Below are 57671 nucleotides of genomic sequence, written 5' to 3'. Positions count from 1 at the left end.
TTATGTCACAAAAGATTCATCAGCAGTGAGTTCGTACTTCGTCCACCCAGGATGTCACGATTTTGTACGGCATTGTGCTGTCTCCGCGTGGGCGCGTGCTGGCGCCCAGGCAATCGTTTGTATTGCTGCGCACGAAATTTTTGATATTTTGACAGAAGGCTACCTTATGGTAGTCCTCATTGAATTCTGAATAGGGTCGGGAAATGGCAAAGGTATCACTGGAAAAAGACAAGATTAAGTTCCTGCTGGTGGAAGGCGTTCACCAGAGTGCGCTGGAAAACCTGCGTGCAGCAGGCTACACCAACATCGAGTTTCACAAAGGGGCGCTGGATGCGGAGTCGCTGAAATCCTCCATCCGCGATGCGCACTTCATTGGTATCCGTTCCCGTACCCAACTGACCGAAGAGATCTTTGCTGCCGCGGAAAAGCTGGTGGCAGTCGGTTGCTTCTGTATCGGTACTAACCAGGTTGACCTCGGCGCTGCAGCGAAGCGCGGTGTGCCGGTGTTTAACGCACCGTTCTCCAACACCCGTTCAGTTGCTGAACTGGTGATTGGCGAAATGCTGCTGATGCTGCGCGGCATTCCTGAAGCCAATGCCAAAGCGCACCGAGGTATCTGGAATAAAGTGGCGAACGGTTCGTTTGAAGCACGCGGCAAGAAACTGGGCATCATCGGTTATGGTCACATCGGCATGCAGCTGGGTGTGCTGGCCGAGAGCCTGGGCATGCACGTGTTCTTTTACGATATTGAAAGCAAGCTGCCGCTCGGTAATGCGACCCAGGTGCGCCATCTGTCCGATCTGCTTAATATGAGCGATGTGGTGAGCCTGCACGTTCCTGAAACGCAATCTACGCAGAATATGATTGGTGCTGAAGAGCTGGCATTAATGAAACCGGGTTCGCTACTGATCAACGCCGCGCGCGGTACCGTGATCGATATCCCAGCGCTGTGTGAGGCTCTGGCGAACAAACATTTGGGCGGCGCAGCGATCGACGTCTTCCCGGTTGAGCCTGCAACCAACAGCGAACCGTTTAACTCTCCGCTGTGCGAGTTCGACAACGTCATCCTGACGCCACACATCGGTGGTTCGACCCAGGAAGCGCAGGAGAATATTGGTCTGGAAGTGTCGGGCAAGCTGGCGAAATACTCGGACAATGGTTCTACGCTGTCTGCCGTTAATTTCCCGGAAGTTTCGCTGCCGATGCATGCGGCAAGTGTCAGTCGTCTGCTGCACATCCATGAGAACCGTCCGGGTGTGCTGACGGCTATCAACCAGATTTTCGCCGAGCAGGGTATTAACATCGCCGCGCAGTATCTGCAAACCACGCCGATTATGGGTTACGTGGTGATTGATATTGATGCTGAGCAGGATGCGGCGGATAAAGCGCTGCAGGCGATGAAGGCCATTCCGGGCACCATCCGTGCCCGTCTGCTGTACTGATTAAACAGGGCGCCCTTGGCGCCCTTTGTTTTTCCCTTCTTACGCTTCCCATTGCCACAGTTTTGATGGCGTCAGTATCGCGGGCAGCGGCACATCCCATGCGGCCACCGGCAGCGCTTCCACACGCTGACAATCGTGCGCAATCCCCACGGGAAGCAACCCATGTTGCTGCCAGTTTTGCAGCGTGCGGTCATAGAATCCGCCACCCATACCTAAGCGTTGGCCTGCATGGTCAAACGCCACCAGCGGCACCAGCATGACATCGAGCTGATCCAGCGTTGCCAGTTGTGTGATATCTAACGGCGGTTCCGGAATGCGTAGCTTGTTTGGCGTGAGTGAAGTTTCGGGTGTGTAACGGATGAACAACAGATTGCCTGGCGAGAAGGGATGTAGCACCGGCAGATAAACCTGCTTTTTATGCTGCCACAGTTTGGCGATCAGCGGGCGGGTGTTGATTTCACCGTCGACGGACAAAAACAGTGCGATACGATGCGCATTCGCGATTGGCGCAATATTGATGGCGTGTTCAGCCAACTGATCGGCAGCTTGTTCCTGTTGCTCAGACGTGAGATTACGGCGCAAATGGCGCACATGCTGACGGATGTCTTGGCGGTCGAGAAATGAGGGTGCTGACATGATATCCCCGGCAGAGTGAGCTGTTGCAGCCACTATATCATGATCATGAAAGCCGGGGGATTCGCGTCTGGGCTCATGTCGCCTTATGGCGACGTGAACATTTGCGAATCAAAACTACTAAATGGAGATCTCCGAGATGCCGCCGCAGGCTGTAACCCTTGAACCCTTGGTTCAAGGTGAACATGCCGTCACAACTATTAGGCTTCTCGGACGAACCGAGCATGCGCACAAATTGTGGAGCGTCACATTCTGTTGGTATGAAATATCGGCTCAGGGGACTGGCCCGCTTGCAAACATCTCAGAGAAAATTTACTTCACCGTCACTCTAGCATGAGGACCATGAAGTGTTATTCAAAATTAGGGCCCTGGCGATCAGTTATGCGACCTTGCTCAACTAACGCTTGTTCAATGGTCTGCTGCAGCATGCGGATACGTTGTTCCATATTTGCAGCATAGTCGCGCGTCTTACCTTTCTCTTGTGCCAACTCGTGGCAGATGTTTAACGCGGCGATGAACACCAGTTGCTCTGTATTGGTGACTCTAGTGCGAACTTTTAAATCTTGCAACCGTTGATTGAGATCCTCTGCGGCCAGATTCAGCGCATCTTGCTGTTCAGGCGGACAATTCACTCTCAATGAACGACCAAAAATTTGAATATCTACTGGTTGTGCAGACATGCCACCATCCTGACTGATTACTTCGATCGCATCTCCCTTACCGGTCAATGGTTTGGGAGGAGCGAAACTATATATACCCGAGTTATAAGTTACAACCCCTTTTCTGGAAACCCAGAGGCACCTGGTGGTAGCATAACACGAACTTATTCCGCCAACGACGACCAAAGCTTATGTCTTTACAGAACGCAACGCCTAGTTACAACGCGCTGGCCGCGGCCCTTTCTCAGCAGGGCGTGGGCATGACGCCAGCCGAAATGCACGGACTCCTTTCCGGGATTTTGTGCGGCGGCAATCAGGATGCCAGCTGGAAAACCATGGTTCACGATCTCACCAACGAAGGCATGGCGTTTTCGCAAAGTCTGTCGCAGCCGTTGCAGGCGCTGCATGAAAGCCTCGCCACCACGCTGGAAGACGAAGGCTTTATGTTCCAGCTGATGTTGCCGGAAGATGATGACATCACGGTATTCGATCGCGCGGATGCGCTGGCTGGCTGGGTAAACCATTTTCTGCTCGGTTTAGGCGTGACGCAGCCTAAGCTGGAAAAAGTAACCGGTGAAACGGGTGAAGCGATTGACGATCTGCGCACCATCGCACAACTCGGCTATGACGAAGATGAAGACCAGGAAGAGCTGGAACAGTCGCTGGAAGAGGTGATCGAGTACGTGCGTGTTGCCGCTCTGCTGTGCCATGACACCTTTACGCGTCAGCGTCAGCCAACGGCACCTGAAGTACAGAAACCTACGTTACACTAAATGCGTCAATGCGGGTACGTTGTGGCCCGTCTTCAACAGGGAGTGCAAACATGATTACTCTGGACACGTTCCAGCAACGTCGTCAGGCGCTGATTGCCCGCATGGCGTCAGGCAGTGCCGCTTTGATATTTGCTGCACCTGAAGTGACGCGCAGCAACGATACCGAGTATAACTTTCGACAAAACAGCGATTTCTGGTACTTCACCGGTTTTAACGAACCGCAGGCGCTGCTGGTTTTAATCAAAAGCGATGACAAGCATAACCACAGCGTGCTGTTCAATCGCGTACGTGACCTGACCGCTGAAATCTGGTTTGGTCGCCGACTTGGGCAGGATGCCGCACCAGCGAAACTGGGTGTTGATCGTGCTTTACCGTGGGATGACATGGGTGAGCAATTGCATCAACTGCTTAACGGCCTGGATATTGTTTATCATGCGCAGGGCGAATATGCAGAAGCGGATCAGCAAGTGTTTAGTGCGCTAGAAAAGCTGCGCCGCGGCTTCCGTCAAAATCTCAGCGCTCCAGATACGGTCACCGACTGGCGTCCATGGGTGCATGACATGCGCCTGTTCAAAAGCGCGGAAGAAATTGAGATTCTGCGCCGCGCCGGCAAAATTAGCGCGCTGGCGCACACGCGAGCGATGCAAGCCTGTCGTCCGGGCATGTTCGAATATCAGCTGGAAGGCGAAATTCATCACGAATTTAATCGCCACGGCGCGCGCTTCCCGTCTTACAACACCATTGTCGGTGCTGGCGAAAACGGCTGCATTCTGCACTACACCGAAAACGAATGTGAAATGCGCGATGGCGATCTCGTGCTGATTGACGCTGGCTGTGAATTCCACGGCTACGCGGGCGATATCACCCGCACCTTCCCGGTCAACGGTAAATTCAGCGAGCCGCAGCGCGCTATCTACGACATCGTGTTGGCATCACTGTACAAAGCGTTGTCGATGTTCCGTCCGGGAATCAGCATCCATGACGTCAATGACGAAGTGGTGCGCATCATGATTACCGGCCTGGTTGATCTCGGCATTCTCGATGGCAACATCGACACGCTGTTTGAAGAGCAGGCACACCGTCCGTTCTTTATGCACGGTTTGAGCCACTGGCTGGGGCTGGATGTACATGATGTCGGTCATTACGGCACACCGAGCCGCGACCGTATCCTTGAGCCGGGCATGGTGCTGACCGTTGAGCCTGGCTTGTATATCGCGCCAGATGCTAAAGTACCGCCGCAATATCGTGGCATTGGTATTCGTATTGAAGATGACATTGTCATCACCGTAAACGGCAATGAGAATCTCACCGACAGCGTGGTGAAAGATGCCGACGCGATCGAAGCGCTAATGGCGGCGGCACGTCACGCATGAGTATTGTGATTGCTGGCGGCGGCATGACCGGTGCGACTCTGGCACTGGCGATTTCACACTTGACGCAAGGCCAGCTGCCGGTGACGTTGATTGAGCGGATTCAGCCCGACAGCCGCGCGCATCCCGGTTTCGACGGACGCGCGATTGCCCTGGCGGCAGGCACGTGTCAGCAGTTAGCGGATATCGACCTGTGGCGCTCACTGGCAGACTGTGCCACGCCCATCACCGATATTCACGTTTCCGATCGCGGTCATACCGGTTTCGTCTCGCTGAAAGCGGAAGAACATCAGGTTCCCGCGCTGGGTCAGGTGGTCGAACTTTTTGATGTCGGTCAGCGGTTGTTTCAGCGCTTACAACAGGCGCCGGGTATCACTGTGCGCTGCCCGGACTATGTGACCTCGGTGTCGCGCACGGCGGATCAGGTGCACGTTACGCTAAACAGCGGCGAACAGTTGCAGGCGGCATTGCTGGTGGCCGCTGATGGTGCGCGTTCACCTTTGGGCGCGTCCTGCGGTATCACCTGGCAACGCGACGATTATCAGCAGTTGGCGGTTATCGCCAATGTGTCGACGCAGCTGCCGCATCAGGGCCGCGCCTTCGAGCGTTTTACCGAGCACGGCCCGCTAGCGCTGTTGCCAATGTCTGGCAATCGCATGTCGCTGGTGTGGTGCCATCCGCTTGACGCGCAAACAATGATTAAGCAGTGGGACGATGCGACCTTCCTGCAAGAATTACAGCGTGCATTTGGCTGGCGTCTGGGGCGTTTTACGCACACCGGTCAGCGCGAGCTTTATCCGCTGGCGCTGCAAACCGCCGAACGTCAGGTGACGCATCGTCTGGCGCTGGTCGGCAATGCGGCACAAACGCTGCATCCGATTGCTGGACAAGGCTTCAACCTTGGTCTGCGCGACGTGATGTCATTGGCAGAAACGCTGGCGGGCGCACATCGTCAGCAGCAGGATCCCGGCAGTTTCGCGGTATTGCAGCACTTTGCCGCGCGACGTCAGCCCGATCGTGCCGCCACCATTGGCGTCACCGACGGTTTAGTCCGACTGTTTGCTAACCGCTATGCGCCGTTGGTAGCAGGACGGAATCTTGGGCTGGTGGCGATGGACCATCTGCCTTGGCTACGAAATCCACTTGCCGCGCGCACGCTCGGCTGGGTTAAGCGTTAAGCACGAATTAAGGGGCAGCAATGCAAACTTTTGATGTGGCAATTGCCGGAGGCGGCATGGTGGGGTTGGCCGTCGCCTGCGGACTACAAGGCAGCGGCTTACGCGTTGCCGTGCTGGAAAAAGCACCCGAGCCACAGTTTGATCCGGCGGCAAATGCGTCGATTCGCGTCTCCGCCATCAACGCTGCCAGCGAACGCCTGCTACAAAAGCTTGATGTCTGGTCGAGCATTCTGGCTCTGCGGGCCAGCGCTTATCACGGCATGGAAGTGTGGGATCAGGACAGCTTCGGTTCTATTAGCTTTGATGATGAGCAGCAGGGTTTGTCGCATCTTGGCCATATTATTGAAAACGAGGTAATTCATAGCGCGTTGTGGCAGCGCGCCAGCCAGAGCAGCGATATCGCGCTGTTTGCCCCGGCGCAGTTGCAGCAAGTGGCATTTGGCGACAACGAAGCCTTCATTACGCTACAAGATGGCAGCATGATGAGCGCGCGTTTACTGGTTGCTGCCGACGGCGCGAATTCGTGGCTGCGCGATAAAGCCGATATTCCACTGACTTTCTGGGATTACGAGCATCACGCGTTGGTGGCGAACATCCGCACCGATATGCCGCATGATGCCATTGCGCGTCAGGTATTCCACGGCGACGGTATTCTGGCCTTCCTGCCGATGCAGGATCCTCACTTATGCTCAATCGTCTGGTCGCTCTCGCCGCAGGAAGCGGCGCGCGTGCAATCGATGCCGGAAGCGCTGTTTAATCAGCAGCTATCGGTAGCGTTTGATATGCGTCTTGGTCTGTGTCAGGTCGAGAGCGAACGTAAAACCTTCCCGCTGACGGCGCGTTATGCGCGCAACTTTGCTGCGCACCGTTTGGCGCTGGTCGGCGATGCCGCCCACACCATACATCCGCTGGCCGGACAAGGCGTGAATCTGGGCTTTATGGACGCGGCTGAACTGATAGGTGAAATTCGCCGACTTCATCAGGAAGGTAAAGACATTGGTCAGCACCTTTATCTGCGTCGCTATGAACGCAGCCGCAAGCATAGCGCGGCGATGATGCTGGCGGGGATGCAGGGTTTCCGTGAGCTGTTTGCCGGCACCCATCCAGCGAAAAAGCTGCTGCGTGATGTTGGCCTCAAGCTCGCCGATACTCTACCGGGCGTCAAACCGTTGATGCTGAAACAGGCGATGGGGTTAAACGATCTACCCCGCTGGATACGCTAATCACATCTGCCAACGGCGCCCAAATGGGCGCCGTTTTTCTTTGCTGCACCGCAATGATGCAACACTGCACCGCAATCGCGCCTCGTTTGATTTATTCTAATTTCACCCCTTAATTCGCATTAGATTAATTCATGTCTTGGCAATGCGAATGCCGGACCATTTCTTAATCCTGTGGCGTCTATTCCCTCATTTTGCTGCATGAAAGTAATTTAGTCGTATTTTGTGCGAGGCTAATCACAATAATGCAGTGATTTATGCTGGTGGCTGTTCGGTGGTTCGTTGAAAGGTGGTAGTGTTTCACCCTCGTTTTCCTCATGGTTAATTGCCGCATTAGGTGATAACTTCAGCATAAAGAGAACGTTTGCGTCCGCCTGTTAAGGCGACGCAGGCGCGTCACACTCACTTGTATTCACAGGATGGTTATGACTCAGCAAACGCCTCTATTCGAACAGCATCAGGCAAGCGGTGCGCGCATGGTGGACTTCCACGGTTGGATGATGCCGCTGCATTACGGCTCGCAAATGGATGAGCATCACGCGGTGCGTAACGATGCCGGCATGTTTGATGTTTCCCACATGACCATTGTCGATCTGCGCGGTGCGCGTACCCGCGAATTCCTGCGCTACTTGCTGGCCAATGATGTCGCCAAGCTAACCCAGCCAGGCAAAGCCCTCTACACCGGCATGTTAAATGCCTCCGCTGGCGTCATTGATGATTTGATTGTTTACTTTATGAGCGAAGATTTCTTCCGTCTGGTGGTCAACTCCGCCACGCGTGAGAAAGATTTGGCGTGGATCAAACAGCATGCACAGCCGTTCGGCGTGGAGCTAATTGAGCGTGACGATTTGGCGCTAATTGCGGTGCAGGGCCCGAACGCGCAGCAAAAAGCGCAAACGCTGTTCAGTGCCGCTCAGCGTGACGCCGTTGCTGGCATGAAGCCGTTCTTTGGCGTACAGGCGGAAAACCTGTTCATCGCGACCACCGGCTATACCGGTGAAGCGGGCTACGAGATTGCCATGCCTGCCACGGAAGCCGCGGCTTTCTGGCAGCAACTGTTGGCCGCAGGTGTTAAACCGGCGGGTCTGGGGGCACGTGACACGCTGCGCCTGGAAGCGGGCATGAACCTGTATGGTCAGGAGATGGATGAAGGCGTTTCGCCGCTGGCCGCCAACATGGGCTGGACTATCAGCTGGGAACCTTCCGACCGTGATTTCATCGGCCGTGACGCGCTGCAAGCACAGCGCGAAAAAGGCACCGAGAAGTTGGTTGGTCTGGTGATGACCGAAAAAGGGGTGTTACGTAACGGTTTGACTGTGCGTTTCACCGATGAACAAGGTCAACCGCAGCAAGGTATTATTACTAGTGGATCCTTCTCACCGACGCTGGGTTACAGCATCGCGCTGGCGCGAGTGCCAGCCGGAGTGGGTGAACAGGCGATTGTGGAAATCCGCAACCGTGAAATGCCCGTGAAAGTGACTAAACCGATTTTTGTTCGCGCCGGTAAGCCGGTCGCCCAGTAATTTTTTCAGGAGAAATGGCCAATGAGCAATGTGCCAAGTGAATTGAAATACCGCGATAGCCACGAGTGGGTCCGTAAAGAAGCCGACGGCACCTTCACTGTAGGTATCACTGAACACGCACAGGAACTGCTGGGCGATATGGTGTTTGTCGACCTGCCAGACGTTGGGGCGACTTTCGCTGCCGGTGATGACTGCGCTGTTGCAGAGTCGGTGAAAGCCGCGTCTGACATCTATGCGCCGCTGAGCGGTGAAATTGTTGCCGTAAATGACCAGCTGGGTGATTCACCAGAGTTAGTCAACAGCGCGCCGTACGCCGATGGTTGGCTGTTCCGCATCAAGGCCAGTGACGAGTCAGAACTCGACGCCATGCTGGATGCGGATGCCTACAAAGCCGCGATCGACGAGTAACCGGTAGTTGCAGAAGGTGGCGCGCTGCGCCGCCTTCTTTTTTATCTGCCTGATTTAACGCCATTTTTGTAACCCAGCCCGATTCAGGATTTACTGCAAATGACCCAGACTCTCAGCCAGCTTGAACATAACGGTGCTTTTATTGAGCGCCACATCGGTCCTACGCCGGAACAACAGGCCTTAATGCTGGAAGCGATTGGTGCCCGTTCGCTCTCCTCATTGATCAGTTCTATCGTGCCTGCCGACATCCAACTGCCAGGCCCGCCTGCAGTGGGCGACGCCGCGACCGAGCAGCAAGCGCTGGCAGAGCTGAAAGCCATTGCCAGTCAGAACCAACGCTACAAATCCTGGATCGGCATGGGCTACAGCGCGGTGATTACACCGCCGGTCATCCTGCGCAATATGCTGGAAAATCCAGGCTGGTACACCGCTTATACGCCGTATCAGCCGGAAGTGTCGCAGGGACGTCTTGAGGCGTTGCTGAACTTTCAAACCCTGACGCTGGACCTTACTGGTCTGGACATCGCATCTGCGTCACTGCTGGACGAAGCAACCGCGGCTGCTGAAGCGATGGCAATGGCCAAACGTGTCAGCAAGCTCAAAACCGCCACTAAATTCTTCATCGCCAATGACATCCACCCTCAGACGCTGGATGTGGTGCGCACCCGCGCAGAAACCTTTGGGTTTGAACTGATTATTGATAGCGCTGACAAGGCGCTGGATCACGACGATCTGTTCGGTGTGTTACTGCAACAGGTTGGCACCCACGGCGAAGTACACGATTACCGCTCACTGATCGCCGAGTTGAAAAGCCGCAAAGTGGTGGTGAGTGTGGCAGCTGATTTTATGGCGCTGGTGCAGTTAGAGGCGCCAGGCAAGCAGGGCGCAGATATCGTCTTCGGTTCTGCCCAGCGTTTCGGCGTGCCAATGGGCTACGGCGGACCGCATGCTGCTTTCTTCGCTAGCCGCGATGAACATAAACGCTCGATGCCAGGCCGCATCATTGGTGTATCACGCGATGCGGCCGGTAATACCGCGCTACGCATGGCGATGCAAACCCGCGAGCAACATATCCGTCGTGAGAAAGCCAACTCCAACATCTGTACCTCGCAGGTGCTGCTGGCGAATATCGCCGGCCTCTATGCGGTGTATCACGGTCCGGTTGGTCTGAAACGCATTGCATCACGTATTCATCGTCTGACCAGCATTCTGGCCGCGGGCCTGCAAAATGGCGGCCTGAAGCTGCGCCACAACAGCTGGTTCGATACGCTGACGGTTGAAGTGAGCGATAAAGCGGCGGTGCTGAACCGTGCGCAGAGCTTTGGCGTCAACTTGCGCAGCGATATCCATAATGCCGTTGGCATAACGCTGGATGAAACCACTGCACGTGAAGATGTGCTGGCGCTGTTCGCGATTCTGCTGGGCGATGCACACGGCCAGGACATTGATGCGCTGGATGCAGCCGTAGCTGCGGAAAACAGTGCAATTCCGGCCGGTCAGGTGCGTGAGAGCGCTTTCCTGACGCATCCGGTGTTCAACCGTCATCACAGCGAAACCGAGATGATGCGCTACATGCACAGCCTGGAGAAAAAAGATCTGGCGCTGAACCAGGCGATGATCCCACTCGGTTCGTGCACCATGAAACTCAACGCGGCGGCGGAAATGATTCCGATTACCTGGCCGGAATTCGCCGAACTGCATCCATTCTGTCCGGCTGAGCAGGCGTCTGGCTACCTGCAGATGATTGGCCAGCTGTCGCAATGGCTGGTGCAACTGACCGGCTATGATGCGCTGTGCATGCAACCGAACTCGGGCGCACAGGGCGAATACGCCGGTCTGTTGGCGATTCGTCGCTACCATGAAAGTCGCAACGAAGGCGGCCGTAATGTCTGCCTGATCCCAAGCTCAGCACACGGCACCAACCCGGCGTCAGCGCAGATGGCGGGTATGTCAGTTGTCGTTGTGGCCTGTGATAAACAAGGCAATATCGATCTTGGCGATCTGCGTGAGAAAGCCGCGCAGGTGGGTGAGCAGCTGTCGTGCATCATGGTGACCTATCCATCGACGCACGGCGTTTACGAAGAAACCATCCGCGAAGTGTGCCAGATCGTGCATCAGCATGGCGGTCAGGTGTATCTCGACGGCGCCAACATGAACGCACAGGTCGGTATCACCACGCCAGGCTACATCGGCGCGGACGTATCGCACCTCAACCTGCATAAAACCTTCTGCATCCCGCACGGCGGCGGCGGTCCGGGTATGGGCCCAATCGGCGTGAAAGCGCATCTGGCGCCGTTCGTGCCAGGTCACAGTGTGGTGCAAATTGATGGCGTGCTGACACAGCAAGGCGCGGTTTCTGCCGCACCGTTCGGTAGCGCATCGATTCTGCCAATCAGCTGGATGTATATCCGCATGATGGGCGCGGAAGGCCTGAAGCAGGCGAGTTCGGTGGCAATTCTGAATGCCAACTACATCGCCAGCCGTCTGCAATCCGCCTATCCGATTCTGTATGCGGGTCGCGATGGCCGTGTTGCGCACGAATGTATTCTCGACATCCGTCCGCTGAAAGAGCAAACCGGCATCAGTGAACTGGATATCGCCAAACGTCTAATCGATTACGGGTTCCACGCACCCACTATGTCATTCCCGGTCGCGGGCACGCTGATGGTGGAACCAACGGAATCGGAAAGCAAAATCGAGTTGGATCGCTTTATTGATGCGATGCTGGCCATCCGTATGGAAATCGACCGAGTTGCCGATGGTGAGTGGCCGCTGGAAGATAACCCTCTGGTGAACGCACCGCACACGCAGACAGAAATCGTCGGTGACTGGGCGCACCCGTATACCCGCGAATTGGCGGTGTTCCCGGCAGGCAGCGCCAACAAATACTGGCCGACGGTCAAACGTCTTGATGATGTCTTCGGCGACCGCAACGTGTTCTGCAGCTGCGTTCCGATGAGCGAATACCAATAATCAGGCTAAACTCTGATATCTGACAACATCCTAAGGGCCGACCATTCGGCCCTTTTGTTATTGGAGGCAAAATGGATCTGGCTTTGGTTACCGGCGGCAGCCGCGGAATTGGACGTGCAACCGCGTTATTGCTGGCACAGGCGGGTTATCGCGTGGCGATAAACTTCCGCCAGCGTGAAGCCGAAGCAGCCAGCGTGGTGGCGGAAATTATAGCGCAGGGCGGTAGTGCCTTTGCGCTGCAGGCCGATATTGCCGATGAGGCGCAGGTTATGGGTATGTTTGCCCAGTTAGATCAGCAAGAGGGCGTACTGCGTGTGCTGGTGAATAACGCCGGCATTTTGTTTACCCAATGCCGCGTTGAAGAGTTGGATGCCGAACGTATTCAGCGTGTGTTTGCTACCAATGTCACCGGCACGTTCATCTGCTGCCGCGAGGCGGTAAAACGCATGGGCACACATCGTGGTGGCACAGGCGGTGCTATCGTCAATGTGTCATCCGCCGCATCGCGTCTCGGTGCGCCGGGTGAATATGTAGATTACGCCGCCTCGAAAGGGGCAATGGATACGCTGACCAAAGGTTTGTCGCTGGAAGTGGCGGCGCAAGGCATTCGCGTTAACAGCGTGCGGCCTGGCCTTATTTACACTGAAATGCACGCCGATGGCGGCGAACCAGGCAGAGTCGATCGTCTGGCGAGCATGTTGCCAATGGGACGTGGCGGTCAGGCTGAAGAGATTGCTGAAGCGATTGTCTGGCTGGCGAGCGATGCCGCGTCTTACGTGACCGGTACCTTTATTGATGCCGCTGGCGGACGGTAATAAGCGTTAAAGCGACTGCAATGCGTAGCGGCGCAATGTATTGCATGATAAATCGCGCCGCGAAGGTTATTGCGATTTAGAGTTTTTCACCGTTGCTGGCGATCACCTGCTGATACCAGGCAAAACTCTTCTTCTTCGAACGGGCAAAGGTGCCGCTGCCATCGTCATGCTTATCCACATGGATAAAGCCATAGCGTTTACTGTATTGGCCGGTGGTGAACGACACGCAATCTATGCAGCCCCACGGCGTATAGCCGAGCAAATCCACGCCATCCAGCGCTACCGCTTTCTTCATCTCTTCAATGTGCGCGCGCAGATAATCGATGCGGTAATCATCCTCGATCACCCCTTGCGCATTTGGCTTATCAATTGCACCGAAGCCGTTCTCAACAATAAACAGCGGTTTCTGGTAACGCTCATACAGCGAGTTCAGCACATAACGCAGGCCAACCGGATCAATCTGCCAGCCCCAATCGGATGCCTTCACATGCGGATTCGGCACCACGCCTTCAAAGCCAGTAATCGGATCGTCAACGCCGCTGGCTTGGGTGTTCACCGCGTTGCTCATGTAGTAGCTAAAGCCGATATAATCACAGCAGCCCTGACGCAGCGTCTCCGCATCGTCCGCTTCCATCTCAATGTGATACCCCTTGCGCGCCCACTCTTTCAGGGTATACGCCGGATACGCGCCGCGCATCTGCACATCGCTGAACACATAGCGCTGATGCATCGATTCCTGAGCTAGCATCACATCATCCGGATGGCATGAGAACGGATAGACCGGCACCATGGCAATCATGCAGCCAATCTGGAAATCAGGATTGATTTCATGACCGCGCTTCACCACTTTGGCACTGGCTACGAACTGGTGATGCATCACTTGATACATTGTCTGTTCCGGCTTGTCATGCTCGGTAAACACCACGCCAGAACAGCAGTAGCCGAACAGCGGATATTGCCAGTTGCGCTGGTTATTGATCTCGTTGAAGGTCATCCAGTATTTCACTTTGTGCTGATAGCGCGTCATCACCACGTCGCTGAAGCGTACAAAGAAATCCACGACTTTGCGGTTGGTCCAGCCGCCGTACTCTTTTATCAGGTGATAAGGCATTTCAAAGTGGGAAAGCGTAATAACCGGTTCGATGCCGTATTTCAGCAGCTCATCAAACAAATCGTCGTAGAATTGCAGGCCTGCTTCGTTGGGTTGCTGCTCGTCGCCATTAGGGAAAATGCGTGTCCAGGCGATTGAGGTACGAAAGCATTTGAATCCCATTTCAGCAAACAGCGCCACATCTTGCTGGTAATGCGAATAGAACTCGACTGCCTGATGGTTAGGATAAAATTTACCGGGCTGTACGCCGTCGGTAATAACGCGCTCAACACCGTGCGCGCCGCCGGTCAGTATATCGGCAATACTTACGCCTTTGCCGCCCTGATCCCAGCCGCCTTCTACCTGATGCGCGGCCACCGCGCCACCCCAAAGAAACCCTTTTGGTAATTGCAATCCTTCACTCATCGGCGTACCTCATTACACTGTTTGCGAAATTTGAAATTGCCCGCAGTGTAACAAGCGACTTAGTAAAGTCACGATATAACACCGTGAGCAATATGTGACTTGTCACGGCGAGAAAACAGGGTGTTTTTAAAGTGAAATAAAGCGGGAAATAGCGCGGCCCAGTGTTTCCAAAATATACATCACAGGCACTTGTGTGGTGATATCCAGGCGGTCACCCAGCTTAATTTGCGGCATATGATAAGAGAGATTGAAATCGGCCATTTTCGCCAGTGAACAGCTTTCGTTGTTGGTAATCGAGATTATTTTGCAGTGATGTAGACTGAACTGGCTGGCAAAGCGCAGGATCTCTTCAGTCTCACCAGATACTGACAAAATAATCGCCAGCGCATTTTCGTAGGCGCTAGCGCTCACTGGATAATAAGGATCGTCGATGTGAAGGCTAAATTTACCAATATTGGAAAAGAAACGCGCACCATATTTCCCCAGACTGCCTGAGGTACCGGCACCAATAAAGAAAATATGTTCAGCCTGTGTAATCATCTGCGCAGCCTGAGCAATCTGCTGATCAAACTCGTCGTTATGAATACTTTTAAAGAAGCTGAGCATGTCGCCGACGCCGGAAGGCATTACCACCGGTACGGTTTGCTCCTGCGCCAGGCGAAAACGGATGCGAAACTCAGACCAGCCGTCGCACTGTAGCTTGCGACAAAAACGCAGCACGGTGGTGGTTGAAACGCCAGCCTGCGCGGCCAGCTCGCGAATCGTCATATAACTGACACTTTCCCGGTGTTTGATGATGAAGTGATAAACCTGCATCTCAAGGTCATTCAGGCGGGATAGATCGCGGTGTGAAAACATGCGGGCGGCGCTCAGCTAGAAAATGAGCGTGTAGTTTAACAGATTGCTTTAGCGCCTGGCTGTCACACACCTTCACAGATTTATTTTAGCGTACATGTGTACTCTGAAATTCATCTTCGTTACTCTGGTTGCTCAGAAATAGCACACTCGCTTTTTCCGTTGTTCAGGAATCTCCCCTCATGGTACAGACCCGAATGATTAACCAGGGCTATTCATTGGCAGAAGAGATCGCCAATAGTATCAGCCATGGAATCGGCTGCATTTTTGGCATCATCGGCTTGGTGTTAATGTTGACACAAGCCGTTGAATCTCAAGCTAACCTTACCGCAATTACCAGTTACAGCTTATACGGCGGCAGCATCATTTTGTTGTATCTTGCCTCCACGCTGTATCATGCCATTCCGCATCAGAAAGCCAAATACTGGCTGAAGAAATTCGACCATTGCGCCATCTATGTGCTGATCGCCGGTACCTATACGCCATTTTTACTGGTGGGGCTAAATTCACCGCTGGCACAGGGCTTGATGGTGGTGATCTGGAGTCTGGCGCTGTTAGGTATTTTGTTCAAAATCGCCTTTGCCCACCGCTTTGAAGCGCTGTCGTTGGTGACCTACCTCGGTATGGGTTGGTTATCATTGGTGGTCATTTATCAACTGGCGATCAAACTGTCACCGGGCGGGATTTGGTTGCTGGCAGCTGGCGGGATTGTCTATTCGCTGGGGGTGATTTTCTACGTCTCACGCCGCATTCCTTATAGTCACGCTATCTGGCATGGCTTTGTGCTCGGCGGCAGCGTGCTGCACTTTTGTGCGATCTATTTTTATGTGATGTAACTTGCGGCCAGGTCGCCATGTATGGCGACCCTACAACAGAACCGCGTGGATTTCGGAGGGTGCGCCTTGATGCGCACCTGGAACAGCTTCAATCAATCTGCTAATGAATACGGCAGCGGCTGAATGGTCAACTTGCCACTTTCGTCGCCTTCCACGCGCAAAACGCTTTCCGGCTCTAAATCGTTGTTCATCACGACTTGTACCCAAACGCTGCCATCATCCAACTGCACGCCGCTCAGTACCGTACCGGTGCGGCGCCATTTGTCGCCCATCTGCAGCTCCAGTGAACCGCCAACGTCCGGAACTTTACTGGCTTTACCCGCCAGCCAATACAGCGCGCGTTTGTTCGCGCCGCGGAATTTAGCGCGCGCCACCATCTCCTGCCCGGTATAGCAGCCTTTTTTAAAGCTGATGGCATCCAGCGCCTGCAGGTTAGTCGCTTGTGGAATCAGTTGCGCGCTGGTGGTGCTCTCAATCACCGGAATGCCCGCTTCGATATCCAGCGCCAGCCATTGCAGGCTATCGTTGAACTGCGCTTCACCCGCCAGCTTTTCTTTCAATGCATTCGCCTGCTCAAGCGTAGTCACTAACAGGAAACGCTCGGCGGGCGCTGCAAACCAAAGAAGCGTGCTTTCATCTTGCTGTACCACCGGCGTTTCGGCATCCGGAAGCGTGCTGAACACGCCCGCCAGCGCGGCGCGCGCCTGAAAACCGGCGACGCCCAGCAGCACCGCTTCATCGTCAGCGACGATGGTGACTTTAGCGAACACCGCGTACTTCTTCAGTTCGGTCAGCTGCTGCTCACGCAGGTTGCGACGCACCACGTAAGCGTAACCTTCAGGGCGATGGAACAGGCGAATGTTGCTCCACATTTTGCCCTTAGCATCGCAGTGCGCGGCAGGACGATGTTGCGTCTCGCTCATGGCCGCGACATCCAGCGTCAGCTGACCTTGCAGATAAGACGTGCTGTCATTGCCCTGCACCTTCACCAGCGCCCATTCATCGAGCGACATCAGGGTTAATGGCAGGCGTGACGATGCAGCGGGCTGGCGAGGTGGAAGGGTAAAAATCGACATAGGTCTTTCCTGATTAATAAAGGTATCCAGCTGCCAATGGTAAAAGAGCAGGGCGGCTTTGCAACCTGTTTACTGAATCGGGCGCACAAATCGCGTGATACCCAGTGCAAATTGAGGGATGTAACGCCGAGGCGTGGCACAGTGATAAGCACAGCGCCTGCAGCGAGAAAAAAAAGCAGGTACACTGAGCACCACTGTTTTAGTCATGGAACCAGAGACATGGAAATTAATGACAAAGCCCGCGTCCAATGGGCATGCCGTCGCGGCATGCTGGAGCTGGATATCGCAATTATGCCGTTTTTCAAATACGAATATGATTCACTGACCGAGACCGATAAGCAGGTATTTATCGCGCTGTTAAAGAGTGACGATCCTGACCTGTTCAACTGGTTGATGAATCACGGCGAACCGGTCGATCCCGAGTTCAAACGCATGGTGAAACTGATTCAGCAGCGCAACCGTGAACGCGGTCCGGTGGCAATGTGATCTGCGGGCGTCACGCAGTGCGCGCGCACTGAATGTGACGCTATCTCTGCTGTGCGGCGGTTTACTGCTGGTGCTGGATTGGCCTGACGCGTGGGCATGGGGCAAAGCGCCGGTATTATTGCTGCTGCTGGCGGAATGCTGGCGCAACGAGCGCCGCCTGGTGCAGCGCGTAGGTTGTCTGGCGCTGGACGTGAAGGGCAATTGGCTGTGGCGCGGTTCGCGCTGGCGAGCAGAACGCAAGGCAGATTGGTTGCCGTGCGGCGTCTTATTGGTGCTGCGTAATCAGCAGGGTGAACGCTGGCGGCTGTGGTTAATGCATGACAACCTGCCGTCCGGTGAATGGCGCACGTTACGCGCCTGCTGTTTTCTGCAAAATGGGCACACGCCGCCTTAAAGCAGCGCTGCGGTTTCCGTCAGAATCTGTTCGCACCACTGTTCGACGCGCTCATCGCTCAGTTCGAACTGGTTGACATCGTCGAGCGCCAGGCCAACAAACTGCGTGCCATCGGCGGTTAGCGGTTTTTTGCTGGTGAACTCATAGCCTTCCAGCGGCCAGTAACCCACAAACTGCACGCCCATCGGCTGCAACAGATCGTGCAGCATGCCGAGTGCATCGAGAAACCATTCGGCGTATTCACCCTGGTCGCCCATGCCGTACAGCGCCACGATTTTTCCGCGCAAATTCAGCGCCGGTATCTGCGGCCAAATCGCTTCCCAATCTTCCTGCAACTCACCGAAATCCCATGTCGGGATGCCGAGGATCAGTAAATCGTACTGCTCCATCAGCGAGGGATCGTCATCTTTCAAATTGTGCAGCGTGACTAATTCTTCACCGATAAAGTCGCGAATTTTCTCCGCGGTCATCTCCGTGTAACAGGTGCTGGACCCGTAAAACAATCCGATATTCATGCAATTAATGCTCTGACTTGAACTGACTCGGGCGCAATTGTACCAGAAGCAGGCTACTTTCAGGCATAATGAGCACGATTTCACACGGGCGGAGAGAACAGTGCAGGACAGCGATCTGATCGAACAGTTTCTGGATGCGCTTTGGATTGAGCGTAATCTGGCGCAGAACACGCTCGCCTCTTACCGGCAGGATCTGCAAACGCTCACCGGCTGGCTGCATCACCACGATCGCACGCTATTGACGCTGGAAGCGCTTGATTTGCAGCAATTTCTCGCCGAGCGCGTCGAGGGTGGCTATAAAGCCACTAGCTCAGCGCGTACCCTCAGCGCTATCCGCCGCTTGTGCCAATATCTTTATCGGGAAAAAGTGCGCAGCGACGATCCCAGCGCGCTGCTCTCAGCCCCCAAACTGCCGCAGCGTCTGCCGAAAGATCTCAGCGAAAATCAGGTCGAACGTTTGCTGCAGGCACCGAGCATTGATGTGCCGCTCGAACTGCGCGACAAGGCGATGCTGGAGTTGCTGTACGCCACCGGATTACGCGTAACGGAGCTGGTAGGTTTGACCATCAGCGATATCAGCCTGCGTCAGGGCGTGGTACGCGTGATCGGTAAAGGCAACAAAGAGCGCCTCGTGCCGTTAGGTGAAGAAGCGGTTTACTGGATTGAATACTATATGGAACATGGTCGGCCGTGGCTGCTCAACGGGCAAACGCTGGACGTGATGTTTCCCAGCCAGCGCGCGCAACAAATGACGCGCCAGACCTTCTGGCATCGCATCAAGCACTATGCGACCCTTGCCGGAATCGATAGCGAAAAGCTGTCGCCGCACGTGCTGCGCCACGCATTTGCCACACATTTACTGAACCACGGCGCCGATTTGCGCGTCGTACAAATGTTGCTGGGCCACAGCGACCTCTCGACTACCCAAATTTATACGCATGTCGCCACTGAGCGTCTGCGTCTGTTACATCAACAGCATCATCCGCGCGCTTGAGATGCGGTAACAAGGATTTAAGATGAAAAAGCAGCTAACGATGCTGGCTCTGCTGGTCAGTGCATTCACTGGCTTGGCGCATGCCGATGACAACGCTATTCAGCAAACGCTGAAAAAACTGGGATTGCAGCAGGCTGAAATCCAGCCGTCACCACTGCCGGGTATCAAAACGGTGCTGACTGAAAGCGGTGTGCTCTATGTTTCCGAAGATGGTAAGCATATGATTCAGGGCCCGCTGTATGATGTCAGCGGCACGCAGCCAATCAACGTCACCAACCAACTGCTGGACAAAAAAGTCAGCGCGCTGGCACCTGACATGATTGTCTATAAAGCGCCGAAAGAGCAGCACGTGATCACCGTGTTCACCGACATCACCTGCGGCTACTGCCGCAAGCTGCACGAGCAGATGGCCGACTACAACGCGCTCGGTATCACCGTGCGTTATCTGGCCTTCCCGCGTGAAGGTCTGAATGGCCAGGTGGAAAAAGCCATGCGCGCCATCTGGTGTAGCGCCGATCGGAACAAAGCGTTTGATGCGGCGATGAAAGGCGATGCGCCACAAATGGATGCGCCGGCTACCTGCAAAATCAATATCGAGCAGCAGTACAAACTCGGCATCCTGTTTGGCATTCAGGGCACGCCCGCCATTCTTACCGATAGCGGCATGATGATTCCTGGCTATCAAGGGCCGCAAGAGCTGAAGCAGGTGCTCGATGGCCAGAAGCGCGGCGGTTAACGCACAGTGAAGCATTCTGTTGAATTGCGTCGGCGCGAAGCCGAAACCGACGCCAGCTTACCCGCTGATTTGCCCCCTTTGCTGCGCCGGTTGTATCTGCAACGTGGCGTGAAAGAGGCGTTGGAACTGGAGCGCGGGGCAAAACACCTGCTGCCGTGGCAAACGCTCGGTGGTATTGACGCCGCCGTTACGCTGCTGCACCAGATGTTGCTCGCGGGCAAACGCATTGTGGTGGTGGGCGATTTCGATGCCGATGGTGCCACCAGCACCGCCCTAACCGTGCTGGCACTGCGCAGCTTGGGCGGCAATGTGGATTATCTGGTACCGAACCGTTTTGAAGATGGCTACGGCCTGAGTCCGGAAGTGGTTGATCAGGCCAAAGCACGCGGCGCGGAGATGATTCTCACCGTCGATAATGGCATCTCATCACATGCTGGTGTCGATACCGCGCATCAGCATGGTATTCCGGTACTCATCACCGATCACCATTTGCCGGGCGAAACCGTGCCCGCTGCCGAAGCGATAGTGAACCCCAACCTCAACGACAGCGAATTCCCTTCGCGCTCATTGGCGGGGGTGGGTGTTGCCTTCTATCTGATGCTGGCGCTGCGTGCCTATCTGCGTCAGCAAAACTGGTTTGGCGAAGGGCGCATTGAGCCGAATCTGGCTGAACTGCTGGATCTGGTGGCGCTGGGTACGGTCGCCGATGTGGTGCCGCTGGATGCCAACAACCGTATTCTGGTGTGGCAAGGTCTGAGCCGTATCCGCGCCGGCAAATGCCGCGCCGGCATTCGCGCGCTGCTGGAGATCGCCAACCGCGATGCGCGTCAACTTGCCGCCAGCGATCTTGGTTTTGCCGTAGGACCGCGCCTTAACGCCGCGGGTCGTCTGGACGATATGTCAGTCGGCGTGGCATTGCTGCTCACCGAAGATATCTCCGAGGCGCGCATGCTGGCGAATGAGCTCGATGCGCTGAATCAGACGCGCAAAGAGATTGAGCAAGGCATGAAGAGTGAAGCGCTGGCGCTGTGCGATGCACTGGAGCGTCAGCACACTGATTTGCCGTTGGGTCTGGCGTTTTACCATCCGGAGTGGCATCAGGGCGTGGTCGGCATTCTGGCGTCGCGGCTGAAAGAGCGTTTTCATCGTCCGGTGATAGCCTTCGCTCCCGCCGGAGACGGCGTGCTGAAAGGTTCTGGCCGTTCGATTGCCGGTTTGCACCTGCGCGATGCGCTGGAGCGTCTCGACACCCTGTTCCCGGGTTTAATGATCAAATTTGGTGGCCACGCCATGGCGGCCGGTTTGTCACTGGAAACCGCGAAGTACGACGAATTCCGTGAGCGTTTTGCCGCATTAATAGATGAGTGGCTGGATGGCGAAGCATTGCAGGGCGTGATTTGGTCGGACGGCGAACTGCACGCGCAAGAGTTTACGCTGCGCACCGCGGAAATGCTGCGTGAAGCCGGTCCGTGGGGACAAGCGTTCCCGGAACCGGTGTTCGACGGTAAGTTCAAACTACTGCAGCAGCGGTTAGTCGGCGAGCGCCATTTAAAAGTGATGGTCGAGCCGCTCGGCGGCGGCCCGCTGTTAGATGGTATTGCCTTTAACGTGGATACCACGCTGTGGCCAGACAGCAGCGTGCGTCAGGTGCAACTGGCCTACAAGCTGGATATCAATGAATACCGCGGCAATCGTTCGGTACAGCTGATTATTGATCACATCTGGCCGATGTAGGTTGCATCAATTGCATCGCGCAATGCATTGCGCCGCTACAAGATGTAGGTTGCATCAATTGCATCGCGCAATGCATTGCGCCGCTACAATATGTGCACGTATTTGTAGCGGCGCGATTTATCGCGCTCTTTTGACCTTCACAGCGCTTTTTAGAAGCTCACATCCACACCACCGCGCAGCACTTTCTCGTCGCCGCGATCGGCGAAGTGCTGATCGGCGCGCAGGAACAGATGTGCACGTGACGCCTGCGCCACATCCAACCGCACGCCTAACCACTGCGAACGACGATCGAGTTGCATACCAGGAAGGGTAAAGCGGTTCTGGACATCGCCAAATCCGCCCCAGCGTGCGCTCACATCCATCGACGGATTGTTAAACGCGTACTGATATTCACCATACACACTCACCATGCTCCACAAGCCCGCCGACCAATCCTGCCGGGCGCTGATATTCAAGCCGCTATAGCCGACGCTGCGTCGATAGCTGTCGCCGTCACCGCTCAGGCCGAACGCGCTGCCTTTATCCTCAAATGCACCGGTATCCAGTCCAGTTTCACGCCAGCCGAGATAAGGCTCCAGGCGATAATTATCTTCAATCGTCCAGCGATAGCCGCTTTGCAGCGCCGCCTGCCAGCTGTTGCTGCTGGTGGTCGATGACACCGGCGAGGCTTCATCCAGTAACACCAGACGCTTCAACTCATCGCGCCCATGTTGATAACTGAGATTGCCCTGCAGATACCATTCCGGCGTTAAATCGTAGCGACCATACAGCATCGCGCCTTGCAGACGGTTGCGGCTGGTGCCGCCGGTTTGGTCGTACGTTGAATCGATCTGATTCTGCGTCCAGGCAACGCCCACGCGCAGACCTGAAACACCCAAATCGCTATCCACGCCGAGTGCGGTAAGTGTGTTGCGATAATCGGTGCCAAGATAGCCAGCCTGATCCAGCGAACCGCGCAGTTGACCGCTCTCCAGCCAGAAACCGTAACGATTGTCGGCGCTGGCATCGGCGATGCGGTTACTCAGCAGACGCGTTTGATAATCCAGCGCGTTAAACAGCACCGCGATGCTGGATGCATGCGCCTGGCCAGAAAGTGAATTGATGGCGGCCTGCGCGCTGTTGGCATCGGCCAGCGTCTGCAACGCACCGGCCGCCCCAAGCGCCGACTGCTGCGCACGGCTAAGCGAACCCTGTTGCTGCCAGCTATCCGCCACGCTAAACGCCTGCTCCAGATTCGCTGCCGTTTGCTGCGTGCTGGCACCGCTCAGGCCCATTGCCGCTGCTGCTGCCGCGGTGTTTTTACGGGTCAGTTGGCCGGTTACGCTGTTGGCGTTGTAGCTGACCGTACCATCAAGGAACACGCCAGTATTGACCTGACTGAACTGGCCGCTAACGCCTGCATCGCTGGTGAGTAAAGTTTCCTGCTGTTTCACTACATAAGTTGATGAAGGCGGTGCGAGGTTCAGCGTACCGTCCAGCGTCGCGTGGCCGGCTACGCGCAGCGGACTGTCCAGCGCGATATTCAGCACGCCATTGCTGCGTTGCTGGTAATCGCCTTGCACCTGCAAGCCGCCGTTGACCGAACCCTGATTGAGCAAGCTGCCGCCAATCACGCCGCTGCCGCCCAATGTGCCGCTGCCGCTGACGTTGGCACTGCCTGCAATCGCGCCATCAATCAGCAAAGTATTGGCTGAAACGCTGGTCTGACCGAGGTAACTGTTATTGGCGGTTAATTGCAGTACGCCGCCATTATGGGCGCCGTCCAGTATCAGGCCACGATCGCCGCTGATGGCATTGGAGAAGACATACTTGCCCGCATCGAGGCTGGCGTGAAAATCATTGGCCCAAAACATCGCCGGACCGTTCAGCGCCTTCGCCTGGTTGAGATCGCCCCAGCCGAAGGTATTGTTATAAGGCCGCCCGTTGGCGCTATCCGCCGCGCCCGCATAGGCATCGCTGCGATAAGTGGCGGTGGTTAGCAGAGTTTGTTGCAGGTTGTAACCGCTCATCCACGGAAAACGCTGCAACACTTGCGATGCCGCCGCCGCCGCGCGCGGTGCGGCAAACGAGGTACCGTAACTGCGCACATTCACCCAACTGCCATCGGTATTCTGAAAGCGATAATCGGTGTAACCGGGCGCGCTCAGGCACCATGCGGCGGCGTTGCCGCAGGCATCAAATGGCCCGGTTAACGCAGCGCGATTGGCGGTGTCGTACGAAGTGCTCTCCATCACGCCGGTAACGGCCAGCATATTTTTTTGCAGATCGCTGTCCTGATAAATCAGCGGCAGTTGGGCGTTTGGCGAAGGCGTCTCGGTGCCGCCGTTGCCGGTGATCACCACCGCCAAACCGTCAGCCGCGGCAATATCGCGCATGCTTTGCACCAGCACCTGATAGCGGGGCTGCGCATCGGTTAAAGCCTGCGCGGTGGTTAAGCGCTCGCTCGAGGCATACGACATATTGAAAATACGCACGCCCTGGCTAAGCAGGCCGTTTACCGCGCGCGCGGTATCATCGTATTTGAACACGTTGTTCTGCGAGGATTGCGCCACATACAGCGTACTGGCCGGCGATAAACCCAGCAGTGTCAGCGCCACCACCGTACCGTGGCCGTTGATCCCCTGATTATCGTTTAAGGCAGTGCCGCCGCCCACATAGCTGGTGAACTGCACGTTGGCATAATTAATTTCACTGCGATCCGGCGACAACCCTGAATCAATAATGCCGACTTTGCTGGCATTTCCAGAGGCGCTGGGCTGGGCTGGCGTGGGTGGAACAGGCATGCCGGTGGTGGGCGGGGGCGAAGCGCTTCCGCCGCTACCCCCGCCACCGCCACCACAGGCGGTAAGTAACAAAGGCATTAATAAGGAAAGCAGGCGCGGAGAAGTGCGCAAAACGGTATACATCAATGCTCCTTCATGTCTCTGAGGACATGTTGCGCCCGCTCACGTAACGGGCGCTGATTACTGTGTTATTCCCTGTCGAAAATACGCATTCCTGGCGGGCGTGGTGACAAACGTTTTGGACATAAGTGATGTCCAATGGGGGGATAGTCACTAAGCAAAATGATAAAGGGGCGCTAACAAATCGATAGGCTGAATATCAGCTGCTTAATGGCGTTATTTGAGACGTTTCTGCTTTTTTGCAGGAAATTTCTCACAGGACGATTCTTAATGATTTAACGTTATAAATCATGATCTTTAATGACGTCTTTCGGTGCGAATAGCTCAATTTTTGCAGGAAAATTCTTAAGAAGGTTTTGAGCGCGATGCGTTTGCTGAGGCGTTTTGGAAATCCTCGCGAGTGAAGCTTTCCAGAAGAATGAAAACTTTTTTTGCTGATGCCGATGCACGCGCATGCCTGCCGCGTGCAATGCTACAAAGTGCGCACACTTTCGGGTAAACTAGCGCGTTAGTTTTTATCTCCTTTCACCGAATCGTCAAAAAAGACTGAAAAGCCATGTTTGAAATTAATCCGGTCAAAAATCGTATTCAGGACCTCAGTGAGCGCAGCGACGTTCTTCGGGGGTATCTTTGACTACGATGCCAAGAAAGAACGCCTCGAAGAAGTAAACGCCGAGCTGGAGCAGCCGGACGTCTGGAACGAACCTGAGCGTGCGCAAGCACTGGGTAAAGAACGCGCTTCGCTGGAAGCGGTGGTGGAAACCTTAGATCACATGCGTCAGGGCCTGGAAGATGTGCAGGGCCTGCTGGATCTGGCGGTAGAAGCCGACGATGAAGAGACCTTCAACGAAGCCGTTGCCGAGCTGGATGCGCTGGAAGTGAAGCTGGGCGAACTGGAATTCCGTCGTATGTTCTCCGGCGAATATGACAGCGCTGACTGCTACATGGATATTCAGGCCGGTTCCGGCGGCACCGAAGCGCAGGATTGGGCCAGCATGCTGCTGCGTATGTATCTGCGCTGGGCCGAAGCCAAAGGCTATAAAACCGAAATTATCGAAGAGTCAGACGGTGAAGTGGCCGGTACCAAATCCGCCACCATTAAAATCATCGGCGACTACGCGTTTGGCTGGCTGCGCACCGAAACCGGCGTGCATCGCCTGGTGCGTAAGAGCCCGTTCGATTCCGGTGGCCGTCGTCATACCTCATTCAGTTCGGTGTTTATCTATCCGGAAGTGGATGACAACATCGATATCGACATCAATCCCGCCGATCTGCGTATCGACGTTTACCGCGCCTCCGGTGCGGGCGGCCAGCACGTCAACAAAACCGAGTCAGCGGTGCGTATTACCCACTTGCCGACCAACATTGTGGTGCAGTGCCAGAACGACCGTTCACAGCACAAGAACAAAGATCAGGCCTTCAAGCAGTTACGCGCCAAGCTGTACGAATATGAGATGCAGAAGAAAAACGCGGACAAGCAGGCAGCGGAAGATAACAAGTCTGATATCGGCTGGGGCAGCCAGATCCGTTCTTATGTTCTCGACGATTCACGCATCAAGGATCTGCGCACTGGCGTAGAGACCCGCAACACCCAGGCGGTGTTGGATGGCGATATCGATCGTTTTATTGAAGCAAGTTTAAAAGCAGGGCTATAAGGAACCGACATGTCTGAACAACAACCGCAGAGCGCTGATGCCGCCCTTGAGTTAAATAACGAACTGAAAGCGCGTCGCGAAAAACTCAGCGCGCTGCGTGAAAAAGGCGTGGCGTTTCCAAACGATTTCCGCCGCGATACCACGTCCGATGTGCTGCACGCCAGCTATGACGCGAAAGAGAACGAAGAGCTGGAAGCGCTGGGCGTAGAAGTCAGCGTCGCTGGTCGTATGATGACGCGCCGCATTATGGGTAAAGCGTCATTCGCCACCCTGCAGGATGTCGGCGGCCAGATTCAGATCTACGTATCACGCGACGATCTGCCAGAAGGCGTCTACAACGAGCAGTTTAAGAAGTGGGATCTGGGCGATATCCTCGGTGCACGCGGTAAGCTGTTCAAAACCAAAACCGGTGAGTTGTCGATCCACATCACTGAGCTGCGTCTGCTGACCAAAGCACTGCGTCCGCTGCCGGACAAATTCCATGGTCTGGCCGATCAGGAAACCCGTTATCGTCAGCGTTACCTCGATCTGATCTCCAACGACGATTCGCGCAAAACCTTTAAAATTCGCTCACAAATCATGGCCGGTATCCGCCAGTTCATGGTTAACCGCGACTTTATGGAAGTGGAAACCCCGATGATGCAGGTGATCCCGGGCGGTGCTTCCGCGCGTCCGTTCATCACCCATCACAATGCGCTCGACATCGATATGTACCTGCGTATTGCGCCAGAACTGTACCTGAAGCGTCTGGTGGTGGGCGGTTTTGATCGCGTATTCGAGATCAACCGTAACTTCCGTAACGAAGGTATTTCGCCGCGTCATAACCCAGAGTTCACCATGATGGAACTCTATATGGCGTATGCGGATTACAAAGATCTGATCGAACTGACCGAAAGCCTGTTCCGTACCCTGGCGCAAGACGTGCTGGGCACCACGGAAGTGCCGTATGGCGATCACAGCTTCGATTTCGGTAAGCCGTTCGAGAAGCTCACCATGCGTGAAGCGATCAAGAAATACCGTCCGGAAACCGACCTGAGCGATCTGGAAGACTTCGACAAAGCGGTAGCGATTGCCAAATCGCTGCACATCAAAGTCGAGAAGAGCTGGGGCCTGGGCCGCGTGGTAACAGAGATCTTCGAAGAGACCGCTGAAGCGCATCTGATTCAGCCAACCTTCATCACCGAATACCCGGCTGAAGTCTCACCGCTGGCGCGTCGTAACGACGAGAACCCGGAAATCACCGATCGCTTTGAGTTCTTCATCGGCGGCCGTGAAATCGGTAACGGCTTCTCGGAGCTGAACGATGCCGAAGATCAGGCTGAGCGTTTCCTGCAGCAGGTGAATGCCAAAGAGTCTGGCGACGACGAAGCAATGTTCTATGACGAAGACTATGTCACCGCGCTGGAGCACGGCCTGCCGCCAACCGCGGGACTGGGCATTGGTATCGACCGTATGGTGATGCTGTTTACCAACAGCCACACCATCCGCGACGTGATCCTGTTCCCGGCACTGCGCCCGACCGCAAAGTAATCCTCTCTGGTATCAGGTAGGGTCGCCATTCATGGCGACCTTTATTTATTCCCGTCTCCCAACACAAAATTCCAGATGACAACCCGGCACGCTCTGTGCAGGATGGTTTTTTTCTTTTTCAGGGAATCACCATGAGTGCAAAAGCGGCAACGTTAGAGGGCCGAATTCGTCAGCACTGGGATCAGCTCTCCAGCCACGAGCAGCGCTTAGCCGACGTGCTTCTTGCCGCGCCCGGACAGCTAGCCATGAATACCGCCACCGAACTGGCGCACAGCGCGGGCGTCTCCAAAGCCACCACCACCCGTTTCTTCCGCCATCTCGGCTACGAAAGCTATGAAGCCGCACGCCGTCAGGCGCGTGAGATGCAGAGCAGCGGATCGCCGCTCTATCTGCAACCGGCGCCCAGCGCATCACCGCTGGCCAGCATCATGCAGCAGCACCTGGAAAAAGAGATCGCCAACCTGGTCAACAGCTATCGCACGCTGGATAGCGAACAGCTGCAGCAAGCGGTTACTGCCATCAGCGCGGCGCGGCGCGTGGTGGTGATGGGCTGGCGGCATAGCCAAACTATCGCCCATCTGATCTACCGCGACCTGATCCATATTCATTCCGATGTGCGTCTGCTGCCACGTCCCGGCGATTCGCTGGCGGAACACATGGCGGCGCTTACGGCGCAAGACGTGGTGATTTGCGTCGGTCTGCGGCGACGCATGCCAGCGCTGGAAGCGGCAATGAACGCGCTGGCCGAGCGCAATGTCCCCATGCTGTATATCGCCGATGTGCTCTCCGGCAAACCGGTGCGCCACGCGCAATGGGTGATCCGCTGCCACACCGACAGTAGCCTGATCTTCGACAGCACCGCCGCGCTCTCTGGCGTGTGCAATCTGCTCTGTTCACTGGTGGCCCGACAAATGGGTAAAGCCAGCAACGATCACCTCGCGCAAATTGAAGCGCTGCACCAATCCCTCGACGAGCTTGAATAGTGCGCCGTGCTGGCGCATTTTGCGCCAGAAATCGCCCCAACATAGTGCAACCCTGCCAAATATCCCTCCAGCAATAGCCGCCGTCCCGCCCATCAATGAAACCTATGAAATTAAAAATAAAAACAAAGAAACAATTGTTTCCAATTGATTTTGTTAGCTAAAGATAGATCTGGCGTGATGCACTCAGGGCAGTGGTGAAAAAGCTGGCACAAAACATGCTCAGTAGAAAAAGACATTTCACCAACACCAGGGAAACACCATAATGAAAAAAACAGCACTGCTGATCGCCGCACTTCTCTCCGTGGGCACCATGGCGCAGGCGCAAGCCGATACGCTGGCCGACATCAAAAGCAGCGGCAAAATCACCGTTGGTATCGATCCAACCTTTCCTCCCTACGAATACACCGATGACAAAGGTGAGATCACCGGCTACAGCGTGGCGATCATGCAATCCTTCGCCAAAGATCTCGGCGTGAAACTGGAGTTCCAGAAAACCGCCTTCAGCGGCATCTTGCCGGGCCTGATCTCCGGTTCGTTCAATGCTGAAGGTTCGTCTCTTAACGTGACTGCGGAACGCGCGAAGAAGGTGTTGTTCACCGTGCCATACAGCAAAACCGTTAACGGCGTGCTGGTGCGCGAAGCCGAGGCGAAAACCTTCAGCGGCAAAACCCTGAGTCCGGAAAGTTTGTCTGGCCTGCGCGGCGCAGTGAAAACCGCCAGCGTGCCGGAGCAGCTGCTGAAGGGCTTCAACGAGCAGTTGAAGAAAGAGGGCAAAAAACCGATCACCATCATCAACGTCGATTCGCTGGATCAAACCGTCAGTACGCTGATGACCAAACGCGCCGATTTCGTCTATGACGACATCTCAGTGCTGGCACCGGTAGCGAAAAAGTACGCCGGTAAAGTGGCACAGGTGGGCGAAGTTGGCCCGTCGCAGTGGATGGGGTGGGCGACACGTAAAGAAGATGGCAGCCTGAACAAAGCCATTAGCGACCACATTCTGGCAATGCAGAAAGATGGCGAGCTGACCAAGCTGCAGCAGCAGTATCTCGGCACCACCTTCAGCGTGCCCGCCAGCGACTTCATTCCGCAGGAGTAATTATGTGCCAGTCCAACCTGACGGTGCCTGCCGGCTTTGGCAAAACTTTCCGCGTGCGCAAGGGCCAGTTTATTACCGTGATTGATAGCGAAGGGCAGCAGGCGGCCGATTTTGTCGCGGTAAACGCTGACGACCTCAACGAAAAGCTGTCGCCGGTGCATACGCGCCAGCAACTGCGCTCGCTGTTCTTCAAGCCGGGCGACGCGCTGTGGTCGAGTGAAAATCGCCCAATGCTGCGCATTCTTGCCGACAGCATTGGCATTCACGATGCCAACGTCCCGGCCTGCGATCGCACCCGTTTCAGCGTCGATTTCGGCGTCGATGGGCATCGCAACTGCGTTGATAACCTGCTGGAAGGCATGAAGGAATTTGGCGTGACTTACTTCTCGCTGCCGGAGCCGTTCAACCTGTTTCAAAACGGCCCGGTGACCGCCGATGGCCGCATGGAAGTCACCGATCCCAACAGCAAAGCAGGCGATAGCATTACCTTTGAAGCGCTTTGTGACTTGATCTGCTCGGTGTCATCTTGCCCGCAGGACATCATTCCCGGCAACGGTTTGCAGGTCACGCCGATTGATATCGTGGTCAGTGACCATTTTCACGCTCAGGAGATGAATCATGCTGTTAATGCGTGAAAATTATGAAGAAACCGCCGTGCGCACGCTGGCCGAGCCGGTGCAGGTTGCGCCGGGCAGCGTGGGTTCGATTCGCGTGCTGCGCGGTCAGCTGCTGCGCATTACTGCGCAGGGCGATGGCGCTGTTGCCTCGCTGTTTGGCTTTAGCCTGGCCGATCCCGCCGTATGGCTGTCAGTGCACCACACGCGGGTGTTCAGCAACAGTTATCTGCTCGGATCGGGGATGCGTCTGGTGAATAACCGCCGCCGTCCGATGATGGTGCTGGGTAAAGACAGCGTGAAGCGTCACGACCTGCTGCTGCCGGCCTCCACCACGGCGTTTCTCACTGAGCGCGGCTATCCGGGCGTAGGTTGCCTTGATGCTTTGCGTGGCGAGCTGGCGCGTCTCGGCTTGGTGGTGCCGAAGTTGCCGGATCCCATCAACCTGTTTATGCACGTCAAATTAACGCGCGAAGGGGATATTCTACCGGAAACCAATCTGACCAAAGCCGGTGACAGCATTACCTGTCGCGTGGTGATGGATACGCAGTTCATCGTCTCCGCCTGCAACACCGGCATTGAGGGCAACGATAAGCCCGCGCCGCTGCTGCTGTCAGTGGCGGAAAACCTGCACGATTTTAACGCGGAGTAACGCATGGGGCTGGATCAACAGGTAGTGGCCGCGCTGCCGGAACTCGGACACGGCCTGCTGATGACGTTGCTGCTCACCGTGCTGGCGTCGCTCGTCAGCGTAGTGATGGGGCAGCTTGGCTGCTTTCTACAGCTGCGTCGTGCCTGGGTCTGGCGCGCCATCGGCCGCCTGTATGTCAGCCTGATGCGCGGCACCCCGGCGATTGTGCAGCTGTTTGTGGTGTTTTTCACGCTGCCGCGGCTGGGATTGGGTGGACAACCGATGCTGGCGGCGGTGATTGCCATCGGCCTCAACAGCGGCGCGTACGTGGCGGAAATCCTGCGCGTTAATCGCAGCCTGGTGACGCGCGGCCAGCTTGAAGCCGCGCGCACGCTGGGATTGAGCCGTTTTCTCACCTGGTGGTACGTGATCAACCCGCAGGTGATGCGTGCCAGCCTGCCGATGCTGGTCAATGAGTTCACCATTCTGCTGAAAACCACGCCGCTGGCGTCGGTGGTAGCGCTGACCGAACTGACCTACGCCGGACAGATCGTTATCGCCCGCACCTACGAAGCCACGCAGGTGCTGCTGCTGGTGGCGGCCGGCTATTTGCTGATTGCCATGCCGTTGATTGCGGCGGCGCGTCGTCTGGAAGCAAAACGGAGGTTGGCATAATGGATTGGCAGGCCATTCTCACCTCTTTACCGTCGCTCGGTGACGGCCTGGTCGCCACTTTGCAACTCTGTTTCGTGGCGGCACTCTGCGCGCTGCTGTGGGGCACGGTGTTAGCCGCGCTGCTGATGCGCGCCTCGCCGTTCTGGCTGCGGGTGCTCAATCTGTACAGCGGGTTAACTCTCGCGCTGCCGCTGCTGGTGGTGATCTATCTGCTTTACTTCGTACTGCCGGAATATGACATCACGCTGTCGTCGCCGGTGGTTGGCGTGCTGGCGCTGACGCTCTACTACGCACCCTATATCGCGCAGGTGATCCGCTCGGCGATCGATGCGCTGCCAAAAGGGCAGTGGGAAGCGTGCCGCGTGCTGGGCTTAAGCCGCAGCGAGCAATTACGTGATGTGGTGCTGCCACAAACGCTGCCGCAGATGCTGTCGCCGCTGGTCGGGCTGATGATCGGTTTGATTAAAGACTCAGCGCTGCTGTCGATTGTCTCGGTGCAGGAGTTTATGTACGCCGCCAAACAGGCGATTTCGGATACCTACGCGCCGCTGGAGATTTACCTCACGGTGGCGCTCTGTTACTGGCTGCTCAACAGCGCGATCGACTGGCTGGCGCGCGGCCTTGAATCTCGCATGACGCGCTATCGTCGCGCCACGCAGCACTAATCTGGAGAACAACATGTCAGCTGAATTTCAGCATCGTGAAGTGATAACTATCCCGGCGCGCTTCGGTAAAGCGGTGCGACTGAAGAAAGGTGAAGCAGTGCAGGTGATTAACCTGCACGGCACGCAGGTGGTAGATTGCTGGGCCTACAACGCCGAGGATGTGAGTGAATATATGTGCATGGAGGCGACGCGAGTGTGGAATCAGCGGCTTAATCCAAAAGTGGGCGACAGCTTTATCACCAGCCAGCGCCATCCGATTTTGACGCTGGTGGCGGATACGTCGCCGGGCGTACACGATACGTTTATGGCTGCCTGCGACGCGCGCCGCTATGAGCTGCTCGGCTGCACCGAACCGCATCGCAACTGCCATGACAACCTGTTTGAAGGCATGCGCGAGCTGGGCGTGACGCTGCCGCACGGCAATCTGGCCTCGTTTAATATCTTTATGAATATTCAGGTGCAGCCGGACGGCATCACGCTGAAGACGCTGCCGGTGGTGACCAAACCGGGCGACTACATCGTATTGCGCGCCGAGATGGATTGCTTCGTGGCGTTTTCCGCCTGTCCGCAGGATATCGTCAGCATTCAGGGGCAGGGCGACAACACCCCGCGTGATGCCGAGCTGCGCATTTTGACCAGCGGCTTCCCGCAGGTGCAGCTGAAGGGCGCGTGGGTTCCCGCATAATTCCCGGCGCACATAAATGCATCATCAGATTTTGTGCGTATATTGAAACGGTGCGCATTAATGCGCACCCTACAGGTGTCGTAGGGTCGCCATTCATGGCGACCTTGTTTTAATCAGCACAATCTACGACTTCACCACCCCATCCAGCCACGCCTGAAAACGCGCATAAGGCACATACAGCGCCACATTTTTAAACAGCGTCTTGCCGCTTTTATTGTCATCGATCTGGCTGCTGTAGCCGACAATCACGCCTGCCAGCGTATCATCGCTAGCGTTATACACTGCGCCACCGGACATGCCTTTCACCACGCCAGCATTGGCCGCCACCACCACACAACTGGGCTTGTTCCAGTCATTCGCCAGCGTGGTATTGATCAAATTTTTACCACTCGATGCCACCGGCATGGCTGAAATAAAGCTGTAACCATACAAATTCACGTCATCGCCGATATGGCTGTTTCGAAAAGGCGGAGGCAGATTGGCTTCACTGTTTTTGTGGTACACCACGGCGATATCGCACTCGGGATGCCAGGCTTTCACCCGATAGAGCGAATACTTCGCCACATGTGCCGCCGTTAGGCTGTACTCGGGCGTGAGAGGAATGGTGGTACCCAGCGCACCGATGCCCAGCACCGTGGGAATGCCGGTGACGGTCATATCAACGCGTTTTGCTGCTTCTTTGCTGTATTCGTAGTGCCCGACTGAGCAGCCGCTTAGGCAGCCGACCGTCAGCGCGATGAGCCATCGCATACGCTCTCCCCTCGATTTTTGATACCCCTTTACCGGGCAATCCATTGAGGTATCGGCAGTGCACGTCCATCCTTTACATATTGATTTTCCGTCAAAAGCTAACTCGCCGTGATAGCGATCACATGCCTTTCAAGCGTAGCGCGGAAACATCACTCTGTCTCAATGGTTCGCCTGGGTCATTTTCCCGCGCAGGGATTATTGCTGCGGCGGCAAAATAGCTTTGCGGCGCGCGGGGTGGTTGCAGTGAAAAGCCTATGCTTTAATAACAATGTGACGCAGTTCAAATTTTAATAAGCGTCTGTTGTAACCGTACTGCGCTCGCAGTGCGGCCCGCCTGCAATGAAAATATTTGGGAGAGTGTGTTATGCCTGTTGCATTACTGGCGCTGGCGCTGAGTGCGTTCGCCATCGGCACCACGGAGTTCGTCATCATGGGTTTGCTGCCGGATGTGGCGGGCGATCTGCAGGTGTCGATTCCTTCTGCGGGATGGCTAATCAGCGGTTACGCGCTGGGCGTGGCTATCGGCGCGCCGATCATGGCTTTGTTGACCGCCAAACTGCCGCGTAAACGAACGCTGATCCTGCTGATGATCATCTTCATCATTGGCAACGTACTGTGTGCGCTGGCCTATACCTACAATCTACTGATGCTGGCGCGTGTGGTGACGGCGTTGTGTCATGGCGCCTTCTTCGGCATTGGCGCGGTGGTGGCGGCGAGTCTGGTGGCGCCGAGTCGTCAGGCGTCTGCTGTGGCGCTGATGTTCACCGGTTTGACGCTGGCCAACGTGCTTGGCGTGCCACTCGGCACCTGGTTTGGACAGATGTTTGGCTGGCGCGCCACCTTCTGGGGTGTGGCGATTATCGGCATCTTCGCCTTTATCGCGCTGATCGTCAGCCTGCCGAACAACAAAGAAGAGAAGCCGGTGCATCTGGCGAGCGAAATCAGCGCGCTGGCCAACGGCAAACTGTGGCTGTCGCTGCTGATGACGGTGTTCTTTGCGGCGGCGATGTTCGCGCTGTTCAGCTACATTGCCCCGCTGCTGCTGGAGGTGACTGGCATCTCGGATCGGGGCGTCAGCTGGACGCTGTTCCTGATTGGTGCCGGTCTGACCGTCGGCAACATCCTCGGCGGCAAGCTGGCCGACTGGAAAGTCTCATTCAGCCTGATCCTCAGCTTTGTGCTGATTGCGGTGTTTTCACTGCTGTTCAGCTGGACCAGCCATGCGCTGTGGCTGGCGGAAATCACCCTGTTCCTGTGGGCGATGGCGACCTTTGCCACCGTGCCAGGCTTGCAGATTAACGTGGTGCGCCACGGCAAAGATGCGCCGAACCTGGTCTCTACGCTGAACATCTCCGCCTTCAACGTCGGCAATGCGCTCGGTGCGTGGGTCGGTGGCGCGGTAATCGAGCAAGGTTATGGCCTGACGTCGGTGCCGGTTGCCGCTGCCGCGCTCGCGGCAGTTGGACTGGTGATCTGCCTGATAACCTTCCGCAAATCGGGCGGGCAGGGCGCAGCGGTCAACGCTTAAGCCAGCCGCTCGGCAATACGTTGTGGAAACGCGGCCACCTGCTGTTGCAGGTGGTCGCAGAAGTGATCGACCAGCGCCGAAGCCGGCCGATGCTGCGGCCGTACCAGGCTGACGGTGAAAGGCACGGCGATACTGAAACGACGCATCACCACTCCGCTGTCGGCGTAATCCAGCGCCGTCAGCGGATTCACAATTGATATCCCCACGCCCGCGCGCACCATGGCGCACACCGACGCCGCGCTGTGCGTCTCCAACACCAATCGACGCTCCACATTCTGCTCATGAAATAGCGAGTCCAGCAGCTGGCGATAGCTGTCGCTGCGCGACAGGCTAACGTAGTTCTCTCCATGAAAATCCTGTGGCGTCAGAACCTCACGTTGGCAAAGCGGATGCTGTGGCGGCAGCACGCATACTTCATCACAGGTCAGCAGCGGCAGGCGTTCGGTGCCCGCAGGCGCATGCTGGGTTTCGGTCAGACCGAGGTCGTAACGCTGCGCCGACAGCCACTCTTCCAGCAGTGGCGACTCCTGCGGAATGATATTCAGGCTGACCTGCGGATAGCGCTGCAAAAAGGGTTGCAGCACCGGCGGCAGCAGCGACTGTGAAAATACCGGCAAGCAGGCGATCGACAATTCACCCTGGCGAAACTGGCGCAGTCCTTCAGCGGCATCCATGATGCGATCCAGTCCGTACCACGAGCGCTGCACCTCTTCGTACAGCCGCAAGCCTTGCACCGTCGGCTGCAAGCGGCCGCGCACCCGTTCAAACAGTTGCAGGCCGAGCTGCTGCTCCAGCCGCGCCAGCTCGCGGCTCACCGTCGGCTGCGAGGTATGCAACAGCGTTGCCGCCTGCGTCAGGTTGCCGCTGGTCATCACCGCGTGAAAAATTTCGATATGTCGCCAGTTAATTTTTGCCATCACGTCCTCCGCTGAAGCCATATCATATTTGTATAGATGTCGCTAAAACAGATATTTTTATGAATTGCTGCGCTGTGGCTAAATAACACCAAAGCCACAGGAGAATTGACATGCCACGTCCACTGAATAACACCGAAACGGCGCTGAACGCCGCCAATTTACTGCCGCTGGCGCAGCGTTATGCCGGGCCATTTTGGGCGTACGACGCCGCGATTATTCAGCAGCGCATTGCGCAGCTGAGCGCATTTGATGTGGTGCGTTTTGCGCAGAAAGCCTGCTCCAATATTCATATTCTGCGTCTGATGCGGGCGGCGGGCGTCAAAGTGGATTCGGTGTCGCTGGGTGAAATTGAGCGTGCCATCGCCGCCGGTTATCAACCGGGCGGCGAAGATATTGTTTTTACCGCCGATGTGTTTGATCAGCCGACGCTGGCACGCATTGCAGAGCTGAAGGTGCCGGTCAATGCCGGTTCGGTGGATATGCTGCATCAATTGGGTGAAGTGTCGCCGGGCCACGCGGTGTGGCTGCGCATCAACCCTGGTTTTGGTCACGGGCATAGCCAGAAAACCAACACCGGTGGTGAGAACAGCAAACACGGTATCTGGCACAGCGATCTGCCGCTGGCGCTGGCGGCGATCCAACAACACGGCCTGCGTCTGGTGGGTTTGCATATGCACATCGGTTCCGGCGTGGATTACGCGCATCTGCAGCAGGTGTGTGACGCAATGGTCGATCAGGTGGTGACGTTTGGTCAGGATCTGCAGGCGATTTCTGCCGGTGGCGGTTTATCGATTCCGTATCGTGTTGGCGAAGAAGCCATTGATACCCAGCACTATTACGGCTTGTGGAACGGCGCACGTGAGCGCATCGCCGCGCATCTCGGCCATGCGGTGAAACTGGAGATCGAACCAGGCCGCTTCCTGGTGGCTGAATCGGGCGTGCTGGTATCGCAGGTACGCGCGGTGAAAGCGATGGGCAGCCGTCACTTTGTGCTGGTCGATGCCGGTTTCAGCGATTTGATGCGCCCATCCATGTACGGTAGCTATCATCATATTTCGCTGCTGCCGGTGGAGGGTCGCGCGCTGGGTGACGAAACCGTAGAGAGTGTGGTGGCCGGCCCGCTGTGTGAATCTGGCGACGTGTTCACGCAGTTGGAAGGCGGCAAAGTGGAAACCCGCGCGCTGCCTGCGGCGCAGGTCGGGGATTATTTGGTATTCCATGATACCGGCGCGTACGGCGCGTCGATGTCGTCTAACTACAACAGCCGTCCGCTGATTCCGGAAGTGTTGTTTGAGAATGGCGCGGCGCGGGAAATTCGTCGTGCGCAGACCATCGAGGAATTGCTGGCGCTGGAGCTGATCTGATGAAGATCGTTGCGCTCAGCGCGGTGCCGCATCACGCCACACAGATCACCGATTGGCTGTGGCAGGCGTTTGGTGATGGCACCTCGCGTGCGTTTTACGACAGCATTGTGCGCAGTAGCCTCAACGGCGCCGATTTCCCGGTGACCTTCGTGGCGCTTGACGGCGATATACCGCTCGGCATGGTGGGATTTTGGCGCTGCGATTTGATCAGTCGTCAGGATCTTTATCCGTGGGTAGCCGCGTTATTCGTTGAGGAATCCGCGCGCGGCAAAGGATTGAGTGAAGCGCTGCAGCAGCATGTGATTGATTTCGCGCGTCAGCGTGGACATAACAAGCTGTGGTTGTGGGCAACGTTTGGTGGTTATTACGAACGTTTTGGCTGGCAGTATCAGTGCGACGCGCTGGAGTTCCCGGATGTGCAGGTGAAGGTGTATGCGCGGGATTTGTAGTTGCACAACGCACTGAATCGTAGCGGCGCGATTTATCGCGCAATAAATTGCGCCGCTACAAATTGTGCGGCGCGCAATCTTGCTTAACCCGGCCCGCTCACCGAATGGCGTCGTACCAGCGTCGGGCTAAACATATTGGTCACTTCCGGCATCTCGCCGCCATTGGCTAACGCTAGCGCCAGTTGCGCCGCCTGTTGCGCCATGGTGACAATCGGATAGCGCACCGTCGTCAATCGTGGACGCACATAGCGCGACACCAGCACATCATCGAAGCCAATCAGCGACATCTCTTCCGGCACGCGAATCCCGTTGTCGCTCAGCACCGCCAGCGCACCGGCGGCCATCGAATCGTTGTAACAGGCCACCGCCGTGAACTGTTTGCCGCGGCCCATCAATTCGGTCATCGCCTGCTCGCCGCCCACTTCATCCGGTTCGCCCCATGCCACTAAACGATCGTTACACGGTAAACCGTGCTCTTTCAGCGCATCGTAATAACCCTGCAGCCGATCTTCGGCATCGGAAATGGTGTGCGTGGAGCAGATAAAAGCGATTTGCGTGTGGCCTTGCTGAATCAGATGACGCGTGGCCAGCCACGCGCCGTAGCGGTCATCCAGCGCGATACAGCGATTTTCAAAGCCTTTGAGCAGGCGATTCAGCAGCACCATACCTGGCACCTGCTTCATCAACATCTCTAAATCGTCGTCGGGGATTTTCTTGGCGTGTACCACTAAGGCAGCACAGCGATGGCGCATCAGTTGCTCAATCGCCTGACGCTCTTTTTGCTCATTGTGGTAACCGTTACCAATCAGCAAAAAGTTGCCGGTCTGGCCCGCAACTTCATCCACCGCTTTCACCATCGCGCCAAAAAACGGGTCGGAAACATCGCCCACCACTAAACCGAGAGTTTCGGTGGATTGCTGCGCCAGGGCGCGTGCGTTGGCGTTCGGGTGATACTGCAACTGCTCCATTGCCTGAGTGACGGCGAGGCGCGAACTCTCGCTGGCTTTGGGCGAATTATTGATGACGCGGGAAACGGTCGCGACCGAGACCCCAGCCATACGGGCAACATCCTTAATGGTAGCCATGCGATTATCGACATCCGGGAAAACGTTTACACAGACCACCAGTGTTACGGAAAACCCACCCTGTAGCAACCCGCCAGAATGCCAGCGCTGTCGCAAAAGCACGGAAAATCAGACGCTCACAGCCGCGCTTCAGCTCAGTGACAGGCCCATGTTATGCTGCCAAACATACTCACACCTGCCTGCCGGACCCAATACCATGAAAACTCGCGTGCCACATCTGGCGCACTGGGGCGCTTTTACCGCCGTCACCGAAAACGATCGCCTGATTGGCTGTGAACCGTTCTTCGCCGATGCCGATCCGTCTCCGATGCTCAACACTATTCCTGAACTGGTCTATTCGGATAAACGCATCCGTCAGCCGATGGTGCGCCGTTCGTGGTTGAAGTCGCGCGAGAACAGCGACCGCACGCTACGTGGCCGCGAAGATTTTGTGGCGGTGGATTGGGATACCGCGCTGGATTTAGTCGCAGAAGAGAATCGCCGCGTGCGCGATCGCTACGGCGCTTCCGGCATTTTCAACGGCTCTTACGGCTGGTCATCGGCGGGGCGCGTCAACCATGCGCGCACGCTGATTCGTCGCTTCTATTTTCAGGGCGGCGGCGGGGTGGATCAGCAAGGTAACTACAGCTGGGGTGCGGCGCAGTTCTTCCTGCCGTACGTGATCGGCACCTACATGCCGCTGACCGGTCGCGTGACCGATTGGCCGGAAGTGGTACAGCACGCCGATATCTTTATCGCCTTCGGCGGCCTGGCGCTAAAAAACGCGCAGGTGGCGTCCGGCGGAGCAGGGCAGCATAGCCTTAAACCGGCGCTGGAGCAGCTCAGCGCCAAAGGCACGCCGATCATCAACATTAGCCCGATGCGCGATGATTGTCCGGCGTTCGTGAATGCCGAGTGGATTCCGATTCGCCCCAACACCGACGTGGCGCTAATGCTGGCGTTGGGTTTCGAAATTACCCGTCGCAACGCGCTGGATGTAAGCTTCCTCGCCAGCCACTGCACTGGCTGGCCGCAGCTGCGCAGCTATTTGCTGGGTGAAAGCGATGGCATCGTCAAAACGCCTGAGTGGGCAAGCAGCATTACCGGCATTCCGGCGGCGCGTATTGCCTTGCTGGCGCAACAGCTGATTGGCAAACGCAGTTTTATTACCTGCTCCTATTCAGTACAGCGCGCCCATCGCGGCGAACAGCCGTACTGGATGATGATTGCGCTGTCGTCGATGCTCGGGCAGCCGGGCTTGCCGGGCGGCGGTTTCTCGTTTGGTCACGGTTCAATGAACAGCGTCGGCAATCCGCGTCAGGATGGTCCGGCACCGATGATGAGCACCGGCCCGAATCCGGGCAATTTATCGATTCCGGTGGCGCGCATCAGCGACATGCTGCTCAATCCGGGTCAGCCGTATCATTTCCAGGGCGAAACCCAGCACTATCCTGATATCCACTTAGTACACTGGGCGGGCGGCAATCCGTTCCATCATCATCAGCAGCTCAATCGTCTGGTGGAAGGCTGGCAGCGCCCGGATACGGTGATTGTGCAGGATATCGTCTGGACGCCGGCGGCGCAGATGGCGGATATCGTGTTGCCCGCCACCACCACGCTCGAGCGCAACGATCTTGGCGGCTCATCGCGCGATCGCTTCGTGCTGGCGATGCATCAGGCGATTAAGCCGCAGCATCAGGCGCGCAACGATTTCGATATCTTTGCCGATATCGCCGATCGTCTTGGCTATCGTGATGTGTTCACTGAAGGACGTAACGAGATGCAGTGGATTGAGCATCTGTATCAGCAATGCGCGACAGCCCATGCGCGCAGAGATATTCATTTCCCGGAGTTCGGTGAATTCTGGGATCGCGGGTTTGTCGAGATTCCCGAAGGCGGCAAGCCGTTCGTGTTTATGGATGATTTCCGCGCCAATCCGCAGGCGCATCCGATTCAAACCGCCAGCGGCAAAATTGAGCTGTTTTGCCAAACCATCGCCGATTATCAGCTGGAGGATTTCGCCGGTCATCCCGAGTGGCGCGAGCCGCAGGAGTGGCTGGGCGCGCCGCTCAGCGCGCAGTTCCCGCTGCATATGATCTCCATTCAGCCGTCGGATCGTCTGCACAGCCAGATGGATGCCACCGCCACGGTACAAGCCAATAAAACTGCCGGGCATGAGACGCTGTATATGCATCCGCAGGATGCCGCCGCGCGTGAAATTCAGGATGGCGATGAGATTGAAGTGAGCAACGCGCGCGGTCGTATGCTGGCCGGTGTGCGCCTGACCGACGGTTTAACGCCAGGCGTCGTGATCATCGCCACCGGCGCCTGGTTCGATCCGGGATTTGGTCGCGCATGGCAGCCGTGGGATCGCGCGGGTAACCCGAATGTCCTGACATTAGACATCGGCACCTCATCGTTAACTCAGGGGCCAAACGCCATGAGTTGCCTGGTGGAAATCAAAAAACATCGGATTTGCACAAACAGTTAACAATCTCACCGCTGGTTACATTTTGCGGGTAACTGTTGCGTTTAGGAGATGGTTTCTCATCCTGCCGCCTTGCTACAGTCAGGGTCCCAGAGGTATTGATGGGTGAACATCAAAAAGTTTTCTTGATTACACCGACCTGCGCAGATGCGCAGGTTTTTTTTTGCTTAACGAATCGAAACACACTTTTTCTGTCAACTGCGTTTACGTTTCTTTATAAGAGAAACCATTCATACCCAAGATAATTCGAGCTGTAGCAAGGCGGCAAATGAGTTCATCCCCAGGAGCTTACTGAAGTAAGTGACTGGGGTGCACACGCGCAGCCAACGCAGCTACAGCTCGAAGTATGAAGGGTATTACCATTTTGATTGCAGTGGATTGCCATGCCCCCTATTAAAAAACTTCTGGGAAAAGACCAGATAAAAGCGCCCTTTAACCCGTTTCGTTTTCGCCTGATTTGTCTCGGCGTTTTATGCTGTCTGGTGCTGTTGCTGATCTGCGTTGGTGACCTGCAGTTGATCAAGCATCCAATGCTGGAGCATGAAGCCGATCAGCGCTCGTTGCGCACCGTGACGCTGCCAACCAACCGCGGTACCTTGCTGGATCGCGACGGCCAAGCCTTAGCGCTGAGCGTACCGGCGCGTGACATCATCGCCGATCCAATGCGCGTGCTGGAGGCGAATCCCGATTTCACCAGCGCCAAATGGGCCTATCTGGCGGCGGCACTTAATCAGCGTCCGGAAGATCTGCGTGCGACCATCACCGCTAACCCGAAAAAACGCTTTCTCTATCTGGGCCGTAAGATCGAACTCGGCATTGCCAAAGATATCGCCGAGCTGAAACTGAAAGGTATCAGCTCGGTGTATAACGACAGCCGTTTTTATCCGATGAGTGAAGCAGCCGCACCGTTGATTGGTATCGTCGGTGCTGACAGCAACGGCTTGAACGGCATTGAGAAAGGTTTCGACCATGTGTTGCAGGGCGATCCGGGCAAAGAGGTGTATCGCCAGGATGGTGAAGGCAACATCATTGCAATGATCGATTACCAACCGCCACAACAGCCGCCGACGGTACAGCTCAGCATCGACAAGTTTGACCAGTTCACGCTCTACAGCAAACTGCGCGACGGCGTGCTGCTGAATAAAGCCGATTCGGGCGCAGCGGTGCTGGTGAAGATCGATACCGGCGAGATTCTGGCGATGGCCTCTTATCCGTCGTTCAACCCGAACAATTACGAAAACGCCACGCCGGCGCAGATGCGTAACTCGGCGATCAACGACAGTTACGAACCCGGCTCAACGGTGAAACCGCTGGTGGTGATGGAAGGGCTGGAGCGCCATCTGGTGCGCGCTGATTCGGTGATCGATACCACGCCGTACAGCGTCAACGGCCACCTGATCCGCGACGTTGGCCACTGGCCGCGCCTGACCATGACCGGCATCTTGCAGAAATCGAGTGACATCGGCGTGTCGCATATTGCGCTGGCGATGCCGGCTGAAGCGCTGGTGAACACTTATCAGGCGTTTGGTTTGGGTAAACCGACCGGGCTGGGATTGACCGGTGAGAGCGTGGGTTACTTCCCGCTGCATCGCGAGCGCTGGGCGGATATCGAACGCGCCACTTTCGCCTTTGGCTACGGCCTGCGCGTTACGCCGCTGCAGATTGCGCGTGAATACGCCACGCTCGGTTCGTACGGCGTTTATCGTCCGCTGTCGATCACCAAAGTGACGCCGCCGGTGCTGGGCAAACAGGTGGCGAATCCGCAGGTGGTGCAAACCGTGGTGCATATGCTGGAGAGTGACGTGCTGCCGGGCGGTACCGGGGTGAGAGCGGCGGTGCCGGGTTATCGTCTGGCGACCAAAACCGGTACGGCAGAGAAGATGGGCACCAGCGGCAAGTACGATGGTGGCTATATCAACTACACCGCGGGCATCGCGCCTGCCAGCCATCCGGAAGTGGCGCTGGTGGTGATGATTAACCATCCTACCGCAGGCGATCACTTTGGTGGTTCAGTTGCGGCACCCATCTTCGGCAACATCATGGGGCCGGTGCTAAAGCACATGAATGTGGCGCCGGATGCCATTTACACTAAACCAACCTCAGACAAATCTTAGTTAAATCAAAACTGTAAGCGCGGTGTGGAGAATATTCACACCTCGTTTCACTTCCCCAAACACCGTTGCTTTTTGCACCTGTCTTTCACCGGCTTATCGGTGCGAGTATGGACGTCCCAGAGGTATTGATGGGTGTGAAAACAACGCTGCTTTGGTAGCGATGACCCTGTTATTACACCGACCCACGCAGATGCGTGGGTTTTTTTTGCCTGCAATTTATCGGTAATTGCGCATTCAAGTGCGCGATGAATCGTGCCGCTACGGAAGTGTGCACGTATTTGTAGCGGCGCAATGTATTGCGCAATTGCAATGAAGCAAGCACGAATGTGTAGCGGCGCAATGTATTGCGCAATGAAGCAAACACGTATTTGTAGCGGCGCAATGTATTACGCATTGAAGCAAGCACGTATTTGTAGCGGCGCAATTTATTGCGCAATCGCAATGAAGCAAGAACGAATGTGTAGCGGCGCAATGTATTTCGCTGATCGCGGAAATGGCGACGGCGTGGCTGACGCTGAGTTCGGATAACAAGCTGCCGCATCTGGCGCAGGCCGACGCAGCCAGTTACACACTTCTACAGGATACTGGGCGGCGGTTGGCAATCCTGACAACCTTAACGAAACCCTTACAGTTCGCGTATGGAATTCGCGCGGGCATTAAGCCGATAATGCGCGGAGTGATGATTTCCCTTTGAAATAATCCCCTGTTTTTCAGGGGATTTTCCCTTTCCTTGTTAACCTGAAGACTCTGATGACTAACAACACTTCCCGCTCCTCGTCTTTCCGCTGGCTGAAATGGCTGCTTCTTTTGCTTGTGCTGTTGATAGTGGCTGGCGTGGTCTGGCGCGTAGTGGGCGGGCGCGGCGGGATGCCGCCGGGAGCGGAAAAAAGCGCACGCGGCGGGCATCGCGCTGGCGCTGGCGGCCCGCCGGGCATGGCGATGATGGGCGGCGCAACGTTGGTGCACAGCGGCGTCGCCAGCACCGCCGACGTGCCGCAATATCTTAACGCGCTCGGCACGGTGATCCCCAATGCCAGCGTCACGGTGACCAGCCGCGTCGCCGGTCAGCTGGAAAACGTGTTCTTCACCGAAGGGCAAAAAGTCAGCGCCGGACAGCTGCTGGCGCAGATCGATCCGCGCAGCTATCAGGCGACACTGGCGCAGTATCAGGGCGATCTTAATCAGAATCAGGCGTTGCTGAAAAGCGCGCAGTTAACGCTGGTGCGCTATCAGAAACTGGCGGCGCAGGACTCGTTGTCGCGCCAGGATCTCGATACCCAAACTGCCACCGTCGGGCAATACAAAGGCGCGGTGGCCGCCGATGAAGCGCAGATCGCCAGCGCCAAACTGGATATTGAATACGCGCGCATTACCTCGCCCATCAGCGGACGCGTAGGTTTACGTCTGGTCGATCCGGGTAATATGGTGCAAACCAGCGATACCACCGGCATCGTGGTGGTGACGCAGATGCAGCCTGCCGCCGTCACCTTTAGCGTGCCGCAGAGCAATATTCCGCAATTGAGCAAAGCGCTGCACGACGGACAAAGCTTGCCCGCCACCGCCTTCGATCAGGACAACATCACGCCGCTGGCGCAGGGTGAGGTGAAGTTCATCAGCAACCAGATTGATACCGCAACCGGTACCATCGCGCTGAAAGCCACCTTTCCCAATAAAGATGAAGCGCTGTTTGCCAACCAGTTCGTCAATCTGCGTCTACAAACTCACATCCTGAAAAATGCCACGGTGATCCCGGCGCAGGCGCTGCAGCTGAGCAGCGACGGCAGCTTCGTGTTTGTCATCAATAAAGACAACACCGTAACGCGCAAAGCGGTGACCACCGGCCCCACCTTTGGTGACGATCAGCAGGCGATCCTTAAAGGGGTGGAACCGGGCGATCGTCTGGTGACCGAAGGCATTGATCGCCTGACCAACGGCAGCAAAGTGCAGCTGGCTGATGAGAGCAAAACCACTGCGACCGCCGAGGCCAAATGAATCCGTCTCGCCTGTTTATTGAGCGTCCGGTCGCCACCATTCTGCTGATGGTCGGCATACTGATCGCCGGGATCTTCTCCTATCGTTTTCTCTCCACTTCGGCGCTGCCGCAGGTGGATTACCCGACTATTCAGGTCACCACGCTTTATCCTGGCGCCAGCCCGGATGTGATGGCGTCGTCCGTCACGTCGCCGCTGGAGCGCCAGCTCGGTCAAATGGCGGGCTTGAGTCAGATGACCTCAACCAGCTCAAGCGGATCGTCCATCGTCACGCTGAAATTCAGCCTCGATTTGTCGCTGGATGTGGCCGAGCAGGAAGTGCAGGCGGCGATCAACGCCGCCAACAATTTGCTACCTGGCGATCTGCCTAATCCGCCAACCTACAAAAAGGTCAATCCGGCCGATACCGCGGTCATCACCCTTGCGGTGAGTTCCGCCACGCTGCCGCTGACGCAGGTGCAGGATCTGGTCAACACGCGCGTGGCGCTCAAGCTATCGCAGATTAACGGCGTTGGCATGGTGACGCTGGCGGGCGGCCATCAGCCGGCGATCCGCGTGCAGATGGATCCGAAAGCGCTGGCGGCGCATAAGCTGTCACTGGAAGACGTCAACACGCTGATTAGCAACAGCAACGTTAACGGCTCGAAAGGCGGCTTTGACGGTAAATATCACTCGGTCACCATTGATGCCAACGATCAGCTACGCACCGCCGATGAGTACGGCAATCTGATCATCACTTACCAAAACGGCGCGGCGCTGCGGCTGAAAGATATCGCCCATATCGAACAGGGACCGGAGAACAGCTTCCAATCGGCGTGGGCGAATAATAGCCCGGCGATTGTGATCGGCGTACAGCGCCAGCCGGGTGCCAACGTGATTCAGGTGGTGGACAGCATCAAAGCGCAGCTGCCGAAGCTGCAGGCGGCGCTGCCGGACGGCGTGAAGATGAGCATTCTGTCGGATCGCACGCAAACCATTCGCGCTTCAATCAGCGACGTGCAGTTTGAGCTGATGCTGTCGGTAGCGCTGGTGGTCATGGTGACATTCCTGTTCTTACGCAATGTGGCGGCGACCTTGATTCCCAGCGTGGCGGTGCCACTGTCGCTGATTGGCACCTTCGGCGTGATGTATCTGGCCGATTTCAGCCTGAATAACCTGTCGCTGATGGCGCTGACCATTGCCACCGGCTTCGTTATTGACGACGCGATTGTGGTGGTGGAGAACATTTCGCGGCGGCTGGAGGAGGGCGAAACGCCGATGCAGGCGGCGCTGAAAGGCTCGCAGCAGATTGGCTTCACCATCATCTCGCTGACCTTCTCACTGATTGCGGTGCTGATTCCGCTGCTGTTTATGGGCGATGTGGTCGGGCGGCTGTTCCGCGAATTTGCCATCACTCTTGCAGTATCGATTCTGGTGTCGATGGTGGTATCACTCACGCTGACGCCAATGCTGTGCGCTTATCTGTTGCAACACATTCCGCCAGAAAAACAGTCGCGCTTTTCGCGCAAAGGCGGCGAGGTGTTCGACAAGCTGGTGCGCGGTTACGACCGCCTGCTGACGGTGGTGCTGAACCATCAGAAGCTGACGCTGCTGGTGGCGCTGGCAACCTTTGCGCTCACCGCGCTGTTGTACATCGCCATCCCCAAAGGTTTTTTCCCGTCGCAGGATACTGGCCTGATTCAGGGCGTGACGGTGGCGTCGCAGGATGTGTCGTTTAGTGAGATGTCGAAGCGGCAGCAGGCGCTGGCGAAGGTGATGCTGCAAAATCCGTCGGTAGAGAGTTTGTCCTCAACCGTCGGCATTGATGGCAGCAACACCAGCCTGAATAGCGGGCGCATCCAGATCAACCTCAAGTCGTTTGACGATCGCGATGACAAAGCCGACGTGGTGATCAAACAGCTGCAACAGGCGGCGCAGCAGGTGGCGGGCATTCAGCTCTATCTGCAACCGGCGCAGGATTTGACGGTGAACGATCAGGTGTCGCCGAGCCAGTATCAGTTCACGCTGGATGATGCCGACAGCGAAAACCTGGTGAGCTGGACGCCGAAGATGGTGGCCGCGTTGCAGCAGCGCCCGGAATTTAACGGCGTGGTGAGTAACTTGCAGGATCAGGGCCGCGTGGCCTACGTCGAGCTGAATCGCGATAAAGCGGCGCGCTACGGCATTACCGCCGCCGACGTGGATACCGCGCTGTACAACAGCTTCGGTCAGCGACTGGTCTCCACCATCTTTACCCAGGCCAATCAGTATCGCGTGGTGCTGGAAGTGGCGCCGCAGTATCAGCAATCTCCCGCCTCCTTTGATGATGTCTATTTGCCGGTAAGCAGCAGCACTTCATCCAGCGACGACAGCAGCACGTCGTCTTCCTCGGATGACACCAGCACAACGACCGGCATGGTGAAACTGACGTCAATCGCCACCATTCATCAGCGCACCGGTTCGCTGATGCACATGCGCCTCAACCAGTTCCCGGCGGTGATGGTGTCGTTCAACCTCAACAGCGGTTACTCGCTGGAGGATGGGCAGAAGGCGATTACCGAGGTCACACAGCAGCTCAATCTGCCGTCGAGCATTACCCTGCGTTATCAGGGCGAAACCTCGGCGTTTCAAAGCGCTACCGGCAACACGCTGTGGCTGATTCTGGCGGCGCTGATTACCATGTACGTGGTGCTCGGCATTCTGTATGAGAGCTTTATTCATCCGGTGACCATTCTCTCGACGCTGCCTTCTGCGGCGGTCGGCGCCTTGCTGACGCTGCTGCTGGCCGGTAGCGAGTTCAGCCTGATTGCGCTGATTGGCGTGATCCTGCTGATCGGTATCGTTAAAAAGAACGCAATTATGATGATCGACTTCGCGCTAGAGGCGGAAAACAAACAGCACATGAGCGCGCGTGACGCGATTCATCAGGCGTGTTTGCTGCGCTTCCGGCCGATTTTGATGACCACCATGGCGGCGCTGCTCGGCGCACTGCCGCTAATGCTGGCCTCCGGTTCCGGTGCCGAGCTGCGCCAGCCGCTTGGCCTGGTGATTGTTGGCGGGTTGATCGTCAGCCAGGTGCTGACGCTGTTCTCCACGCCGGTGATTTACCTGTGGTTTGATGGCATCGCGCAGCGCGGCAAGCGCTACATGCAGCGTAAGCAGCAGCAGGCGCGGGGCGATCGATGAACTTAACCCGGCTGTTTATTTTCCGTCCCGTTGCCACGCTGCTGCTGACGCTGGCGATCCTGCTGCTGGGGGCGTTGGGCTATCGGCTGCTGCCGGTAGCGCCACTGCCGCAAGTGGATTTCCCCACCATTATGGTGAGCGCCAGCCTGGCCGGTGCCAGCCCGGAAACCATGGCGGCCACCGTCGCCACGCCGCTGGAGCGTTCGCTGGGGCAGATCGCCGGTATTACCGAGATGACCTCTAGCAGCTCGCAGGGATCGACCAGCGTGATTTTGCAGTTTGATCTCGATCGCGACATCAACGGCGCGGCGCGTGACGTGCAGGCGGCGATCAACGCTTCACGCAGTTTGCTGCCGAGCGCCATGGAGTCGCTGCCGACTTACCGCAAAGCCAATCCGTCGGATGCGCCGATTGTGATGCTGGCACTGACGTCCGCCACGCGCACGCCGGGCGAACTCTACGATCTGGCAGAAAGCAAAATTGAGCAGGCGATGGGCCAGGTGAAGGGCGTCGGCGAAGTGTCGCTGATGGGCAGCGCCTTACCGGCGGTGCGTATCGATCTGCAGCCGCTGAAGCTGACGCAATACGGCATTTCGCTGGATACGGTGCGCAGCGCCATTGCCAACAGCACCACCAATAAGCCGAAGGGCATTTTGCAGGGCAGCAGCCAGTCGTGGGTGGTGGACAGCAACGGCCAGCTGGATAAGGCCGCGCAGTATCAGGATTTGATCGTCACTTATAAAGAGGGCAAAGCGCTGCGGCTGCACGATGTCGCCACAGTCTACGATTCGGTCGAAGATCAGTATCAGGCCGGTTTCCTCAATTCCATGCCGTCGGTGATGGTGGGGATTAAGCGCCAGGCCGGTGCCAACATGCTCGACACCATTGATGCCATTAAAGCGCAGCTGCCGGCGCTGGAAAAAGATCTGCCCGCTGATACCCAGCTGAAAGTGGTGGTGGATCGATCGCCGACGGTGCGCGCCTCGCTGTACGACACCGAAGAGACGCTGCTGGTGGCGATGCTGCTGGTGATCGCCGTGGTGTTTGTGTTCCTGCGTAATGTGCAGGCGGTGATTATCCCGGCGCTGGCGCTGCCGGTATCGCTGGTCGGCACCTGCGCGGTGATGTATCTGCTTGGCTACAGCCTCGATAACCTGTCGCTGATGGCGCTGATTATCGCCACCGGTTTTGTCGTCGACGACGCGATTGTGGTGCTGGAAAATATCACCCGCCATATCGAAGAGGGACTCAGCCCGCTGCGCGCGGCGCTGCGGGGTGCGCAGGAGGTGAGTTTTACCGTGCTGTCGATGACCATGTCGCTGATTGCGGTATTCATCCCGATTCTGCTGATGGGCAGCATCGTCGGACGCCTGTTCCGCGAGTTTGCCGTGACGCTAACGGTGTCGCTGCTGATCTCAATGTTTGTGTCGCTCAGCCTGACGCCGATGCTGTGCGCGCGCTTGCTCAAGCCAAAGCCAACAGTCACTCAACGCCCGCATCCGCTGTATCAGTTTATCGAAAACCAACTTAACGCTTTGCTGGCGGCTTACTCGCGTGGATTAACCTGGGTGATGGCGCACCAAAAGCTGACGATGTTCAGCCTGGTGCTGACCGTGCTGCTCAATCTATTTCTGTTTTCTGTGGTGCAGAAAGGCTTCTTCCCCAATCAGGATACCGGCTTGCTGATGGGCGCGCTGCGCGCTGACCAAAACATCTCCTTCCAGGCGATGAAGCCGAAAATGCTGCAGTTCACCCACATCATCCAGTCCGATCCGGCGGTGGAGAGCGTGATGTCGTCGATGGGTAGCGGCATGTTCGGCTCGCGCAACAGCGCCAACTTCTTTGTACGGCTGAAGGATTTTGACCAGCGCGATGCCACCGCCACCGAAGTGGCGAACCGGCTGAGTATGAAAACCAGTCATATTGCCGGGGCGCAGATGTTCCTGATGGCGGCGCAGGATCTGCATATCGGCGGACGCAGCGCCAACGCCACCTATCAATACAGCTTGCAGGCCGACGATCTCGATCTGCTGCGCAGCTGGACGCCAAAAGTGCAGGCGGCACTGGCTGCGATCCCGCAGCTCAACAGTGTGGATTCCGATGCGCAAACGGGCGGTCAGGAAGTGGTGATCACTATCGATCGCGACCGTGCCACACGACTGGGCGTTAACGTGCAGATGCTTGACACCCTGCTCAATAACGCCTTCAGCCAGCGCCAGGTCGCCACGCTGTATCACACGCTCAATCAGTATCACGTAGTGATGTCACTGCAGGACAGTTACACGCGCGATCCGGCCATTCTCCAGCAGCTGTATGTGATTAATGACAGCGGCGATCGCGTGCCGCTGGCGGCATTCGCCAGCTTCAAAGGCGGCAACGCGCCGCTGTCGGTGGCACATCAGGGGCAATCGGCCACCAGCACCGTCGCGTTCAATCTCAATGATGGCGTGTCGCTGGAGCAGGCGCAGGCGCTGATTAAACAGGCGATGGCGCAGATCGGTTTACCGTCCACCCTTCAGGTTGGCTTTGCTGGCACCGCCGCCGCATTTACCCAACTCACCGCCACGATGCCGTGGCTGATTATCGCGGCGCTGGCGGCAGTGTATATCGTGCTCGGCGTGCTGTATGAGAGCTACATCCATCCCATCACCATTCTCTCAACGCTGCCGTCGGCGGGCGTTGGGGCGCTGTTACTGCTGCTGCTCACCAATACGCAGCTCACGGTGATCGCGTTGATCGGCATCATCCTGCTGATCGGTATCGTGAAAAAGAACGCCATCATGATGATCGATTTTGCCATTCACGCCGAGCGCACGCAGGGCATGTCGCCGCAGCAGGCGATCACCCAAGCCTGCCTGATGCGTTTCCGTCCGATCATGATGACCACGTTAGCCGCCTTCTTCGGCGCGCTGCCGTTGGCGCTGGGCAGCGGCGGCGATGCCGATCTGCGTAGCCCGCTTGGGCTGGCGATTGTCGGTGGTTTGGCGCTGAGCCAATTGCTGACGCTGTTTACTACGCCGGTTGTTTATCTCTGGCTCGATGGTTTGAGCCGCGCCACGCAACGTCAGTGGCGGCGGTTGCGTCATGTGGAAACCCGATAGATGAAAATGTCCCTGAAAATTACGCCCGTTGTGCTGGCGCTGATGCTGGCCGGTTGCGCCGTTGGTCCCGATTATCAACGCCCAAACCTGGCGATGCCGACCCATTTTAAAGAAGCCAAAGGCTGGCAGCAGGCGACGCCGCAGGATGCAGACAGCAAAGGCGAATGGTGGCAGGTGTATCACGATGCCACGCTGGATAGCCTGCTGAAGCAGGTGAGCATCTCCAACCAGAACGTTGCCAACTATGCCGCGCAGTACCGTGAAGCGCAGGCGCTTACCTCGCAATCACGCGCCGCGCTGTTGCCATCCGTTGGCTACGACGCCAGCAGCACGCGCAGCGGCAGCCGCGCCAGCACCAGCGGGCAACGCAGCGTCAGCAACAGCCATGCCGCCGATCTCAACGCCAGCTGGGAGCTGGATTTGTGGGGCAAACTGCGCCGCACGCTGGAGGAGAACAACGCCAGCGCTGAAGCCAGCAAAGCCGAGCTGGCGAATATCACCCTGAGCGCGCAGTCCGAACTGGCGCAGGACTATTTCCAGCTGCGCATTATTGACGAAAAAATCGCGCTCTATCAGCGCAGTATCGCTGCCTATCAGCGCTATTTGACGGTCATTCAAAACAAATACGCGGCGGGGAGCGAATCGCGCGCCACCTTAGCGCAGGCACAGATGCAGCTGGAGAGCGCCCGCGCCTCGGCGCAGGATTATCAGTGGCAGCGTGCGCAAATGGAGCACGCGATTGCGCTGCTGCTGGGCCGCGCACCGGCTGATTTTTCTTTGCCGGTGGCGAAGCTGGATGCTGCGTTACCTGCTATCCCGAATAGCCTGCCTTCGCAGCTGCTGCAGCGCCGTCCTGATATTGCCTATGCCGAGCGCAACGTGGCTGCTGCGAATGCCGCCGTGGGCGTGGCGATTGCCGGTTACTATCCCGACCTGACGCTGAGCGCCAGCGGCGGTGTGAGTTCATCGGCGATTAACAGTTTGTTCTCGCTGCCCAACCGCGTGTGGTCATTGGGGCCGGAACTGAGCGGCACGCTATTAGATTTTGGTGCCACCTCGTTGAAGGTCGATCAGGCGCGTGCGGCCTATGACGCCAGCGTTGCCAGCTATCGCCAGGCGGTGCTGACGGGCATGGGCGAAGTGGAAGATTATCTGGTGCAGCTGAACACCTTACAGGGCGAAATTGCCTCGCAGCAGCGCGCTACCGATGCGGCGCAGGAATCGGCGCGCGTTACGCGCAATCAATATGACGCCGGAATGATCGACTATCTCGACGTCGCCACCACCGAAAACAGCAGCCTGAGCGCGCAGCAGAGTTTGCTGTCGCTGCAGAGCACGCAATGGGTCAGCAGCGTTGGTCTGATCGCCGCGCTGGGTGGCGGATGGCAGGCCGATTCGCCGTAAACCCGGTCGCCATGAATGGCGACCGATCTACGCTTAACTGACGAACATTACGTAACAGATGGCGACTCTATTTAGAAAGTGCGGACTGTGTCCCGAAAATTAACCTTACAGTTTAAATGGTCTCATGATATTTTTTTTTGCATCAGGACGATTATTAACCGCAAGGACGAAGTATGTATCACAGTGACTCGATAATATACGGTATTCAGGCTGAGAAGTTGATGGCACTCCAACTTGAAAAAGCATTATCTGGTGTAAAAGGAGTGGTACTTGAGCAGGCCAATAAAATCGGTGATGGTGCAACCCGCTTGTCGTATTACATATCATGCTTTACTGATAATTATCAGGATGTTTGCGCCCGATTAAAAGAAGAGGACCTTAGATTTCTTGATGGTGTCGCAGAGCTTGTTAAACACCGTGACATTATATACAGAATGTTGCATATCTATTTCGAAGATATTTTTAGATTCAAAAGTCGTAGCCAGCTCGAAGTCATTAAATCAAAGCTATTAAAGGCTGGCGTGGTGATTTCAGCCAGTGCTTTAAACAATCAGGCGTTTGTTATTGGAATAACGACGACAGTTTGCCTTGGCACCAGTCTCAGCACTACGATTTTCAAATGGACAGGTAAAGCAACAACGCTTGCTGTAACTGGGCTGGGATTGTACGGCATAGTTCAGCATGCAGCAGAAAGTGCTGAACGGCTCCAGTCACTGTCTCCCATGTATTATCACGCGCTGTCTCTGCAGAAACTCGATATGATGTATTTTCTTATTGAACCACTATTTATGAAAGCGCATGCATTCGATAATAATGTTGTTAGCACCATAATAAACATGGTGCATTAATTATGCTGAACTTCTTAAAACAATGGGTAAAAGCTCAGGCTTCATACTTCTTCTGGGGTTATATTCCACTTATTTTTATTATTGCATTTGGAGCTTTTGCCGTGACTTATTTTCGGCCTTATGCCCTACAAGCAACAGGCATTGTCATAGTTTTAACTTTCGCTTTTGTCATCTGGTTTAATCGCCCTCGTTAAATTTAAAAGGATTTTAATTATGTCTACACCGGCACACATATGGTTAACAGACGAAAACGGCTCACCCATCATCGGTGAATGCTTAATGCCGACGCGTTTAGGCTTGATAGAAATGCGGACATTAACGCATAACGTCACGATTCCTGTGGATGCACATTATGGGAAACTCACAGGCACGAGAGTACATACCCCCATCGTGTTTCAAAAGGAATTTGACCGGACAACTCCACTATTGTTTCGAGCGCTTTGTCAAGGGAGAACGCTAAAATCGGCCACTATAAAAATGTACAAAATCACAGAGGCGGGGATTGAAACTGAATATTTTAATATTCTGCTCGAAAACGTAAAAATCACCAGTATTACGCCATCACTTTTACCAACGGGCGTAACGGGTACACATATGGAAAATATCGAAATGCGTTATGAAACGATAACGTGGAAGCACGTTGATGGAAACATTCAGTACAAAGACGGATGGAACGAGCGAATGATAGGTTGAAATTAAGTGAACTTTTGCGCCGCGAACACTACATGTACATGCTACCGCGGCGCAATTTGTCTCCTGAAAAATGTCAAAATCTACGAAAATCATCCCGACACTTGTCGAAGCCCCCCGGATCCTGCATCGTAAGAGCCATTTTTGCGAATGCTAAGGAGCTGGCATGTTACTGACCTTCTTCCGTTTCCTTTTCCGCCTGCTGTGGCGTGTGGAACTGCGGGGCGACCTCGCGGCACTGCATAAAGAAAAAGTGCTGATCACCCCCAATCATATGTCGTTCCTGGATGGGGTGTTACTGGCGCTATTTCTGCCGATTAAACCGGTGTTTGCCGTCTATTCGTCGATTAGCGACCAATGGTTTATGCGTCTGCTGAAGCCGATTATCGACTTCGTTCCGCTCGATCCCACCAAGCCGATGTCGATCAAGCATCTGGTGCGGATGATCAATGAAGGACGTCCGGTGGTGATCTTCCCTGAAGGGCGCATCACCGTGACCGGCTCGCTGATGAAGATTTACAGCGGTGCCGGCTTTGTGGCGGCGAAATCCGGTGCCACCGTGGTGCCGATGCGTATCGAAGGCGCGGAATATACGCCGTTTGGTCGCCTGGCGGGCGTGTTTAAACGCCGTCTGTTCCCGCGCATCACCTTGACGGTGCTGCCAGCGACCATCATTCCAATGCCCGAAGCCAAACGTGCGCGCGATCGGCGCACGCTGGCGGGTGAGCACTTGCACCATGTGATGATGGAAGCACGCATGGCAGTGCGTCCTCGTGAAACGCTGTTTGAGGCCTTCCTCAATGCACGTCAGCGTTATGGGGTGATGAAGCCTTGCATTGAAGACGTCAACTTCAAACCGGATAGCTACACCGGTTTGCTGAAAAAAGCGCTCGGCGTGGGTCGCATTTTGGAGCGCTACAGCAAACAGGGCGAATATGTTGGTCTGCTGCTGCCGAACGCCACGGTGACGGCGGCGGCGATTCTCGGTGCGTCGCTGCGCGGACGGATTCCGGCCATGCTTAACTACACCGCAGGCGTGAATGGCATGCGTGCGGCGTTGACCGCTTCGCAGGTGAAAACCGTCTTTACCTCGCGCCAGTTTCTCGAAAAAGGCAACCTGTGGCACTTGCCGCAGGGACTCACCGAGGTGCAGTGGATCTATCTGGAAGATCTGAAAGATACCGTTACGCTGCAGGACAAACTGTGGATTGTGGCGCATCTGCTGATGCCGCGCCGCGCGCAGGTTCCTCAGCAGCCGGAAGAGGCGGCGATGGTGCTGTTTACCTCCGGTTCGGAAGGCAATCCCAAAGGCGTGGTGCATTCACATAAAAGCCTGCTGGCCAACGTGGAGCAGATACGCACCGTGGCGGATTTCACCCCGCGCGATCGCTTTATGTCGGCGCTGCCGCTGTTCCACGCCTTTGGTTTGACCGTTGGCCTGTTTACGCCGCTGCTGACCGGTGCGCAGGTGTTTCTCTATCCGAGCCCGCTGCATTACCGCATCGTGCCGGAATTGGTTTATGACCGGAACTGCACCGTGCTGTTTGGCACTTCGACCTTCCTCGGCAACTACGCGCGTTTCGCCAGCCCGTATGATTTTGCGCGTCTGCGCTATGTCGTGGCCGGTGCAGAGAAGCTGCAGGAAGCGACGCGTCAGGTCTATATGGAGAAATACGGCATCCGTATTCTTGAAGGCTACGGCGTAACGGAGTGCGCGCCGGTGGTGGCGATCAACGTGCCGATGGCGGCGAAAAATCACACGGTGGGCCGCATTCTGCCAGGCATGGATTCGCGTCTGATTTCCGTGCCGGGCATTGAGCAGGGTGGTCGCCTGCAGCTGCGCGGGCCGAACGTGATGAACGGTTATCTGCGCGTCGAGAATCCTGGCGTGCTGGAAGTGCCGGTAGCGGATAACGGCGAAGGTGAGATGGAGGCAGGCTGGTACGACACCGGCGATATCGTCAGCTTTGATGAAGGCGGGTTCTGCCAGATTCAGGGCCGCGCGAAACGCTTCGCAAAAATTGCCGGTGAGATGGTGTCGCTGGAGATTGTTGAGCAGATTGCGCTGAAAGCCTCCCATGAGAAGCAGCATGCGGCGTCGCTGCGTCCGGACGGTAATCGCGGTGAAGCCTTGGTGCTGTTCACCACCGACAGCGAATTAGCTCGCGATACCTTGCTGAAAGCGGCGCGTGAGATCGGTGCGCCGGAATTGGCGGTGCCGC

General features: G+C 56.3%; 48 protein-coding genes and 1 other RNA gene (1 of these 49 running past the window's edge). 37 read left to right on the top strand and 12 right to left on the bottom strand.

Annotated features, from left to right (window positions below; translation table 11 throughout):
- Positions 1-203 precede the first annotated feature (203 nt).
- On the top strand, positions 204-1442 hold the full coding sequence (gene serA, locus AC6I8K_RS15200) for a phosphoglycerate dehydrogenase (RefSeq protein WP_497826991.1): 1239 nt from the start codon (positions 204-206) through the stop codon (positions 1440-1442).
- Positions 1443-1481: 39 nt separating this feature from the next.
- On the opposite strand, the gene AC6I8K_RS15195 is transcribed toward serA, so the two are convergent.
- The 3 genes from AC6I8K_RS15195 to zapA form a co-directional block, all read right to left on the bottom strand.
- A complete protein-coding gene (locus AC6I8K_RS15195) occupies positions 1482-2078 on the bottom strand; it encodes a 5-formyltetrahydrofolate cyclo-ligase (protein WP_497826990.1) in 597 nt (198 codons plus the stop codon).
- Between the two features lie 124 nt (positions 2079-2202).
- Positions 2203-2386, bottom strand: a non-coding RNA gene (gene ssrS, locus AC6I8K_RS15190) — 6S RNA.
- A gap of 39 nt (positions 2387-2425) precedes the next feature.
- Positions 2426-2755 (bottom strand): cell division protein ZapA, encoded by a 330-nt coding sequence (gene zapA, locus AC6I8K_RS15185; protein ID WP_007890288.1) that lies wholly within the window; start codon positions 2753-2755, stop codon positions 2426-2428.
- Positions 2756-2925: 170 nt separating this feature from the next.
- Between zapA and AC6I8K_RS15180 the strand changes: the two genes are divergently transcribed.
- The 8 genes from AC6I8K_RS15180 (at position 2926) to AC6I8K_RS15145 (ending at position 12994) form a co-directional block, all read left to right on the top strand.
- Positions 2926-3507: a YecA/YgfB family protein gene (locus AC6I8K_RS15180; RefSeq protein ID WP_497826989.1), complete on the top strand. Its 582-nt coding sequence runs from the start codon at positions 2926-2928 to the stop codon at positions 3505-3507.
- Positions 3508-3557: 50 nt separating this feature from the next.
- Complete coding sequence (pepP, locus tag AC6I8K_RS15175) at positions 3558-4880, top strand: Xaa-Pro aminopeptidase (protein WP_497826988.1); 1323 nt, start codon at positions 3558-3560, stop codon at positions 4878-4880.
- Positions 4877-6055 carry a 2-octaprenyl-6-methoxyphenyl hydroxylase gene (gene ubiH / locus AC6I8K_RS15170; RefSeq protein ID WP_497826987.1) on the top strand — a complete coding sequence of 393 codons (1179 nt, stop codon included), beginning with the start codon at positions 4877-4879 and terminating at the stop codon, positions 6053-6055. Before pepP ends, ubiH begins: the two co-directional genes overlap by 4 nt.
- 20 nt (positions 6056-6075) lie before the next feature.
- The gene (ubiI, locus tag AC6I8K_RS15165) at positions 6076-7278 is read left to right on the top strand and encodes an FAD-dependent 2-octaprenylphenol hydroxylase (protein ID WP_483816086.1); all 1203 of its coding nucleotides are present in this window, start codon (positions 6076-6078) and stop codon (positions 7276-7278) included.
- 422 nt (positions 7279-7700) lie between these two features.
- On the top strand, positions 7701-8798 hold the full coding sequence (gene gcvT / locus AC6I8K_RS15160) for a glycine cleavage system aminomethyltransferase GcvT (protein WP_483816085.1): 1098 nt from the start codon (positions 7701-7703) through the stop codon (positions 8796-8798).
- A 21-nt stretch (positions 8799-8819) separates the two neighbouring features.
- Positions 8820-9206, top strand: a complete 387-nt coding sequence (gene gcvH / locus AC6I8K_RS15155) for a glycine cleavage system protein GcvH (RefSeq protein WP_064738103.1) — start codon at positions 8820-8822, stop codon at positions 9204-9206.
- 99 nt (positions 9207-9305) lie between these two features.
- A complete protein-coding gene (gcvP, locus tag AC6I8K_RS15150; RefSeq protein ID WP_483816084.1) occupies positions 9306-12179 on the top strand; it encodes an aminomethyl-transferring glycine dehydrogenase in 2874 nt (957 codons plus the stop codon).
- A gap of 71 nt (positions 12180-12250) precedes the next feature.
- Positions 12251-12994 (top strand): SDR family oxidoreductase, encoded by a 744-nt coding sequence (locus tag AC6I8K_RS15145; protein WP_064738101.1) that lies wholly within the window; start codon positions 12251-12253, stop codon positions 12992-12994.
- Positions 12995-13070: 76 nt separating this feature from the next.
- On the opposite strand, the gene AC6I8K_RS15140 is transcribed toward AC6I8K_RS15145, so the two are convergent.
- Both AC6I8K_RS15140 and AC6I8K_RS15135 read right to left on the bottom strand, forming a co-directional pair.
- A complete protein-coding gene (locus AC6I8K_RS15140) occupies positions 13071-14510 on the bottom strand; it encodes a 6-phospho-beta-glucosidase (protein ID WP_497826986.1) in 1440 nt (479 codons plus the stop codon).
- Between the two features lie 126 nt (positions 14511-14636).
- The gene (locus tag AC6I8K_RS15135) at positions 14637-15368 is read right to left on the bottom strand and encodes a MurR/RpiR family transcriptional regulator (protein WP_064738099.1); all 732 of its coding nucleotides are present in this window, start codon (positions 15366-15368) and stop codon (positions 14637-14639) included.
- 179 nt (positions 15369-15547) lie between these two features.
- On the opposite strand from AC6I8K_RS15135, the gene trhA reads away from it, so the two are divergent.
- Positions 15548-16201, top strand: a complete 654-nt coding sequence (gene trhA, locus AC6I8K_RS15130; protein ID WP_483816083.1) for a PAQR family membrane homeostasis protein TrhA — start codon at positions 15548-15550, stop codon at positions 16199-16201.
- A 92-nt stretch (positions 16202-16293) separates the two neighbouring features.
- Here trhA and ygfZ read toward each other — a convergent pair whose 3' ends face one another.
- Positions 16294-17277, bottom strand: coding sequence for a tRNA-modifying protein YgfZ (gene ygfZ, locus AC6I8K_RS15125; protein WP_483816082.1), 984 nt, complete (start codon positions 17275-17277; stop codon positions 16294-16296).
- 219 nt (positions 17278-17496) lie between these two features.
- Between ygfZ and sdhE the strand changes: the two genes are divergently transcribed.
- Positions 17497-17763, top strand: coding sequence for an FAD assembly factor SdhE (gene sdhE, locus AC6I8K_RS15120; RefSeq protein WP_064738096.1), 267 nt, complete (start codon positions 17497-17499; stop codon positions 17761-17763).
- Positions 17738-18157, top strand: a complete 420-nt coding sequence (locus AC6I8K_RS15115) for a protein YgfX (RefSeq protein WP_064738095.1) — start codon at positions 17738-17740, stop codon at positions 18155-18157. Before sdhE ends, AC6I8K_RS15115 begins: the two co-directional genes overlap by 26 nt.
- On the opposite strand, the gene fldB is transcribed toward AC6I8K_RS15115, so the two are convergent.
- On the bottom strand, positions 18154-18672 hold the full coding sequence (gene fldB, locus AC6I8K_RS15110) for a flavodoxin FldB (RefSeq protein ID WP_483816081.1): 519 nt from the start codon (positions 18670-18672) through the stop codon (positions 18154-18156). The genes AC6I8K_RS15115 and fldB overlap by 4 nt on opposite strands.
- A gap of 100 nt (positions 18673-18772) precedes the next feature.
- On the opposite strand from fldB, the gene xerD reads away from it, so the two are divergent.
- The 3 genes from xerD to recJ are packed head-to-tail and all read left to right on the top strand — an operon-like array spanning position 18773 to position 22136.
- Positions 18773-19666, top strand: a complete 894-nt coding sequence (xerD, locus tag AC6I8K_RS15105) for a site-specific tyrosine recombinase XerD (protein WP_008108233.1) — start codon at positions 18773-18775, stop codon at positions 19664-19666.
- Positions 19667-19688: 22 nt separating this feature from the next.
- Positions 19689-20402, top strand: a complete 714-nt coding sequence (gene dsbC / locus AC6I8K_RS15100; RefSeq protein WP_064738092.1) for a bifunctional protein-disulfide isomerase/oxidoreductase DsbC — start codon at positions 19689-19691, stop codon at positions 20400-20402.
- Positions 20403-20408: 6 nt separating this feature from the next.
- Positions 20409-22136 carry a single-stranded-DNA-specific exonuclease RecJ gene (gene recJ, locus AC6I8K_RS15095; RefSeq protein WP_497826985.1) on the top strand — a complete coding sequence of 576 codons (1728 nt, stop codon included), beginning with the start codon at positions 20409-20411 and terminating at the stop codon, positions 22134-22136.
- Between the two features lie 149 nt (positions 22137-22285).
- Here the strand turns inward: recJ and AC6I8K_RS15090 are convergent, their stop codons facing one another.
- The gene (locus AC6I8K_RS15090) at positions 22286-25042 is read right to left on the bottom strand and encodes an autotransporter domain-containing protein (protein ID WP_497826984.1); all 2757 of its coding nucleotides are present in this window, start codon (positions 25040-25042) and stop codon (positions 22286-22288) included.
- Between the two features lie 553 nt (positions 25043-25595).
- Between AC6I8K_RS15090 and prfB the strand changes: the two genes are divergently transcribed.
- From prfB to AC6I8K_RS15045, 9 genes are all read left to right on the top strand, one after another.
- Positions 25596-26694, top strand: a protein-coding gene (prfB, locus tag AC6I8K_RS15085; protein ID WP_152929142.1) for a peptide chain release factor 2 whose coding sequence is annotated in 2 segments (ribosomal slippage) — positions 25596-25670 and positions 25672-26694 — 1098 coding nt in all. Because the reading frame shifts where the segments join, the coding sequence is not laid out codon by codon here.
- Between the two features lie 9 nt (positions 26695-26703).
- Positions 26704-28224, top strand: coding sequence for a lysine--tRNA ligase (gene lysS / locus AC6I8K_RS15080; protein WP_483816078.1), 1521 nt, complete (start codon positions 26704-26706; stop codon positions 28222-28224).
- Positions 28225-28355: 131 nt separating this feature from the next.
- Complete coding sequence (locus tag AC6I8K_RS15075) at positions 28356-29207, top strand: MurR/RpiR family transcriptional regulator (protein ID WP_064738088.1); 852 nt, start codon at positions 28356-28358, stop codon at positions 29205-29207.
- Between the two features lie 262 nt (positions 29208-29469).
- The gene (locus tag AC6I8K_RS15070) at positions 29470-30306 is read left to right on the top strand and encodes a transporter substrate-binding domain-containing protein (protein WP_497826983.1); all 837 of its coding nucleotides are present in this window, start codon (positions 29470-29472) and stop codon (positions 30304-30306) included.
- A 2-nt stretch (positions 30307-30308) separates the two neighbouring features.
- Positions 30309-30941 (top strand): DUF1989 domain-containing protein, encoded by a 633-nt coding sequence (locus AC6I8K_RS15065; protein ID WP_064738086.1) that lies wholly within the window; start codon positions 30309-30311, stop codon positions 30939-30941.
- Positions 30925-31572: an urea carboxylase-associated family protein gene (locus AC6I8K_RS15060; protein ID WP_064738085.1), complete on the top strand. Its 648-nt coding sequence runs from the start codon at positions 30925-30927 to the stop codon at positions 31570-31572. The genes AC6I8K_RS15065 and AC6I8K_RS15060 overlap by 17 nt, the downstream gene beginning before the upstream one ends.
- Before the next feature lie 3 nt (positions 31573-31575).
- Positions 31576-32226: an amino acid ABC transporter permease gene (locus AC6I8K_RS15055; RefSeq protein WP_497826982.1), complete on the top strand. Its 651-nt coding sequence runs from the start codon at positions 31576-31578 to the stop codon at positions 32224-32226.
- Complete coding sequence (locus AC6I8K_RS15050) at positions 32226-32891, top strand: amino acid ABC transporter permease (protein ID WP_497826981.1); 666 nt, start codon at positions 32226-32228, stop codon at positions 32889-32891. The genes AC6I8K_RS15055 and AC6I8K_RS15050 overlap by 1 nt, the downstream gene beginning before the upstream one ends.
- Positions 32892-32904: 13 nt before the next feature.
- Positions 32905-33576 carry a DUF1989 domain-containing protein gene (locus AC6I8K_RS15045; RefSeq protein ID WP_483816073.1) on the top strand — a complete coding sequence of 224 codons (672 nt, stop codon included), beginning with the start codon at positions 32905-32907 and terminating at the stop codon, positions 33574-33576.
- A 123-nt stretch (positions 33577-33699) separates the two neighbouring features.
- On the opposite strand, the gene AC6I8K_RS15040 is transcribed toward AC6I8K_RS15045, so the two are convergent.
- Entirely contained in the window at positions 33700-34326 is a 627-nt protein-coding gene (locus AC6I8K_RS15040; RefSeq protein ID WP_064738081.1) for a hypothetical protein, read from the bottom strand.
- A 364-nt stretch (positions 34327-34690) separates the two neighbouring features.
- Between AC6I8K_RS15040 and AC6I8K_RS15035 the strand changes: the two genes are divergently transcribed.
- Positions 34691-35854: an MFS transporter gene (locus AC6I8K_RS15035; RefSeq protein ID WP_483816072.1), complete on the top strand. Its 1164-nt coding sequence runs from the start codon at positions 34691-34693 to the stop codon at positions 35852-35854.
- Here the strand turns inward: AC6I8K_RS15035 and AC6I8K_RS15030 are convergent.
- Positions 35851-36771 carry a LysR family transcriptional regulator gene (locus AC6I8K_RS15030; RefSeq protein WP_497826980.1) on the bottom strand — a complete coding sequence of 307 codons (921 nt, stop codon included), beginning with the start codon at positions 36769-36771 and terminating at the stop codon, positions 35851-35853. The genes AC6I8K_RS15035 and AC6I8K_RS15030 overlap by 4 nt on opposite strands.
- Before the next feature lie 110 nt (positions 36772-36881).
- Between AC6I8K_RS15030 and lysA the strand changes: the two genes are divergently transcribed.
- Together lysA and AC6I8K_RS15020 are read left to right on the top strand one after the other, a co-directional pair.
- Positions 36882-38135: a diaminopimelate decarboxylase gene (gene lysA, locus AC6I8K_RS15025; protein ID WP_483816070.1), complete on the top strand. Its 1254-nt coding sequence runs from the start codon at positions 36882-36884 to the stop codon at positions 38133-38135.
- Positions 38135-38584, top strand: a complete 450-nt coding sequence (locus AC6I8K_RS15020; protein WP_497826979.1) for a GNAT family N-acetyltransferase — start codon at positions 38135-38137, stop codon at positions 38582-38584. The genes lysA and AC6I8K_RS15020 overlap by 1 nt, the downstream gene beginning before the upstream one ends.
- Before the next feature lie 83 nt (positions 38585-38667).
- Here the strand turns inward: AC6I8K_RS15020 and galR are convergent, their stop codons facing one another.
- On the bottom strand, positions 38668-39669 hold the full coding sequence (gene galR, locus AC6I8K_RS15015; protein ID WP_064738076.1) for an HTH-type transcriptional regulator GalR: 1002 nt from the start codon (positions 39667-39669) through the stop codon (positions 38668-38670).
- Positions 39670-39865: 196 nt separating this feature from the next.
- On the opposite strand from galR, the gene AC6I8K_RS15010 reads away from it, so the two are divergent.
- Together AC6I8K_RS15010 and AC6I8K_RS15005 are read left to right on the top strand one after the other, a co-directional pair.
- Positions 39866-42139 carry a molybdopterin-dependent oxidoreductase gene (locus tag AC6I8K_RS15010; protein WP_497826978.1) on the top strand — a complete coding sequence of 758 codons (2274 nt, stop codon included), beginning with the start codon at positions 39866-39868 and terminating at the stop codon, positions 42137-42139.
- Positions 42140-42519: 380 nt separating this feature from the next.
- A complete protein-coding gene (locus AC6I8K_RS15005; RefSeq protein WP_497826977.1) occupies positions 42520-44250 on the top strand; it encodes a penicillin-binding transpeptidase domain-containing protein in 1731 nt (576 codons plus the stop codon).
- 172 nt (positions 44251-44422) lie between these two features.
- Here the strand turns inward: AC6I8K_RS15005 and AC6I8K_RS15000 are convergent, their stop codons facing one another.
- Complete coding sequence (locus tag AC6I8K_RS15000; RefSeq protein WP_497826976.1) at positions 44423-44791, bottom strand: hypothetical protein; 369 nt, start codon at positions 44789-44791, stop codon at positions 44423-44425.
- 209 nt (positions 44792-45000) lie between these two features.
- On the opposite strand from AC6I8K_RS15000, the gene AC6I8K_RS14995 reads away from it, so the two are divergent.
- The 8 genes from AC6I8K_RS14995 to aas form a co-directional block, all read left to right on the top strand.
- Positions 45001-46242, top strand: a complete 1242-nt coding sequence (locus AC6I8K_RS14995) for an MdtA/MuxA family multidrug efflux RND transporter periplasmic adaptor subunit (protein ID WP_497826975.1) — start codon at positions 45001-45003, stop codon at positions 46240-46242.
- On the top strand, positions 46239-49406 hold the full coding sequence (locus AC6I8K_RS14990) for a multidrug efflux RND transporter permease subunit (protein WP_497826974.1): 3168 nt from the start codon (positions 46239-46241) through the stop codon (positions 49404-49406). Before AC6I8K_RS14995 ends, AC6I8K_RS14990 begins: the two co-directional genes overlap by 4 nt.
- Entirely contained in the window at positions 49403-52507 is a 3105-nt protein-coding gene (locus AC6I8K_RS14985) for an efflux RND transporter permease subunit (RefSeq protein ID WP_497826973.1), read from the top strand. The genes AC6I8K_RS14990 and AC6I8K_RS14985 overlap by 4 nt, the downstream gene beginning before the upstream one ends.
- Positions 52508-53911 (top strand): efflux transporter outer membrane subunit, encoded by a 1404-nt coding sequence (locus AC6I8K_RS14980; RefSeq protein WP_497826972.1) that lies wholly within the window; start codon positions 52508-52510, stop codon positions 53909-53911. It begins immediately after the preceding gene.
- Positions 53912-54084: 173 nt separating this feature from the next.
- On the top strand, positions 54085-54759 hold the full coding sequence (locus tag AC6I8K_RS14975; RefSeq protein WP_497826971.1) for a hypothetical protein: 675 nt from the start codon (positions 54085-54087) through the stop codon (positions 54757-54759).
- Positions 54760-54761: 2 nt separating this feature from the next.
- Complete coding sequence (locus tag AC6I8K_RS14970) at positions 54762-54953, top strand: hypothetical protein (protein WP_497826970.1); 192 nt, start codon at positions 54762-54764, stop codon at positions 54951-54953.
- A 19-nt stretch (positions 54954-54972) separates the two neighbouring features.
- Positions 54973-55452, top strand: a complete 480-nt coding sequence (locus AC6I8K_RS14965) for an Hcp family type VI secretion system effector (RefSeq protein WP_497826969.1) — start codon at positions 54973-54975, stop codon at positions 55450-55452.
- Positions 55453-55615: 163 nt separating this feature from the next.
- Positions 55616-57671, top strand: the 5' portion of a protein-coding gene (gene aas / locus AC6I8K_RS14960) for a bifunctional acyl-ACP--phospholipid O-acyltransferase/long-chain-fatty-acid--ACP ligase (protein WP_497826968.1). It continues 95 nt past the right edge of the window; 2056 of the gene's 2151 nt are visible here — the first part of the coding sequence; its start codon is at positions 55616-55618; its stop codon lies beyond the right edge, outside the window.

The sequence above is a fragment of the Pantoea sp. X-Soil-ISGK-421 genome (assembly GCF_059730785.1).
This window is presented reverse-complemented; position numbering and strand designations above follow the sequence as displayed.

What these genes read in the sequence shown, in the direction of transcription:
- serA (WP_497826991.1), top strand. Translation starts at nt 204, where the DNA reads ATGGCAAAGGTATCACTGGAAAAAGACAAGATTAAGTTCCTGCTGGTG.
- AC6I8K_RS15195 (WP_497826990.1), bottom strand. Translation starts at nt 2,078, where the DNA reads ATGTCAGCACCCTCATTTCTCGACCGCCAAGACATCCGTCAGCATGTG.
- zapA (WP_007890288.1), bottom strand. Translation starts at nt 2,755, where the DNA reads ATGTCTGCACAACCAGTAGATATTCAAATTTTTGGTCGTTCATTGAGA.
- AC6I8K_RS15180 (WP_497826989.1), top strand. Translation starts at nt 2,926, where the DNA reads ATGTCTTTACAGAACGCAACGCCTAGTTACAACGCGCTGGCCGCGGCC.
- pepP (WP_497826988.1), top strand. Translation starts at nt 3,558, where the DNA reads ATGATTACTCTGGACACGTTCCAGCAACGTCGTCAGGCGCTGATTGCC.
- ubiH (WP_497826987.1), top strand. Translation starts at nt 4,877, where the DNA reads ATGAGTATTGTGATTGCTGGCGGCGGCATGACCGGTGCGACTCTGGCA.
- ubiI (WP_483816086.1), top strand. Translation starts at nt 6,076, where the DNA reads ATGCAAACTTTTGATGTGGCAATTGCCGGAGGCGGCATGGTGGGGTTG.
- gcvT (WP_483816085.1), top strand. Translation starts at nt 7,701, where the DNA reads ATGACTCAGCAAACGCCTCTATTCGAACAGCATCAGGCAAGCGGTGCG.
- gcvH (WP_064738103.1), top strand. Translation starts at nt 8,820, where the DNA reads ATGAGCAATGTGCCAAGTGAATTGAAATACCGCGATAGCCACGAGTGG.
- gcvP (WP_483816084.1), top strand. Translation starts at nt 9,306, where the DNA reads ATGACCCAGACTCTCAGCCAGCTTGAACATAACGGTGCTTTTATTGAG.
- AC6I8K_RS15145 (WP_064738101.1), top strand. Translation starts at nt 12,251, where the DNA reads ATGGATCTGGCTTTGGTTACCGGCGGCAGCCGCGGAATTGGACGTGCA.
- AC6I8K_RS15140 (WP_497826986.1), bottom strand. Translation starts at nt 14,510, where the DNA reads ATGAGTGAAGGATTGCAATTACCAAAAGGGTTTCTTTGGGGTGGCGCG.
- AC6I8K_RS15135 (WP_064738099.1), bottom strand. Translation starts at nt 15,368, where the DNA reads ATGTTTTCACACCGCGATCTATCCCGCCTGAATGACCTTGAGATGCAG.
- trhA (WP_483816083.1), top strand. Translation starts at nt 15,548, where the DNA reads ATGGTACAGACCCGAATGATTAACCAGGGCTATTCATTGGCAGAAGAG.
- ygfZ (WP_483816082.1), bottom strand. Translation starts at nt 17,277, where the DNA reads ATGTCGATTTTTACCCTTCCACCTCGCCAGCCCGCTGCATCGTCACGC.
- sdhE (WP_064738096.1), top strand. Translation starts at nt 17,497, where the DNA reads ATGGAAATTAATGACAAAGCCCGCGTCCAATGGGCATGCCGTCGCGGC.
- fldB (WP_483816081.1), bottom strand. Translation starts at nt 18,672, where the DNA reads ATGAATATCGGATTGTTTTACGGGTCCAGCACCTGTTACACGGAGATG.
- dsbC (WP_064738092.1), top strand. Translation starts at nt 19,689, where the DNA reads ATGAAAAAGCAGCTAACGATGCTGGCTCTGCTGGTCAGTGCATTCACT.
- AC6I8K_RS15090 (WP_497826984.1), bottom strand. Translation starts at nt 25,042, where the DNA reads ATGTATACCGTTTTGCGCACTTCTCCGCGCCTGCTTTCCTTATTAATG.
- lysS (WP_483816078.1), top strand. Translation starts at nt 26,704, where the DNA reads ATGTCTGAACAACAACCGCAGAGCGCTGATGCCGCCCTTGAGTTAAAT.
- AC6I8K_RS15075 (WP_064738088.1), top strand. Translation starts at nt 28,356, where the DNA reads ATGAGTGCAAAAGCGGCAACGTTAGAGGGCCGAATTCGTCAGCACTGG.
- AC6I8K_RS15070 (WP_497826983.1), top strand. Translation starts at nt 29,470, where the DNA reads ATGAAAAAAACAGCACTGCTGATCGCCGCACTTCTCTCCGTGGGCACC.
- AC6I8K_RS15065 (WP_064738086.1), top strand. Translation starts at nt 30,309, where the DNA reads ATGTGCCAGTCCAACCTGACGGTGCCTGCCGGCTTTGGCAAAACTTTC.
- AC6I8K_RS15060 (WP_064738085.1), top strand. Translation starts at nt 30,925, where the DNA reads ATGCTGTTAATGCGTGAAAATTATGAAGAAACCGCCGTGCGCACGCTG.
- AC6I8K_RS15055 (WP_497826982.1), top strand. Translation starts at nt 31,576, where the DNA reads ATGGGGCTGGATCAACAGGTAGTGGCCGCGCTGCCGGAACTCGGACAC.
- AC6I8K_RS15050 (WP_497826981.1), top strand. Translation starts at nt 32,226, where the DNA reads ATGGATTGGCAGGCCATTCTCACCTCTTTACCGTCGCTCGGTGACGGC.
- AC6I8K_RS15045 (WP_483816073.1), top strand. Translation starts at nt 32,905, where the DNA reads ATGTCAGCTGAATTTCAGCATCGTGAAGTGATAACTATCCCGGCGCGC.
- AC6I8K_RS15040 (WP_064738081.1), bottom strand. Translation starts at nt 34,326, where the DNA reads ATGCGATGGCTCATCGCGCTGACGGTCGGCTGCCTAAGCGGCTGCTCA.
- AC6I8K_RS15035 (WP_483816072.1), top strand. Translation starts at nt 34,691, where the DNA reads ATGCCTGTTGCATTACTGGCGCTGGCGCTGAGTGCGTTCGCCATCGGC.
- AC6I8K_RS15030 (WP_497826980.1), bottom strand. Translation starts at nt 36,771, where the DNA reads ATGGCAAAAATTAACTGGCGACATATCGAAATTTTTCACGCGGTGATG.
- lysA (WP_483816070.1), top strand. Translation starts at nt 36,882, where the DNA reads ATGCCACGTCCACTGAATAACACCGAAACGGCGCTGAACGCCGCCAAT.
- AC6I8K_RS15020 (WP_497826979.1), top strand. Translation starts at nt 38,135, where the DNA reads ATGAAGATCGTTGCGCTCAGCGCGGTGCCGCATCACGCCACACAGATC.
- galR (WP_064738076.1), bottom strand. Translation starts at nt 39,669, where the DNA reads ATGGCTACCATTAAGGATGTTGCCCGTATGGCTGGGGTCTCGGTCGCG.
- AC6I8K_RS15010 (WP_497826978.1), top strand. Translation starts at nt 39,866, where the DNA reads ATGAAAACTCGCGTGCCACATCTGGCGCACTGGGGCGCTTTTACCGCC.
- AC6I8K_RS15005 (WP_497826977.1), top strand. Translation starts at nt 42,520, where the DNA reads ATGCCCCCTATTAAAAAACTTCTGGGAAAAGACCAGATAAAAGCGCCC.
- AC6I8K_RS15000 (WP_497826976.1), bottom strand. Translation starts at nt 44,791, where the DNA reads ATGCGGCAGCTTGTTATCCGAACTCAGCGTCAGCCACGCCGTCGCCAT.
- AC6I8K_RS14995 (WP_497826975.1), top strand. Translation starts at nt 45,001, where the DNA reads ATGACTAACAACACTTCCCGCTCCTCGTCTTTCCGCTGGCTGAAATGG.
- AC6I8K_RS14990 (WP_497826974.1), top strand. Translation starts at nt 46,239, where the DNA reads ATGAATCCGTCTCGCCTGTTTATTGAGCGTCCGGTCGCCACCATTCTG.
- AC6I8K_RS14985 (WP_497826973.1), top strand. Translation starts at nt 49,403, where the DNA reads ATGAACTTAACCCGGCTGTTTATTTTCCGTCCCGTTGCCACGCTGCTG.
- AC6I8K_RS14980 (WP_497826972.1), top strand. Translation starts at nt 52,508, where the DNA reads ATGAAAATGTCCCTGAAAATTACGCCCGTTGTGCTGGCGCTGATGCTG.
- AC6I8K_RS14975 (WP_497826971.1), top strand. Translation starts at nt 54,085, where the DNA reads ATGTATCACAGTGACTCGATAATATACGGTATTCAGGCTGAGAAGTTG.
- AC6I8K_RS14970 (WP_497826970.1), top strand. Translation starts at nt 54,762, where the DNA reads ATGCTGAACTTCTTAAAACAATGGGTAAAAGCTCAGGCTTCATACTTC.
- AC6I8K_RS14965 (WP_497826969.1), top strand. Translation starts at nt 54,973, where the DNA reads ATGTCTACACCGGCACACATATGGTTAACAGACGAAAACGGCTCACCC.